We start from the raw sequence: 57,671 nt of genomic DNA, 5'->3' as shown, positions 1-57,671 counted from the left end.
TCGCCAGGATGTTTCAGGTCTATCCGGCGCCAGGTGCTGCACCGGAACCTAGTTTTGCGTGCGGCACTTCGATATGCAAGCGCCCTTCGTCGCGCAGGGACCTTCGGGTCTACGGGGGCCTGACAGGTGCGCCGCGTCACTTGGGTGTCCCCAGAGCTATCGGCGCACAGCAACCTGCGACAGTTCGCGGCAGCTTTGGGGAACCAGCCACGGACCATCCGCCGGGCCTGTGTTCAGAACGGTCCGACAGCCATAGGCCGCTTCCAGCAGGTCAGGCTGCATCACTTCGGAGGGGGTGCCGATGGAGGCCAGCCTGCCATCAATCAGGAATGCCATCCGGTCGGCAAACATCGCCGAAAGGTTCAGATCATGCATGATCGCGACCACTCCGCCCCCGGCATCGGCATAGCTGCGGGCCAGCCGCATCGCCTGCAGCTGGTGGCCAAGGTCAAGGCTGGCGACCGGTTCGTCCAGCATCAGCCAGCGCGGGCCGTTGGGTCCGACCGGTTCCCAGACCTGGGCAAGCGCGCGCGCCAGGTGGCCGCGCTGGCGTTCTCCGCCTGACAGGGTGCGAAAGTCGTCCGCCTCGCGCCCCCTCAGGCCCACGGCCGCCAAGGCCAAAGCCTCGACATCCGGGCGGGTCAGGACGTCACCGGCTTCGCGGCCCATCCGGACGATCTCGCCCAGGCTGAAGCCGAACGCGACCTCGGTGTCCTGAGGCAGGACGGCGCGGATGGCGGAGAGGGCGTCGGGCTTGGTGCGGGCGACGTCAAACCCGTTGAGGCGGACTCTGCCGGTCGCCGGAAGTTCTCCCAGGATGGCCTTCAGAAGCGTGCTTTTCCCGGCCCCGTTCGCGCCGCAGATCGCCAGAAGCTGGCCCGCGCGGACCGAAAGGGTGATGTCCTGCAGCAGCTCCCGGCGCCCAAGGTGGACGGCGACATTGATCAGTTCAAGCATTCCCGCGTCCCCGAAGCCCGCTGGAGTGCAGCAGCATCCACAGGAACACCGGCGCGCCGATCAGGGCGGTCAGGATGCCGATGGGCAGTTCCGCCGGTGCGACGATACTGCGCGAGATCACGTCGGCCAGCGCCAGCAGGGCCGCGCCAAGAAGGGCCGCGTTCGGGATCAGGCGGCGATGGTCCGGCCCCTGTGCCTGACGCAGAAGGTGGGGCACGACGATGCCGATGAAGCCGATCCCGCCCGATACCGCCACCGCCGCTCCGGTGGCGGCTGCCGCGGAAAGGATCGCCAGGCGTTTCAAAAGCTGGACATCGGTGCCCATATGGGCCGCCTGCGCTTCGCCCAGGGCCAGAGTGTTCAGCCCGCGTGCCAGGGTCGGCGCGATGATCAGGCCCAGTGCCATCAAGGGCACCGCCGCCGCCAGCTTTGCCCAGGTCGCACCAGCCAGCGAGCCCATGCCCCAGAAGGTCAGGTCGCGCAGTTGCTGGTCGTCGGCAAGATAGGTCAGGACCCCCGTCGCGGCCCCGGCCAGGGCAGACAGCGCGATACCGGCCAGCAGCATCAAGGCCACGTCGGTCCGCCGCCCGTGGGAGGCAACACGATACAAAAGCAGGGTCGTCAGCCAGCCGCCCAGCCCGGCAGCAAGGGGCACCAGCGCCGAACCGACCAGCGCGGTCAGTGCGGCGGGCAGAAACCCGCCCAGCACGATGGCCAGGACCGCGCCCAGCCCCGCCCCCGCGCTGACCCCGACAATGCCGGGGTCGGCCAGCGGGTTGCGAAAGAGGCCTTGCAGCAGGACACCCGACACCGCCAGCGAAGCACCCACCGCCAGGCCAAGGGCAAGTCGCGGCAGGCGGATGTCGAACAGGACGACCTGATCGCGCGGGGTCAGGCCCTCTCCCATCGCGGCGGCAAGAAGGTCGCCCGCCCCCAGTCCCGCAGCGCCACTGGTCAGCGACAGGACCGATGCGGCCAGGACCAGTCCGGCCAGCGCCAGGGTCAGGGTGAAGCCTGGCAGTCCGCGCCTGGCAAGCGGGGGCGAAAGCGCGACCATCGGCCTAGCTGCCGCTGCCATAAAGTGCGTCGTGCAGCGCCAGGGCCGCCTCGGGCGTGCGGGGGCCGAAGCCCAGCATCAGCATCCCGTCCATGCGCAGGATCGCGCCTGCCTTGGCGGCCGGGGTCTGCGACAGGGCCGGGTGGGCCAGCACGTCGGTATCGGCGACGGTCAGGTCGCCCTCGCGGTCCATCATCAGGATCGCATCCGGTGCGGCGGCCAGAACCGCCTCGTCGGTCATCGGCTTGTAGCCTTGAAAGCCGCTTGCGGCGTTGACCGCCCCTGCAAGGCGGATGATGCCTTCTGCCCCGGTCTCGGCACCGCCCGCCATCACCCGGCCCCCTTGCAGCGACAGGATGAAGAGGACGCGTTTCGGCGTGGTGACCGTGGCGGCTTTCTGTGCGGCCCGTTCAAGCCCGGCCTTGACCGAGGCTTCAAGCGCCGCGCCCTCTTCGGCAAGCTCCAGCGCCTGTGCGACGGCGGCGATCTTGGCTAGGACCCCGGCGGGATCGGTCGCCTTGGGGACCAGGACAAAGGGGATGCCTGCCGCCGTCAGCACCTCCACCGCTTCGGGCGGACCGGCGTCCCCCTCGGCCAGGATCAGGCCGGGGTCAAGCGCAAGGATGTTCTCGGGCGAAAGCGCGCGGATATAGCCGACATCCGGCAGCACCATGACGCTTTCGGGGAAGGTCGAGGTGGTGTCGCGGGCGACCAGCCGATCCTCGGCCCCCAAAGCCACGGCGATCTCGGTGATCGAGCCGCCAAGGGTGATGACGCGCGTCGCGTCGGCATGGGTCGGGGTAGCAAAGGCCAGCGACAGACAAAGGGCGCGGATCATGCCGGAACCTCGACCAGACGTGGCAGGCCCGCGACCAGCGCGTTCCAGAGTTCGGCCGGAGTGTTCTTGCGGTAGCCGAAGATCTGCAGGATCAACTCGCCATCGGCCGCGAAGCCCTCGACGCTGTAGACATCGCCGGTGCGGGTGGGCTTCCAGACGCGGTAGACCTCGGCCAGCCGGTCGGCGCGCAGGTGCAGGTTGAAGCGGTCGTCCATGACGTTGATCCACGGGCCCATCGGCACGACCTTCTCGATCAGGCCGCCGTGGATCTGGATGCAGCCCGCATTGCCGACGAAGATCATCACCGGAACACGCCCTTCGGACGCCTGGCGCAGGGTCAGGGTCACGGCCTCGGGTGCCAGCCGTTCGGCGTAGGGTCGGTCCGCCACCCGGTACGAGCCGAGCCGGTTCATGTCGTGGTCCTTCACCAGCCCCAGGAACTGGTGCGTGTCCGTCATCCCGTCCCAGGCCGCGCGCAGGGCCGCAGCGCCGGAGGTGTCCCCCTTGGCGGGCTGGACCGCGCTGCGCGGGACCAGGTCAAGTGGCCGGGCGGGAAGCCGCATGTTGCCCAGAAGGTCAGCCCAGAGGTCATGGCGCGAGACCGGTTTCAGGTGGACTTTGTGGACGGCATCGCCCGCCGCGTCGAAGACCTGGAAGCTGCGTTTCGGGCCGTCTTCGCCCGGCTCTTCGACCGCGAAGGCATGGACCCAGTGCTTGGGAAAGATGCGCAGGTCGATCTCGGGGTCCAGCACCATCGCGGCGAAGGTTCCGGTGCGGTAGTCGGAATAGGTGCCGCGCCGTTCGTGGACGCAATGCTCGTTCCGGGTCAGGGCCATCACGTCGCCAAGACGACCGATCCAGGGGATCAGCCGGTCGGGGTCGGCCACGATGGGCGTGGTCCCGAGGCCGAAATGGGCCGCGACCAGTTCGGCCTCGGTGATCTGGTGGAGCGTGGCGAAGTCGCGGGCCCGCGCCTTCGGGTTCTGGGCGCGCAGGGCGCGAATCTGATCGGGGCCAAGCCGGGTCATGGGCATCCTTCCATCGGGTCTGGGGGACGCGCGTCACTGGCGGAAAGCTGGGGCGCGGGGGGCATCCGCCGCGTTGCGACGAATACTTGACAGTTACAGTCAGGCTTTCTAGAAGCCATTTTCTGACAGATCAAGTCAGAATCTTCTGCCGCCAGCCGCGCCCTGTCGCATGGCCAGCCCTTCCGCAGACCGACCCGAAGGGATGACCATGACCACGCCGCCCCGGCCCGCCAGACGCGGGCTTGTCCTGACCACCGCGCTTGCCCTTGCCCTTGCCGCCCCCGCCGGGGCGCAACAGGTGGAGGAGGGCTTCTTCCAGATGCTTGGCCGCATCATCCTGGGCACCGGGACCGGCCGTGTCGCCATCGACACCCCGCAGGCCGTGACGGCGCTGGACGAACAGGACCTGGCCATCCGCCAGCCAAAAACCCTGTCCGATGTCTTCAAGGCTGTCCCGGGCGTGCAGACCGCCGGGGCCTCGGCCCGGATGCTGGGCCAGGCCTTCAACATCCGCGGCATCGGCAATGCCGAACAGGTCGCCTCGGAGGAACGGATCAAGGTCACCGTCGACGGCGCACCCAAGTTCTTCGAGGCCTACCGGGTGGGGTCCTTCTTCAGCGACCTTGACCTGTACAAGCGGGTCGAGGTGCTGCGGGGGCCGGCGTCCTCGACCCTTTATGGCTCGGGCGTGATTGGCGGGGTGATCGCGTTTACCACCCGCGATGCCTCGGACTATCTGGAGGAGGGCGAGACCACGGCTTTGCGCTTCCGCCTTGGGGGGGCCAGCAATGGCGAGACGGCCACGGGCGGGGTAACCTTTGCGCACCGTGTCGGCAATGCCGAGTTCCTGGCCGCGCTGAACCGCACGCGAGGCGGCACGATGCAGGACGGATCGGGCAACGATATTCCGGGGACGAAACACAATGCGACCTCGGCGCTGGTGAAGGGAGGGCTGACCTTCGGCAATGACGGCGACCAGGACCTGACGCTGGCCTATTCCCGCACCGTGACCGACCTGAAGGATTCCCCGGTCACGCCCACGGGTGGCGCGACGTTCATCCCGACCTTCGGCATCGCCGACGTCGCCTCACGCGATGAGACTCTGACGCTGACCTGGCGCAACGGGTTTGCCGCCAGCGACCTCTTGGACCTGACGGTGCAACTGTCCTGGACCGACACCTGGCTGGAAAAGACCAACATTCGCCCCGGTCCCGGCCTGAGCTGCCTTCCGGGCACGTTCCAGGTCGTCTGTCCCAGCGAATACGACTACACGGCGCTTGCGCTGAAGGTCGAGAACAAATCCGACCTGTCCGTTGGCAGCTGGCAGAACACCCTGACACTGGGTCTGCAACTGTCCGAGCAGGACCGGAGGTCTGCCTCCTCGATCGGCGAGATCGGCTTTCATCCGCAGGGGACTGACCGCAAGCTTGGGGTCTATGCCTTGGGCGAGTTCGTGCAGAACGACCGCCTGACCATCATCCCGGGCCTTCGCGTCGATTTCGGTGACCGCGAGGGGCGCAACCTGCCTGCCTCGGCGCGGGGTGCCGATACCTCGGACACCGCCGTCTCGGCCTCGCTTGCCGCGATGTATGACCTGTCGGACAGCCTTGCCATCTTCGGCTCCTTGGCCAGCACGCAGCGGATGCCGACGCTGGACGAGCTTTACTCCTCTGGCCCTCAGGTCGCGAGCCTGAACCTGAGGAAAGAGACCGCGCGCACGGTCGAGCTGGGCCTGACCTGGCAGCGCGACGGGATCTTCGCGGATGACGACAGCCTGCAGATGAAGCTGACCGGCTTTCACAACGACATCGACGACATGATCGCCCGCAATTCCACCGGCGCGGCGGGGGTTGCGCCGTATTTCGTCAACCTCCGTTCGGCCGAGATCTGGGGGGCCGAACTGGAAGCCGCCTATGACGCCGAACGCTGGTTCGCTGGTCTGGCCTGGAGCAAGGTGAAGTCCAGGGACGGGACGACGGGGCTGCAACTGTCCGACACCCCGGCCGAGAACGTGGCGCTGACGCTGGGGGCCAAGCTGCCTGACCGTGGTCTCGTCATCGGGTGGCGGGCGCAGTATTTCGATGCGATCACCAACTACAGTCCTGGCGCGACGGTGGTGAACACCAGCGCCTCGGGGTCGGCCTACGACACGCATGACCTCTTTGTGACCTGGTCGCCGCAAGACGGGGCTCTGGCGGGGCTGGAGGTCAACCTGACGGTCGAGAACGTCTTCGACGCCACCTACCGCAACAACCTGGCGCTGGACCCTGCATCGGGCGTGAATGCGAAGCTGTCGGTTGGGAAAACCCTGACATGGTAAAGGCTTGCGTCGTATGCGTCGTGATGCTTCTGGCTGCGGCGTCGCTGGCACAGGATGGTCCGCCGCCGCCCAAGGTGTCCGAGGATGCGCCTGTCCTTGGCAGCGAACCGGCGGACACCGACGCGGCTTTGGTCGTGCCGGATGCCTGGGACCTGTCCAGGACCGGGGTCGCGCCGGCCGAACCTCTGCCGACCGCTACCGACCTTGCCAGCCTGGTCCTGAAGGCGCATTGGGTCGTGCAGGCGGTGATGGCGGCGCTGGTGCTGGCCGTGGCCGCGGTCCTGACGGTCTTCCTGTTCAAGGTGGTCGAGTTCGCCCTGGCCTTCGCGCGACTGCGCCGGGCGGGGGCGCAGATTGCGGTCCAGCCGGGGTTGGCGGCGGTGCCGGGTGACTGTCCCCTTGCCCTGACCAGCCAGGCACTGCGGCACGAGGCCGATCTGATCCCCGCCATCCTGACCGCCGACCTGCGCGCTGCGGCCCGGGAACGGGTCGAGCTGCGGCTGGAACGGATCGAGGCAGGTGCGGTCCGCCGGTTGCGGTCGGGCGGCGGGCTTCTGGCCTCGATCGGGGCGGTGGGGCCGTTCGTGGGCCTGTTCGGCACGGTCTTCGGGATCATGAACAGCTTTGTCGCCATCGCGGCCACCAAGACCACCAGCCTGTCGGTGGTCGCCCCGGGCATCGCCGAGGCCTTGCTGGCCACCGGCATCGGCCTGGTCGCGGCCATTCCGGCGGTCCTGCTTTTCAACGCGATGCTCCGTCAGGTGGCGGCTTTCCGACATGCCCTGGCCGATGCACGCGCCGAGCTTCTTCTGCGCTTCAGCCGCGAGCTGGATGCACGCATGACGGAGGGGACCTGACCGATGGCACTGCGGCTGGACGAGGGCGAGGCGGAACTGAGCGAGATCAACGTCACGCCCTTCATCGACGTGATCCTGGTCCTCCTGATCGTCTTCATGGTGGCGGCCCCTCTGTCGACGGTGGATGTGCCGGTGAACCTGCCCGGCTCCTCTGCCCCGTCAGGCGACAGGCCCGAGGACCCGCTGTGGCTGACCGTGACGGTGGATCGCAGCCTGCTGATCGATGACAGTCCTGTCCCCGACAAAGAGCTTGCAGCGATGCTGGACAGCCGGACCGGCGGCAAGCGCGAGACGCCGGTCTTTCTGCGGGCGGACCGGTCGGTGGACTACGGCGCGCTGATGCAGGTGCTGGACCGGCTGCGCGCGGCGGGCTACCTGAAGGTGGCGCTCGTCGGGCTTGAGGCTGCGCCATGACCCGCGCGCGCCCTGTGCGGCGGGTGGCAGGCTGGCTGCTGGCGGGTGCCGTGGCCATCGGCCTGATCGGCGGGGCGGCAGCCTTTGCGCTGGCTGCCGAACGGCGGGCGCCGATTCTGGTCCTGGATCTTGCCGCGATGCCCCCCGCTGCCCCGGCCGTCGCCGCGGTGGCAGAATCGGCGCCGGACCTCGCCGCCGCCCCCCCGCCCGTCCCGGACTTCACTGAAACCGACGCGGCCGCCCCGGTCATGCCGGAAACCACCCCGACCCCGACCCTGGCCGCCGCCGCACCTCTGACCTTGCCGCAAGCCGAGGACCCGGTGGCAGCCGACCTCTCGCTTCCGGCCCTTCAGCCAGAGGCCAGGCCCGAACCTACAGTCAGGCCCGAACCGACAGTCAGGCCCAAGCCAAGACCGAAAGCCAAACCCCAGCCGAAACCGGACGTGCCGCGCGACACGGCTGCGGCTGAAAAGGCCGCCCCTCGTGATCAGGCCGCCCCTGCGGTGTTGGCCAGCGCGCCCGGCGCGGCGGCCAAGCCCAAGGGCGGCGGTCTTTCTCCGCACGCCTACGCCAAGGCGGTCTTGAAGAAAGTGCGGTCAACCAAAAGGCAATCCGGCGCGGGGCGGGGTGTGGCGGTCGTGGGCTTCGTCATCGCTGCCGATGGAGGATTGCGCCAGGTGCAGGTCCTTCAAAGCTCGGGCAATGCGACCCTGGACGCGGTCGCCCTTGACCACATCCGCCGCTCGGCGCCATTTCCAGCCCCACCGCCGGAAGCCCTCGAGCGCGGCTATTCGTTCGAGTTTGTTTCAAAGTAGGGTGGCCAAAAATCCGGCCCGGGATCAGCGGTTCCTGCGCGTCAAGGCTTGAAAGGGGGGAAAGGTGAAAGGCTGGACTTCTCAAGTCGCGAATATAATCGGTACCGAGCAGGCATCTAAAAGACTTCCACCGTGCTGATTGCAGCATCCGATGATGCGTCAGGTGCAGCGGCAGCGATCTTGCCGAGCCAACGCGAGCCAAGAACGACCATGATCTCAATCCTCGGATAGCTCATGTCGGCTCCACCTGGGTCTCCCAGATGGTAGGAACCGGCGCGCCCGCCTGCGCCTCATCCCGTGTCAAGAAGCTGACGCGGCGCACAGACGCGATCGGGCGTGATCCTCGGGTCGCAGATAGGGATATCGCAGGTCCAGGCCGCATCGACCGATCCTTCCAGCAAGGCGCCCTTGATGTCCTGATCGGTGCGGCGCTGGACCAGTTCGATCTCGCGCTCCATCGCCTCGCCAAGCGCAGAAATCACCACGGCGCAACTGTCCGGAAACACCGGATTCAACGCAAAGCGGAACGGTGCCGTGCCCTGTGACCGGGCCACCGGTGCAGCACAACAGGCCGCGCCCGACAGTATTCCGCCTCACCGGGCATGGGGCCGCCATGCCGAAAGCAAAATCCCTTACGGCGCTGGCAAGTCTTTGTATCATGCAGCCAGGCCAGGCCGTCATTCTGCCAACTGCAAAGGACCCGACATGAGCCTCTTTGAGCGCTGGCTGACCCTCTGGGTCGCCCTTTGCATCCTTGCCGGCCTTATCCTGGGCAACTTGCTGCCGGACGTTTTCGCTGGGCTGGCCAGCCTGGAATACGCCTCGGTCAACCTTGTGGTGGCCGCGCTGATCTGGGCGATGGTCTATCCGATGATGATCGCCATCGACTTCGGGTCACTGAAGACGGTCGGCCAGCGCCCGAAGGGCTTGGTGATCACGCTGGTGATCAACTGGCTGATCAAGCCCTTCACCATGGCAGCACTTGGCGTGCTGTTCTTCAACCACCTGTTTGCCGGACTGATCGACCCGGCAAAGGCACCCGAATATATCGCGGGCCTGATCCTTCTGGGTGCTGCACCCTGCACGGCGATGGTCTTCGTGTGGTCCCAGCTGACCAAGGGCGACCCGAATTACACGCTTGTCCAGGTGTCGGTGAACGACCTGATCATGGTCGTGGCCTTCGCGCCGATCGCCGCCTTCCTTCTGGGCGTGACCGACATCGAGGTGCCGTGGGAGACGCTTATCCTGTCGGTCGTCCTTTATATCGTCATCCCGCTGATTGCCGGCGCGCTGACGCGGCGCGCTTTGTTGGCAAGCGGGGGCGAGGCAGCCGTGACCGCCTTCACCGCCCGGATCAAGCCCGCCTCTGTCCTGGGACTTCTGCTGACGGTGGTGCTGCTGTTCGGCTTTCAGGGGCCGGTGATCATCGCCCAGCCGCTGCTGATCGGTCTGATCGCGGTGCCGATCATCATCCAGTCCTATGGCATCTTCGCGCTTGGCTACGCCTGGGCGTTCGCGTGGAAACTTCCCCACAAGGTGGCCGCGCCCTGTGCACTGATCGGGACATCGAACTTCTTCGAACTGGCGGTGGCCGTCGCCATTGGCCTCTTCGGCCTGAACTCGGGCGCGGCGCTGGCCACCGTGGTCGGCGTGCTGGTCGAAGTGCCTGTGATGCTGACGCTTGTGGCCTTTGCCAACCGCACCCGCGACAGGTTCCCGGACTGACAGTCACCCTGGCGCCGAAGCGTTCTGCCGACCATGCAGCGCTTTCGACCCCGCACGTTCAGATCAGCTTGCCGATTTCCTCTGCGGTCAGCACCTTGCCGGTCGAGACGACCTTTTCGTCCACGACAAGACCCGGCGTCGACATCACGCCATAGGCGGCAATCTCGGCGAAATCGGTGACCTTGACGATCTGGGCTTCCCTGCCCGCCGCCGCGGCCGCCGCCCTGGCATTTTCGCCCAAGGCCACGCATTTCCTGCAGCCCGAGCCGAGGATCTTGATGATCATGCCTTGTTCCTTTCGTCAGATGAACCAATTGGCAATGGCATTGAAGATCAGTCCGATCGACAGGATGCCGACCGTGACGACGCTGGTGAAGGTGACCAGCAGCGGCATCTTGACCACGCGCTTGAGCATGATGAGCGAGGGCAGCGACAGCGCGGTTACCGCCATCATGAAAGCCAGCACCGTGCCCAGCCCCACGCCCTTGCCGACCAGAGCCTCGGCAATCGGCAGGGTGCCGAAGATGTCGGCATACATCGGGATTCCCACCAGCACCGCGATCGGAACAGACCACCACTTGTCCTGCCCAAGCACGGCGGAGGTCACGTCGGCGGGCACCCAGTTGTGGATCGCCGCGCCGATGCCAACCCCGATCAGCACATAGGGCCAGACGCGGTGGACGATCTCGACGACCTGATCTTTCGCATAGGTCAGCCGCTCGGTCCGCGTCATCGTTGCCGCTTCCCCGGTCACGGGCACCGTGCGAACGAAGGCCGCCACCTGATCCTCCATGCCGAGCCGTCCGATCACTGTGCCGCCGACGATGGCAACGACCAGCCCGACCGCAACGTAGGTCAGGGCGATGGGCCAGCTGAAGATCGACGCCAGCAGGATCACCGATGCGAGGTCAACCAGCGGCGAGGAGATCAGGAACGAAAAGGTCACCGCCAACGGCAACCCGGCGGCCGTGAAGCCGATGAAGAGCGGGATCGACGAGCAGGAACAGAAGGGCGTCAGCGTGCCCAGAAGCGCTGCCAGCGTGTTGGCACCGATCCCGGAGCGACCGCCCAGCAAGGCCCGTGTCCGTTCCGGCGGGAAATGGCTTTGGACGTAGGAGATGGCAAAGATCAGCACCGAAAGCAGGATGAAGATCTTGATCACGTCATAGACGAAGAACTGCACCGACCCGCCCAGCCTTGAGGCAGGGTCAAGCCCCACGGCCGTCACAGCCTGGCCGACCAGGTCATCAAGCCAGATCATCCGCAGCAGCTGGTCGTTCATCCATCCGAACACGTTCATGATGGAGCCTTTGTGACGACCAGACCACGGTCCAGCGCAGGCTCGACCAGACGCGGCATGGGCGATTGGGCCGGGTTCATCCGGTCTCGCGACAACCGCGCGTCCTGGCGATCCGCCACGCGCCCGAGGTGCTTCAGCACTTGCTTGAGCTTTGTCAACTTACCGAAACGATACTCCGACCCGCCTGGCGGAATGCGCATCGTTTCATGGCGAGTCGGTTCGGCCAAGGCGGGCAGGACAACAACATCCATCGAGGGGCCTCCAGTTCATGCACATCTTCGCGCAAGCGGAAGATCCTCGCCGTGATCTGAGTCAAGCTAGCTGACTGGCACCCACGGCACGGTCGACGCACGCAGGACGTCTGCGTCTGGCGAACCTTCTCTCGAATTCTGCGGGTTCGTTCCGGGCGCGCGCCGCCTTCGACACAGGCGATGCCGGACATCAGTCGGCGAACCCTTCAAAGCAAGCCTTGCATCAGCCCGGTATCGCGCCCATGCAGATCATCGTGAGTCACGAATCAGATCAGGAACCTTTGCCGTTGGCTGAACTCGGGTGGTCGGTGTTTTTCGACGATCAACTCGATCAAGTGGAAGCACGCCTTGCGCGCATGCGTGTCGCGACCGTTCATCGCGCCAGAGTGACGGCGGAATCCCAGACCGGTCCGGTCAGGCTGAATCTTCCCAGCCAGGCCAATACGGCGGATTACGCCGTGGGGGACTGGCTCCTTGTAGAGCCTGACACCCGGATGCCTTTGAGACGACTGGAGCGCAGGACCACGCTGCAGCGGCGGACCGAGGGTGGGCAGGCTCCGCAACTTATCGCGGCGAACGTCGACACTCTCTTCATCGTCACGTCCTGCAATGATGACCTGAACGTTGCAAGGCTTGAGCGTTATCTGGCTCTTGCCCACGAGTCCGGCACAACGCCGGTGATCATCCTGACCAAGGCGGACCAGGTGGCAGACACCGGGCCCTGGCGGGATCAGGTATCAGGACTGCAGCGCGGCCTGGAGGTCGTCATCCTGGATGCAACGGCGCCTGAAGCGGCCGCGGCGCTGGCCCCTTGGTGCGCTGTCGGACAAACGGTCGCCCTTGTGGGCTCGTCAGGCGTGGGGAAGTCATCATTGCTGAATACGCTGTGTGGGAAAGCTCCCGACGAGGCGCAGCTGACTGGCAGCATCCGTGAAGCAGACGGAAAGGGCCGCCACACCACCACATCCCGCTCGCTGCATCGCATTGTCGGAGGCGGCTGGGCGATCGACACGCCCGGCATCCGGACGCTGCATGCCAGTGACCTTTCAATCGGACTGGATCTGGTGTTCGCAGAAATCGCCGAGCTTGCACCTGAATGCCATTTCAGGGACTGCACGCATGACCATGAGCCGGGATGCGCGGTCCAGGCGGCAGTTGCGGCCGGGCGGCTTGATCCGGCGCGTCTTGAGCGCTGGCGCAAACTTGTGGACGAGAACCGGTCCAACACCCCTGTCCAGTCCGGGCCTCGCGGGAACAAGCAGACGAAAACCAGCAGCAAACGAAGCTGAACACCGAAGGTCCAAAGCGGTCGTTCGGATCATGGTAGATCAACGGCCTGTTGCACGACCGATCCGCGCCCGGTTACTGCCGCTCCAGTGCACAACCAGATCATGGGCGGCCAGAAAGGCAGAGCGGTCAAGCCGCGATGTGATCGGCATCTGCTTGTGCCAACGACGACGTCCACGTCGATGCGGCTGACCCATGCGACTTCATGGTCCACGAAAACTGGACAAGCTGCACCGCACTTGACGCGTATCTTGCCATCTTGCCTTCCCGTCCGCTGACCATTTGGTCCGAGAGGCGGGACTGACGATGGTGCATCCCCTGCCTCACCGCAGCCCGATCGCCCGGCGACCCAGCGCACTGATTGACACTGCCACCAGGATGATCGCACCCACCAGGACCTGCCGCACATAGCTGTCGACCTGCAGCTGGGTCAGCCCGTTGTCCATCACCCCCAGCGTGACGACACCGGCGACCGTGGCCAGCACATTGGGCTGCCCGTCGCGCGTTGCCGTCATGCCAAGGAACACCGCCGCAATCGCAGTCAGCATCAACCCGTCACCTTGCACCGGATTGGCCGAGGCGACGCGTGAGGCATACATGATCCCCGCCAGTGCGGCGCCCACTCCGGTAAAGGCGAAGGCGGAAAGCCGCAGCTGCGCGACCTTGACCCCGGCCAGCCGCGCGGCGTCGGCGTTGCCGCCAATGGCATAAAGCCTGCGGCCATAGGTTGTGTGCTCCAGCACGACCCAGACCGTGAATGTCACCACCGCCGCAAGCAGCGTCAGCGCGGGCAGCACCACAAGATTGCCGCCCCAGGTCCCAAGGGGCAGGCCGGACTTGGCGAAATCGGCGAAGCCTTGCGGAATATCGCGCCCGAAGATGGTCTTGCCGCCGGACACAAGGAAGGCCGCGCCCGAGAATATGGTCATGGTCGCCAGCGTTGCGACGAAAGGCAAGATGCCAACCAGACTGACCAGAACCCCATTGGCAAGCCCGCCCAGAAGCCCGACGGCCAGCGCCGCCGCAAGGGCGACGGGGACCGGCAGGCCTTGCGTGAACAGCACCGCCGCGACCACCCCGGACAGGGACGCCATCGCCCCCACCGACAGATCGAAGTCGCCCATCACCATGACCACCGTCATCGTCACCGCGACCACGATCAGCATCGAAAGCTGCTGGCTGATGTTCAGCCAGTTGCGCAGGGTCATGAAGGTGTCGGGCAGCGCAATCCAGAAGAAGACCACGATGGCCGCCATGCCGATCAACGACCCGTAATGCCGCAGGAATGATGCCATCGGTTCAGCTTTCCTTCTGATAGCAGGCCGTCAGCAGGGCGGCCTCGGTCAACCCGGCGGCGGGCAGGATCTGCGAAAGCCGCCCCGCGTTCAGAACGGCGATCCGGTCCGACAACCCGATCAGCTCGGGCAGGTCAGAGGACACGACGATAACCGCAGCCCCTTTCGCGGCAAGATCGCGGACCAGCGTGTAGATGTCGAACTTGGCTCCGACATCGACACCCCGCGTCGGCTCATCCAGCAAAAGGACCGCAGGCTCACCGGCCAGAGCGCGGGCAAAAAGGACCTTTTGCTGGTTGCCGCCCGACAACTCGGCGATCGGTTGGTCTGGCCCGGATGCCTTCAACCGCACATCCTGCGCAAGGCGGCGCACCAGCCCGGCGGTCTTGCGGCGCTGGACGAACCCCAGGCGCGACAGGCGGGAAAGATGCGGCAGGGCAACCGTCTCGGCCAGCGCGCGGCGTGGCATCACGCCTTCGGTCCGCCGCTCAGGCGGGACATAGGCCAGCCCTTGTGCCCAGGCCCCTGCCGGGTTTGCCGCCAGCGGAACCCCGCGCAAGGACAGATCGCCCGTCCGCGGCACCGCCCCGATCAGCGCGCGCAACAGGACCTCCCGGCCCGAGCCGGACAGCCCCGCCACGCCCAGAATCTCGCCTTCCGCCACTTCTAAGGACAAGGGGCCGAGGCCCGTTGCCCGCAAGTCGCGCACGGAAAGTGCCCGGGGCCCCGACGCCGCTGCTCGGCTGGGGAACAGGTCCGCCATGTCGCGCCCGGTCATGTCGCGGATGATCTCGTCCCGACTGGTCGCCGCGCGGTCACGGGTGGCCACATGCGCCCCGTCGCGCAGGGTGGTGATGCGGTCGGCAAGCATCATCACCTCGTCCATGCGGTGCGAGACGTAAAGAACCGCCGCCCCCGCCGCCTTGAGCGCGGCGATGGCCTGGAAGAGGCGTTCCGCCTCGGCCCCGGTCAGGGCGGCGGTGGGCTCGTCCATCACATAGGCCCAGGGTGCATCGCCGTCGTCCAGCAAGGTGGCCGCGATCCGCACCAGCATCTGGTCGCCCGCCCCCAGCGCCCCCATCACCGCCCGCGCGTCGATATGGGATGCCCCCAACCGCCCAAGTGCATCCGCCGCCGCCTGGCGCAGCGCCGACCAGTGGACCAGACCAAAGCGCTGCGGATAGGGCCGCGACTGGTGCATGTTCTCAGCCACGCTTAACGCCGGGACCACATGGTTTTCCTGATGCAGAAAACGGAACCCTGCCGCTTTGGCCAGCGCTGGCGACCCAAGCCGCAACGGCGTTCCGTCCAGCGTCACATCGCCGGAATCGACGCTCTCCAACCCTGCAAGGATACGGATCAGCGTGCTTTTGCCGGCCCCGTTCTCGCCCATCAGCGCATGCACTTCTCCACCGCGCAGCCACAGCGCGGCCCCGTCCAGCGCCCGCGCGGGACCGAAAGTCTTTACGATGCCCGACAGGCGCAACTCTGGCATAGGGAAGGGCAGCGGGGCGGTATGAGCCGCCCCGTCGGCCTTAGTCCTTGGCGTTGGAACTGGTGATCAGCTTGGTCGGGACATAGATCACGTTGGACTTGAGCGTCTCACCGCCCAGCACCCGCGCCACGGTGTCCGCCGTCGTGGCACCGATGCCCTGGAAATCCTGCGCAACCGAGGCTTCGAAGTTCCCCCCCGCCGCGATGGCGTCCCGCGCCTGCGGGTTGGCGTCGATGCCGGTGATGACGATCCCTTCGCCCTGCCGTCCTGCCGCCTCGATCGCCTGCAGCGCGCCAAGGGCGGGCTGGTCCCAGGCCGCCCAGACCGCCTTGATGCTGCCGGGTTCCGGGTTTGCGGCCAGGATCGCTTCCATCTTGGCGCGGCTGTCGGCAATGCCACCGTCCGAGACATCGGGGGTCACGCGGTCCAGCACGGTGATGTCGGGATGGTTCTTGAAGACCGCATCCGCCACCGCGCCGCGCACCTGCACCGGCGGGAAGGCGTCAAAGACGAACATCACGACTTTGCCCGCACCGCCAATGCGATTGGCCACATAGACCGAGGTTTCCGCCGCCATCGCATAGCCGTTCGAGGTGATGTTGGCCTTGATCCGCGGATCGGCCCCGGCGTCCATGCCGAAGACCGGGATGTTCGCCGCCACTGCCGCGTCAAGCCCCGCACCCACCTGCGCCGGATCGACGTTCAGGACGATGGCATTGACGCCCTGGGCCGACACATCCTCCATCCGGCTGATGACCGCCGCGACGTCGCCCGCCGTGTCGATGACGTTCACTTCCCAGCCCAGCTCCTTGGCGCGGGCCTGGAAGGCTTCGACGTAGAACTGCGTTCCGGGCTGCGACAGATAGGGCGTGATCACTGCGATCTTCTCGCCCTCGGCGAAGGCGGCGCTTCCGGCTGTTACCAGCGCGGTCGCCAGCGTCAGCCCCGCGATGCGCCCGAAAGCGCGCCGTGTGATTCCGGTCATTTCCTGTCCCTCCCTCTGCATTTCTCATGCTTGCGGACGAATGATTGTCAGGCCAGTCTTGCCGCGTCCAGAGGTATTCCAAGCCTCCGCCGGACCTGCACTCTGGGGGAAACGTGTCCACCTCGCATCTGATCGGCATCGACATCGGCACCACCTCGGTCAAGGCGGTGATGATCGACCTGTCAGGTCGTCGCTTGGCCCAGTTTTCGGCCCGCTACCCCACGCAAAGGCCCGCCGCCGGCCATGTTGAACAGGACCCCGAAGACTGGCTTCGGCTTGTCAGGGCTGCGCTGGAGCATTTTGCCCAGCATGGCTCTGCCGCCGCCCTGTGTCTGACCTCACAGGTGAATACGCACGTCTTTACGGATGCTGCGCTGAACGTCCTTCATCCCGCCATTGTCTGGCAAGATGGCCGGGCAGCCCAGGCCGGAGCGGCCCTGGATCGCGCCGTGTCCCCCCAGGACAAGATCGCCTGGCTTGGCGCGCCGATTCCGATCGATGCCAGCCACGCTCTTGCCCGAATGGCCTGGATGCAGGCAGCGCGCCCCGAGTTATGGGACCGGACCGCTCATGTCCTCTTGCCGCGCGACTGGGTTCTGGCGCGGCTGACGGGGGTCGTGGTGACGGACCCGATCTCGGCCGTGGGCCTGGTCACGCCCGCTTTCACCTATGCCGATGACTTGATCGCGGGTCTCGACGGCGCGGCGCGGCGGCTTGCACCGCTGGCCGACCCGTTTGCCATTGTGGGCCAGGTCAGCGCCCATTGGCCCTTTGCAGGAACGCCCGTCGTGCTTGGCGTGATGGACGCCTGGGCCAGTCTTTTCGGCCTTGGCGTGGCGCAGGAGGGCGAGGCGTTCTATCTTTCAGGCACCTCGGATGTGCTGGGCATCATGTCGGGCGACCTTTTCCCCCAGCCGGGCATCATCACCTTTCCAGACTGGCACGGCCTGCGCCTGCACGCAGCCCCCACGCAATCCGGGGGGGCCTCGCTTGACTGGGCGGCCCGGCTCCTGGGCCGCTCGGCCCAGGAGCTTGCCACACTGGCCATGTCCGTGACCGACGACGCCCCCATGTTCCTGCCACACCTTCAGGGCGAACGGGCGCCGCTCTGGGATGCGGCCTCGCGCGGCGGCTTTGCGGGACTGACCGCCAGTCACGGCCCGGCCGAAATGGCAGCCTCGGTTCTGGAAGGCGTCGCCTTCTCCGCCCGACTGGCATTCGAGGCGCTGGAGCTTTCGGCAGGCGCGAAGCCGGCGATCCTGCGGGCAGGCGGGGGTGGCTTTGCGTCGGACACCTGGGCGCAACTTCGCGCCGACGTGCTTGGCCGCCCCATCCAGCGGGTCGAAGGCAGCGATCCTGGTGCCATTGGCGCAGCCGTGATGGCGGGCGTCGGGGTGGGGGCCATGACTGATCTTGCCTTGGCGTCCAAAGCGCTTGTCAAAGGGGACCGGATGTTCACCCCGCGTCCAAAAGAAAGCGCCCGCGCGGACACCCGCTATGCCCTCTGGCGCGACCTTTATGGGGCGTTGCGTCCGATCAACCACGCGCTGAGTGCCTTGGGCTAGGTCCGCTTACCGCCAACGGTGCCATGTTGACTTGCGCAAAACCGATGAGGGCCCCTGCCTCGTCCCTCTGACAGCTTCCCAGCCCAAGCAGGCGCAGCCCGTTGGCGCAAACTGCGCGACCCCTGGTGCTGAAGCCGCTGACCTTCACGCGGTCAGCCCGCTCCGTATCGTCCAGCGAGACACGCATTCCTTGCTGCCCGAACACCGATCTGCAGCACGTTTTGTAGCATAACCCCTTGTCTGGAAGGGGTTTCTGAAAAATCAACGATGTGACGGGGGAAAGGTGAGAGGCTGGACAACTCACTGATTTATTATAAATCAGCCGCTTATGGGTCGCTCTGGCACGAGATTTCGCACAGATTCTGGCACGAGTATATTTCACTGCGTTAGAGGTTCACCTCGGTTCGTGATCTGCAAGGGTGCCCGAATTGTAGAGCGCTCCCCGATTCCGGGGAACGGCTAATGTTTCCTGAGTTCGTGTTTCACGTCGTATCCAAAAGAAGCCGCAGCCCGCTAACGCGCGCAGGTGTTACTCTCGTGTCAGAGCCGCAGGAGGTGACGCGGATAAACTCGATCTAAGTCCGCTCGTTCTTCGTCAGGTGGTCCCACGGTCCCGCTGGGGCCGTGGGCAGCATGAAGATCGGTGCGTCGTCGTCTGCACTCATTTACCGAAGATACCTCGAAGCGTTGCACGTGACCTGGCGGTGATACGTGGATCGCTGTTGTCCGACGCGTCACGCAGCTCTTGCAGCCAGCCACGCTCGTTCTCGGTGGCGGGCGTCCCAAAGATGTCGGTGATCGCCTTCGCCGCCGTCGCGGCCACCGCCTGGTCGAGTGCGAGCCGCATGAGATACGCCGGATCAACCTCCAACGCCTTCGCGAGCGAGGGCACTCTATCCAGAGGAGTCTTGTTCCGCCCGATCTTGAGAAAGCTCACCATATTTGCGTTCGGGAAGCCGGCTTCGCTGGCAATTTCGGTCTGGGTCTTCTTGAACGCAAGGTCGCGGATCCGGTCGGCGATAAGTCGTGCAGTCGCGGTATTCTGATATGGGTTAGTCATGTTGTCTCTCATGTGGTTGGTCACATCAGTTACTTAAATGCGTGCGTCGGTAAGGTCGGGGAGGGACAGCAAAGTGAGCTTTGGGACCTTCTTCAAGACCGAAGTCCTAGCGAAACGTGCTGACCCTGATGGGGGTGCTTCCAGCCCCAGCCGGTCGGGGATGCCCGAACTTTCCACTCCCGATGCCCCTGATGTCGAGGTCCTTCTCGAGCGGCCTGCCAAGCCATTCACAGCTCCTTCGCGCCAGCCAATCCTTGCATCATTCGCTGCATTGCGGGCCGATTGACAAAGTTCCCTGCGACATGTTCCATGCATCGAGCGCACCATCAGGCGTGATTTGAGCCGAGGAGTGACAATGTCCTTTCGACCGCCGGAGACCTATGAAGAACTGATCCGGCTCATCCATGATCGATATGACGACATGTCAAAGTCCTATCAGAAGATCGCACTTTACCTGACGCAGAACCCGAACGACGTGGCGGTGCTGTCGGTCAACGCCATTGGGGCGAAGTGCGGGATCCATGCGTCCAGCTTCGTGCGTTATGCCCAGTCCCTGGGCTACAAGGGCTTCAAGGATCTGCAGGTCATCTTCCAGCGCCGTCTGACCACTGCGGCTCCGGGGTTCGATGCCCGGGTGCGCGCGCTGGAGACCGAGCTTGGCGGGGCGCGCGAAGGCGAGATGGGGTTCCTGGCGGACCTTGTGGCGCGGGATGTGGCGTCGTTGCAGGAGCTTCTGGCGAACATTGATCCCGGCGCGCTTGCCAGTGCTGCGGACATGATCGAGGCGGCGGATACGATCTATCTGGTCGGCCAGCTGCGGTCCGCCCCCGTGGTCGAACTTCTGCGCTATGTGCTGACCATGTTGGGCAAGCGGACGGTGCTGCTGGATGCCAGCGGCGGGTTGGCGACGCATATGGCAAAGGTGGCGCGGACGACGGATGTCCTGGTCGTGGTGTCCTTTCGCTTCTACGCGACCGAGGTGGTCAACGTAGCCGAAGAGACGGCTGCGCGGGGGGTGCCGATCCTGGCGATCACGGACAGCACGCTGTCGCCTTTCGCCAAGCTGGCGAAGGTTCTGTTTGCAGTGCCAGAACACGAATACACCTTCTCGCGCAGTCTGGCCGCGCCGATGTGCCTGGCGCAGGCCATCTGTGTCGCCGTCGCGGCCCGGCTGCAGAAAGACAGCGCCGAGCCGCGGATTCCGGTGGTTACAGGGCCATAGGCCCGTTCGGCACAGGCATGCCTTCAGCAACGGCGCCCCAGACCGACTGGTCGAAGTTGACGATGGCCCCAGTCATCAGGCCTGCGTCGTCCGACACGAGGAAGTTCACCGCTCGCGCAGCTTCGTCCGGGTCGACGAGGCGACCGAATGGTAGGGCGGCCGCAGCTTTTGCCTCCCAGTCCGCCACTCCGCTTTTGGCTTGGATCTCGCGCTCGTGGTCGGAAGCCATCCAGCCGACATTCAGCTGGTTAACCCGGATGCGGTTGGCCAAGACCGAGAAGGCGGTGTTGGCGGTCAGTGTTGTCAGTGCCCCTTTCGATGCGCAGTAGGCGTTGATGAAGGGCTGACCAGCCAGAGCCGAGATGGAGCCGATGTTGCAGATGGCGCCCTCTACCCCTCTCTTGATCATCAGCTTGATCGCCTCCTGCATCAGGAAGTAGGGGCCGCGGACGTTAGTCGCAAAGAGCGCGTCGAACACTTCGGGCGACGTGTCCAGAATAGTGCCGCGTGCGGTCGATGCGCCGGCATTAACCAGAACGTCCACATGAGCAAACAGACGATCTGTCTCTGCGATCACCATCCGGCAGTCCTCGACCTCGGCAAAGTCGGCCCGAAGGAAATGCACGTCGATGCGGTGCTTTTTGGCGATTTCTTGTGCTACCTGCTCACCACGTTGCGCGTTTCGCCCCGTGATTACGAGGCCAGCTGCACCTGCCGCAGCAAGGCGGCGGGCGATGGCAGCCCCCAGGCCCTGGGTGGCCCCGGTGACGACGCAGACCTTGCCGTCCATCCGATTCATTGCACGACCTCGTAGCCGGCCGCGGCCATCACGCGAAGAAGCTCCTTGTGGCCCTTCTTCGCCATCTCCAGCGGCGGCGAGACCTTGGGGTCCTGTTCCGCCTCGACGACGAACCAGCCCTCGTAGCCCTTGCCAGCCAGCGCCTTGACGATGGCCTCGAAGTCCAGCGAGCCATCGCCGGGGACGGTGAAAGCGCCTTTCACGACGGCGTCGAGGAAGGATTCCTTCGTGCGATCTAGGGCGTTGATCACGTCCATCCGCACGTCCTTGGTGTGGACATGGGTGATGCGCTTCCAGTGGTTTTCGATGACACGCAGGTTGTCGCCACCCGCAAACGCCATGTGGCCCGCGTCGAACAGGAGGGGCACGGTGGAATGCTTCATGAAGAGGTCAAGCTCAGCCTCGGTCTCGACTGCGGCGGCCATGTGGTGATGGTAGGTGATCGGCATGCCGTTTGCCGCGCACCAGTCGGCGAAGTCGCTGATCTTGCGACCGTAGACTGCGATCTCGGCTTCGGTCAGCTTCGGCTTGGTCGCCAGCGGGGCGGACTTGATGCCCTGAACCGAACGCGCGGTCTCGCCATAGACGATGCAGGGGGCCTTGGCGGCTTTGAAGAAGGCGTGCTGCTGGGCGATGCGGTCCTTCTCCACCTCGATGTCGCCGTCGAGGAGGAGGCCAGAGAACCAGCCGCCGCAGACCGAGATGCCGAATTTCGAAAGGATCGGCCCCAGCTCGGCCATGTCCATCGGGAAGCGGCGGCCGGTTTCCATGCCGGTGAAGCCCGCGACGGACGCCTGGCGGAGGCATTCCTCAAGGCTTACGTCGTCGCTGAGTTCCGCCAGGTCGTCGTTCCACCAGGCGATGGGGGCAATTCCAAGTTTCGCTTTCATTCTTCAGACTCCAACGCGCTGCTTGGCGCGAATTTCTTCCTGGTGGGCGCGGGCCTTGTGGACGCTTTCGCGGTCCGAGACTTCTGGCACGCCCACATCCCAGTCGGCATCGCCCGGCACCCAGGCATAGGCGTCGGTCACGATGGTGATGACGGTCGTGCGGTCGTTGGACTTGGCCCACTCCAGCGCGGCCTCAAGGTCGGCCAGGCTTTCGCATTTGCGGGCGGCGGCGCCCATCGATTCCGCGTGCTTGGCGAAGTCGACATGCAGGGGGTTGGCCTTGTCGGTGATCCGGCAGTCCTTCAACAGGTTGTTGAACCCCGGCACGCCCTTGAACTGCTGCAAGCGGCTGATGACCGCATAGCCGCCGTTGTCGCAGACCACGACGATCATCTTGTGGCCGGACAGCACCGTGGAATAGATGTCCGAATTCATCATCATGTAGGTGCCGTCGCCCAGCATGACGATGGGTGTGCCGCCCAGGCCCCCCGGACCGGACTGCGCCATGGCACAACCCCAGCCGGCGGCGATCTCGTAGCCCATGCAGGAAAAGCCGAATTCCAGGTCGAAGGAGTTCGGCGCCTTGACGCGCCAGCCCTTCGCGACCTCGCCCGGGATGCCCCCGGCGGCGGCGATCAGGGTGTCCTTCTCGCCTGCCGCTGTGTTCACGACGTTGACCACCTGGGCATAAGTCGGGATCGGGGCGTTCGTCGGGGTCTGGTGGTCGTCAAGAAGTGCGTCCCACTCGGCGAAGAGGGCCTTGGCGTGGGGAAGATGCTCTGCGGGGGCTTTCCAGGCGCCAAGCGCCGAGTCCAGCTCGTCCACGCCCTCCAGCGCGTCGCCGACCACGGCCAGGGCGCGGTGTTTCAGGGCGTCGAAGCGGGCGGCGTTGATCGAGATGAAGCGTGCATCGCGGGAGAATGCGGTCCAGGAGCCGGTTGTGAAGTCCTGCAGCCTTGTGCCGATGGCCAGGATCACGTCGGCCTCGGCGGCCAGAGCGTTGGCCGAGGTTGAGCCGATGATGCCGATCGGGCCCGCGTGGACCGGGTGATGATGAGTGAGACCGCCCTTGCCGGCGATGGTCTCGACCACCGGAATGCCCCGTTCGGCGGCGAAACGGGCGACTGCCCCTTCCGCGCCCGAGTAACGCACGCCGCCGCCCGCGATGATCAGGGGCTTCTTGGCGGTCTTCAGCAGGGCCGCCGCATCTGCCACGGCTTTACGGTCGGGGCGCGGGCGCGGGATGGCCCAGGTGCGTTCCGCGAAGAACTCCACCGGGTAGTCGAAGGCCAGCTCTTGAGTGTCCTGCGGCAGGGCAATGAAGGCCGGGCCGCAATCGGCTGGGTCAAGCATCGCGCCAACTGCCTGGGGCAGCGACTGGATGATCTGTGCGGGATGGACAATGCGGTCCCAGTAGCGGGTCACGGCCTTGAAAGCGTCGTTCACCGTCAAGGTCGGGTCATTGTAGTGCTCGACCTGCTGGAGCACGGGGTCGGGCAGCCGGGTGGTGAAGGTATCGCCGGCGATCAGAAGGACGGGCAGCCGGTTGGCGTGGGCCGTGCCCGCAGCCGTGACCATGTTCAAGGCACCCGGCCCGATGGACGACGTGGCGATCATGATCTGCCGCCGCCGCTTGGCCTTGGCGAAGCCGATCGCCGCCAGCGCCATCGACTGTTCGTTCTGCCCGCGCCAGGTGGGAAGCTGGTCCTGCACCGCCTCCAGAGCCTCGGACAGGCAGGTGACGTTGCCATGGCCAAAGATGCCGAAGACCCCGGCGAAGAGGGGCACACGTTGCCCATCGATCTCGGTGAACTGCGCGGTCAGCCAGCGCACCAGCGCCTGCGCCATGGTCAGGCGAATCGTCGAGTGTTCCATAGGCCATCTCCTCCCTCGAATGCGGATACAGCATAACCGCACGCATTATGGGTTGACAATAGATGTTAATGGCAATGAGTATTGCATCATTGAATCGGGAGGAAGACGATGATCCGGATCGCTGTGCTCGGCTGCGGGCGCATTGGCGTGATGCACGCTGCCAATATCGCGGCGCACCCGCGGGCCACCCTTGCGGGTGTCTATGACATCCACGCGCCCGCTGCACAGGCTGTTGCGGCGAAAACCGGGGCCAAGGTCGTCGCGTCCGTAGAAGCGATCTTTGCTTCGGCGGATGTCGATGCGGTGCTGATCGCCACGGCCACGGATACCCACGCCGATCTTCTGGAACTGGCCGTCGCGGCGGGCAAGCCGACCTTGTGCGAAAAGCCCATCGACCTGAGCCTGGTCCGGGTGAACGCCTGTGCAACGAAGATTGCGGGCAGCAGCGTGCCGATCCAGCTGGGTTTTGTCCGCCGCTTCGATCCGGGTCACGCCGCCGTCCGTAAGGCCATCGAGGCGGGTGATATCGGCGAGCTGCATCAGGTCGTCATCACCTCGCGCGATCCGGGGCTGGCCCCGGAGGCCTATCTGCAGGTCTCGGGCGGCATCCTGCGCGACATGACGATCCACGATCTGGACATGGCGCGATTCATCCTGGGTGAGGAGGTGACCGAGGTCTTCGCCACCGGTTCGCGCCTTGTCGACCCGGCGCTGATGGAAAAGCTGGGCGACCATGACACGGTGACCGTGGTCCTGAAGACCGCAAGCGGCAAGCAGGCGATCATCACCAACTCGCGCCGCGCGACCTATGGCTACGACCAGCGGGTCGAGGCTCTGGGCACCAATGGCATGGCGATCTCGGAAAACCGCCGCCCGCACGAGATGACGCTGCACACCGCCGATTTCACCGACCGGGCCGAGCCGCTGTTGAACTTCTTCATCGAGCGCTACCGCGAGGCGTTTGACGCCGAGATATCGGAATTCGTCGAGGCGATCGAGCAGAAGCGCGCCCCCTCGGTCGGGTTCGAGGATGGGCGCCTGGCGCTGGTGCTGGCGGAAGCTGCGCTGAAGTCGATCAACGAGGGCCGCGTCGTGGCCGTGAAGGAGCTGACCTGATGTATGCACGGTTCGGACTTTTCATTGGTGGTGAATGGCGCGCGGCGGCCGACGGTCGGACTTCGGCCGTCCATAGCCCCGTGACCGAGCAGTCGCTGGGCGATTGCCCGGTGGCATCTGTCGCGGATACCGAGGCGGCGCTGGCTGCCGCTGCAACGGGCTTTGCGGTCTGGTCGAAGACCCCGGCGTTTGAACGCGCCGACGCGCTGCACCGGATCGCGGATGAGATGCTGCGGCGGACCGATGAGGCTGCCCGCATGATCAGCCTGGAGACGGGCAAGCCTATCGCCCAGGCCGGGCGCGAGTGGGCCTTAAGCATCGACCAGTTCCGCTGGTATGCCGAGGAAGCCCGCCGCGTCTATGGCCGCATTATTGAATCACGGGTTCCAGGTGGCCGGTTCGAGGTTCACCATGAACCCGTCGGCATCGTGGCGGCGTTCACCGCCTGGAACTTTCCTGCAGCCCTGATCGCGCGAAAGGTGGCTCCCGCCCTAGCCGCAGGATGCTCCACCATTGTTCGCCCGTCGAAGCAGACGCCGGGTGTGGCGATGGTGATGGTTGATTGCGTCCGTGCGGGTCGTTTGCCCGCCGGCGCAGTCAACCTGGTTGTTGGCCCGACCGAGGCCACCTATGGCCCGCTGATGGCCTCGAAGGCGGTGCGGAAGGTCAGCCTGACGGGGTCAACCCGCGTGGGCCAGCAGATGATCCGCGACGCGGCGGCGACGCTGAAGAAGGTGTCGATGGAGCTGGGCGGCAACGCGCCGGTCATCGTCTATGACGACGCGGACCTGGAGTCCTGCCTGAACGTCGCCGTGCCGACCAAGTTCGCAAACGCAGGCCAAGTCTGCGTGACGGGGGACCGGTTCTATGTGCACGAACGCCTGCACGATGCCTTCGTCGAGGGCTTCGTGAAACGTGCGCAGGCGATCAAGCTGGGCGACGGGCTGGACCCTTCGGTCGGGATGGGGCCGCTGATCAGCGCGGACCGGTTGACTGAGATGGAGCGGATCGTGGCCGGAGCCGTCGCGGCAGGTGCTGCGGTGGCAACGGGGGGCAAGCGGGCTGGCGGCTTCAACGCCGGGCATTTCTTTGAGCCAACAGTCCTGACCGGCTGCACCGACGACATGAGCGTTATGGCTGAGGAGAACTTCGGTCCGATCGCCGCGATCACGCGGTTCTCCAGCGAAGACGAGGTGCTCACCCGCGCCAATTCCACCGACATGGGTCTGTCGGCCTATGCCTTCACCACCAATCCCGCTCGCGCCCGCCGCACGGTGACCGCGCTGAAGGCGGGTATGGTCGGGATCAACTCCTTCGCGATGGCGGCAAGCGAGGCGCCCTTTGGAGGGACCAACCATTCCGGGATGGGCCGCGAGGGCGGGGTTGAGGGCATCCGCGATTACCTTGACGTCAAATCCAGCCAGATGGTGTGGGCATGATCCCGAACAAGCTCAAAGCCCTGTGGGCCGAAGGCAAGCCGACGATCAACGGCTGGTGCAGCATCGGCAACCCGTTTACCGCCGAGATCATGGCGGCGCAGGGGTTCGACTCGGTGACCATCGACATGCAGCACGGCGCTTTGGATTACTCGAACATCCTGCCGATGTTCCAGGCGATGCGGGCCAGTGGAGCCACGCTGATGGCCCGGGTGCCGTGGCTGGAGCCTGGCACCATCATGAAGGCGCTGGATGCCGGGGCCTACGGGATCATCTGCCCGATGGTCAACTCGGCCGAGGACGCGGCGCGCTTCGTCAGCTACCTGCGCTATCCGCCCTTGGGTCAACGCAGCTTCGGCCCGACGCGGGTGTCCTTTGCGGCCGGGGCGAACTACGCGGGTGAGGCGAACGACAACATCCTGGCCTTTGCGATGATCGAGACGGCAGAGGGGATGGCGAACCTCGCCGCCATCGCCGCGACGCCTGGTCTGGACGGGATCTACGTCGGCCCCGCCGACCTGACCCTAAGCCTGACGCAGGGCCGCCTTGCCCCTGGCTTCGACCGGGAAGAGCCAGAGATGGTCGCCGCCCTGCACACCATTCTTGCCGCCTGCAAGACGAACGGCATCCGTGCCGCGCTGCATTGCGGGACGCCGGACTATGCCGCGAAGGCCATCGGCTGGGGCTTTGACATGACTACTGTCGGCGGTGACTCGCGGTTCCTGGCGGCGGCAGCGGGCGCTGCGGTCGCAGGCTTCCGCAAGCTGACCGACGGAACGGCGGGGAAGACCGAGAAGGGGGCCTACTGATGCCGCATCTCCTTGTCGCCGGCAAACTGCATCCCTCGGGTCTGGACCTCCTCCGCTCAGCCCCGGTGACCTTCGACTATGTCGAGGAGATCTCGGAACCCTCCTACCAGGCGCATCTGCCGAAGGCGGACGCGCTGGTAATCCGCACGCAGACGCTGTCGGCGGCCTCCATCGCAAAAGCGCCCGGCTTGAAGATCGTCTCGCGCCACGGCGTCGGCTATGATGCGGTCGACGTGCCTGCGCTAAACGCACGCGGCATTCCCCTCTGCATCGTTGGCGACGTGAACTCCTCGGGCGTGGCGGAGCACGCGATGATGCTGATCCTTGCCGCGACGCACCGCCTGATCGCTGCCGACCGTGCCACCCGCGATGGCAACTGGAGCTGGCGGAACGGACTGCAGACGCATGAGGTCGCGGGCAAACGTCTGCTGATCCTGGGCTTTGGCCGGATCGGGCAAAAGCTGGCCGCCCTTGCCCGCGCCTTCGGGATGGAGGTTCATGCCCATGACCCCTACATTCCCGCCGACCGTTGGCCGGACGCTGCTGAGCGCGCGACCGACCTCGCCCAGGCGCTGGCGCAGGCCGACGCGGTGTCCTTGCACCTGCCGCGTGCAGACCGGGCCTTGCTTGGGACAGCGGAACTGGCGCTGATGAAACCAACCGGAGTGGTGGTGAACACCGCGCGGGGCGGGTTGTTGGATGAGGTCGCTCTGGCGGATGCCCTGCGGGCGGGCCGGTTAGGCGGCGCGGGGATCGAAGTCTTTGACGCCGAGCCTCCGGGAAAGGACCATCCGCTCTTCGGTCTCGACCAGGCGGTCCTGACCCCGCACAACGCCGCGTTGACCGTGGAATGCGCCGAACGGATGGCCATCGCCTCGGTGCAGAACGTCCTGGATTTCTTCGCCGGTAAACTTGACCCGGCGCTTGTCGTGAACGCTGCCGCGATCGGCGGCCTGAAGGAACTTGCGAAATGACCAAACCCCGCCTCCGCATCGGCCTGATCGGCACCGGCTTCATGGGCAAGGCCCATGTCTTCGGCTTCACCTCGGCCCCCCGCGTGTTCGAACTGGCGTATGACCTCGACCTGCACACCGTCGCCGACATCACCCCTGAGGCCGCTGAACGCGCCCGCGTGACGCTGGGCTTCGTCAACGGCACTGCGCGCTGGCAGGACATCATCGAGAACCCCGAAATCGACCTGGTGTCGATCACCGCACCCAATGCGCTGCACAAGGAGATGTCGCTAGCGGCCATTGCGGCGGGCAAGCATGTGTATTGCGAGAAACCTCTGGCACCGCTCGCGAAGGACGCGCTTGAGATGACGCTGGCCGCAGAGGCCAAGGGCGTTAAGACGCAGGTGGGCTTCAACTACCTCTGCAACCCGATGCTGCAGACCGCGCGCGAGATGATCCGGGCCGGAGAGCTGGGCGAGATCCGCGGCTATCGCGGCATCCATTGCGAGGACTACATGGCCGACGCCAATGGGGCCTTCACCTTCCGGCATGACCCGGCAGGCGGAGGCGCGCTGGCCGACATCGGATCGCACGCGCTGGCCACGGCTGAGTTTCTGTGCGGGCCGGTCACGAAGGTCATGGGCGACTGCGTGACGATGATCGCGGAACGACCAGATGGGCGCGGGGGTCGCAAGGCGGTGGCGGTCGACGATGTGGGCCGCGCCTTCCTGCGCTTCGAGAACGGGGCCACCGGCAGCATCGAGGGCAACTGGATCGCCACCGGCCGCAAGATGCAGCACGACTTCGAGGTCTACGGCACCAAGGGCGCGCTCGCGTTCAGCCAGGAGCATTTCAACGTCCTGCACTACTTCGACACCGCCGACCGCAAAGGCCGCCAGGGGTTCCGGCGCATCGAAGCCTCGCCCGATCACGCGCCTTACGGGTTGTTCTGCGTCGCTGCAGGCCACCAGATCGGGTTCAACGACCTGAAGGCCATCGAGGTCGCGGGTTACATCGACGCCATCGCGGGCAAGTCGGCAGAGCCGTTCAACTTTCGCGCCGGGCTGCGTATCCAGACGCTGGTCGAGACGATCCAGACCTCGTCGCGTGAGCAGCGCTGGCTTGACGTGAAATGACCCTCTCGGTCGGCGTCATCGGCACGGGGGTGATGGGGGCAGAGCATGTCCGCATCCTGCGCGAAGAAACCGCAGGGGCGCGGGTCGTGGCCGTCTGCGATGCCGACGCCGGACGGGCCCGCGCAGTGGCTGGTGACGGTGAGGCCTTCACCGATCCGCTGGCGCTGATCCATGACCACAAGGTGCAGGCGGTGGTCATCGCCTCACCCGACGCGACCCATGCCGACTTGGCGCTTGCCTGTCTGGCGGCAGGCAAGCCCGTGCTGTGCGAAAAGCCCTTGGCGGCAACGGCGGATCAGGCGCTGCGTGTGGTTCAGGCCGAGGTCCAGCTTGGGAAGCGTCTGGTTCAGGTCGGCTACATGCGCCGCTTCGATCCGGCCTATGTCGAGATGCTCCACGTCCGGCAATCCGGTGCGATTGGCGAGGCGGTGCTTCTCCACAACACCCACCGCAATGCCGCCGCGCCGGACTGGTTCACCGGGGCGATGGCGGTCACCAACTCCTTCGTCCACGAGATCGACATCAGCCGCTGGCTGCTGGACGCCGAGCCGGTGCTGGCCCGGATCAGCGCTGCCCCGGGCGGTGATCCGCTGATGATCACGCTGGAGACTGATAGGGGTGCTGTCGTGTCCACCGAAGTCTACATGAACGCGCGCTACGGTTACCACGTCCACGCCCAGCTCGTCGGGCGCGACGGCACGGTGGAAATGGCGGCCCCCACTGTAACGCTGACCAACCATGCCAGTCAGCACGGCCACGCTTGGCCGGAAAACTGGGTCCCCCGCTTCCGCGACGCCTACCGCATCCAGATGAACGCCTGGGTAAGATCCATCGCCGAAGAGCGTCCCGTGGGTGCGTCGGCCTGGGACGGCTACGTTGCAACGGCCATCGCGGAACAGGTCGCAACAGCTTTGCAGACCGGCAACCCGGTGCGGCTGGACTTCGGCCAACGGCCTGACCTTTACCTCTGATCCGAACGGAATCCCGCCATGTCGATCCGCTTTGCCCTGAACCGAACCTGCGCTCCGCAACTGCCCCTGGACGCGTTCATCGCGCTTGCCACCTCGGTCGGCGTGCAGGCGGTTGAAATCCGCAATGACATCGAAGGGCGTGAGTTCGCCGATGGCACCCCGGCGCGCGATGTGCTGGCACGGTTGCAGGATGCGGGGCTGGAGGTCGCCTCGGTCAACGCGCTGCAACGGTTCAACGACTGGTCGCCGACCCGCGCCAAGGAGGCCGAAGCGATCATCGCCTATGCCGCAGCCCTTGGCGCACCGGGTGTGGTCATGTGCCCCGTCCACAACGAGGATCACGGCTGGACCAACGCCGAAGCCGAGAAGAACTTGCGCGACGGGTTGCGGCAGTTGCGGCCGATCCTGCAGGCACATGGCGTCACGGGCTATGTCGAGCCCTTGGGAATGAAGGGTTCAACCATGAAGCGGCAGGACATGGCGGTGGCGGCGGTGACAGACATCGACGGCTGGGACGCCTACCAGCTGTGCTATGATACGTTCCAGTATTTCCGCTGCGGCGATACGCAGCTTTACCCCGAACGCATCGGTCTGGCCCACATGTCCGGCATCGCACGCGCCGACCTTGCCCCCGGTGATCTGGTCGAACCGGACCGCGGCCTGATCTTCGTCGGCGATCGTGTCGGCAACATCGCTCAACTTCGCGCGTTGCAGGCGGCGGGCTATCAAGGCTTCGTTTCGATGGAGCCGTTCAGCCCTGAGGTGCAGAACGACCCCGACCTTGCCGCACACCTGCGCGCAAGCCTGGAATACGTCTCGACCTTGCTGAGAACGGCCTGAGCCAAGGACGATAAGCAGCAGAAACCATGCTGGAACTGGCCGGTCCGCTGGCCGCCTCCCAATCGGCAATGAAACTTGCTCTGCAAGAAACGTTGCCAAATAAAATAATTGACAACTCTGATGCATCTGCGTCAGATCACTGCAGGCGATAGTCGCCAGACCGGCAGCAAAAGCCGGTGATTCCCAGGGAGGAACTGGAATGAAGAAATCTCTTCTGCTCGCATCCGTCGCGATTGCGGGCCTGACCTCGGTGGCTGCGGCCCAGGACATGAAGGTCTGTGTTTCGTGGTCGAACTTCCGCGAAGAGCGCTGGAAGACCGACGAAGCTGCAATCAAGGGCGCTTTGGACGCCGCTGGGGCCGAATACATCTCGGCTGACGCGCAGACCTCGGCCTCCAAGCAGCTGGCAGACATCGAAGGCATGATCACGCAGGGCTGCTCGGCTCTGATCATCCTGGCGCAGGACTCGGCGTCGATCGGGCCGGCTCTGGATGCCGCTGCCGACGCCGGTATCCCGGTTGTGGGCTATGACCGCATGATCGACGACCCGCGCGCCTTCTACCTGACCTTCGACAACGTCGAGGTTGGCCGGATGCAGGCCCGTGCCGTTCTGGCCGCGATGCCGAAGGGCCGCTACGTCATGATCAAGGGCTCGCCCGTTGACCCGAACGCAGACTTCCTGCGCGGCGGCCAGCAGGAAGTCCTGCAGGCGGCGATCGATGCCGGTGACATCACCATCGTCGGCGAGGCCTATACGGACGACTGGCAGCCCGCCAACGCCCAGAAGAACATGGAGCAGATCCTGACCGAGACCGACAACGGCGTTGACGCTGTCGTCGCCTCGAACGACGGCACCGCCGGTGGCGTTGTCGCGGCGCTGACCGCTCAGGGCATGGCCGGTATCCCGGTTTCGGGTCAGGACGGCGACATGGCCGCACTGAACCGTGTGGCACTCGGCACCCAGACCGTTTCGGTCTGGAAAGACAGCCGTGCGCTTGGCAAGACCGCTGGTGAAATCGCCGTCGCTCTGGCTTCGGGCACCGCGATGGACGCGATCCCGGGTGCAGCCAAGTTCACCTCGCCCGGCGGCAAAGAGCTGAACGCGGTTCTGCTGGCTCCGCAGCCGATCACCAAGGACAACCTGAACCTGGTGCTGGAAGCGGGCTGGATCGCGAAAGACGTCCTCTGCGCTGGCGTGACCGGCGTGGCCGTCTGCGAGTAAGCTAGCCGCAAGGCCAAGAATTGGCGGCGTCCCGAAGCATCGGGGCGCCGCCGCACCAGGGGGAGAGGGAGGACCATCATGTCGCAGTCAGGGCTTGCGCCCCAGGAAGTTGCGTCCCGACGCAGTGTGATCGACACGCTGGAGCTGGATGTGCGGCTGCTGGGCATGTTGATGGCCTTCGCCGCCGTCGCACTTGTGTTCACGATCTGGACGGGCGGCACCTTCGTCGGACCACGCAACGTCTTCAACATCGCCGTCCAGACCGTTCCGGTGGCGATCATGGCCTGCGGCATGGTCTTCGTGATCGTTGCCCGCCATATCGACCTGTCCGTCGGCTCGATGCTGGCGATGTGCTCGGCGGTGATGGCAATGTGCCAGGCGACCTGGCTTCCAAACATCTTCGGGACCGATTTTGGCAATCCTGTCATCTTGGGCCTCGCGATCCTGATCGGCTTTGCGGCCGGCACGGGAATGGGCGCGATCACCGGCTGGCTGGTCGGCTATCAGCGCATCCCGTCGTTCATCGTCACGCTGGGCGGGCTGTTCGTCTGGCGCAACGTCAACTGGTTCACCACCAACGGGCAGTCAGTCAGCCTCACCGACCCCAACCTTCTGATGTTCGGCGGCACCGAGGGTGTCCTTGGCGCGACGGCAAGCTGGATTTTCGGCCTTGTCGCCTCGGGTTTTGCGGTCTGGGGCATCTTCGCCTCGCGTCGCAACAAGCAAAGCCACGGCTTCGTGGTCAAGCCCCTGTGGGCCGAGGGCGTGATGGCCGGGCTGATCGTCGGGGCGATCCTGTTCTTCGTCGGCTGGCTGTCGCGGTATCCGATCCCCGAGGCCAAGCTGAAGCGGCTGTTCGAGGCCAAGGGCGAGGTGATGCCGGAAGGCTATACCGCCATGCATGGCGTGCCGATCTCGGCCCTGATCCTGATTACGGTGGCCGTGGTGATGACCGTCGTCGCCCGCAAGACTACCTTCGGCCGCTACATCTTTGCAGCAGGCGGCAACCCCGACGCGGCCGAGCTCTCCGGCATCAACACCCGCGCGCTGACGGTGAAGATCTTCGCACTCATGGGCTTCCTGTGCGCCCTGGCGGCACTGATTGCGCAGGCCCGCCTGCAAAGCCACGGCAACGACATCGGCATGCTTGAGGAGCTTCGCGTCATCGCCGCAGCGGTGATCGGCGGCACAGCCCTGGCCGGCGGCGTCGGCACGATCTACGGCGCCGTCCTTGGCGCGCTGATCATGCAGTCGCTGCAGTCCGGCATGGCCATGGTAGGCGTCGACACGCCGTTCCAAAACATCATCGTCGGCCTCGTGCTGATCATCGCCGTCTGGGTCGACATCCTCTATCGCAAGCGTCTGGGGCTTTCAAAATGACCATCAACCGCTCTGGCACCGCACTGGTCGAACTGCGCGACATCTCGATCTCGTTCGGGGGAATCAAGGCCGTGGACCACGTCTCGGTTGACCTTTACCCAGGCGAAGTCGTCGGCCTTCTGGGCCACAACGGCGCAGGCAAGTCGACGCTGATCAAGTGCCTGTCGGGCGCCTACAAGGCTGACAGTGGACAGGTCACGATTAACGGGCAGGAGGTGGAGATCAACAACCCCCGCGACGCCCGCGACCTGAACATCGAGACGATCTACCAGACGCTTGCGCTGGCGGATAACCTCGATGCTGCGTCGAACCTGTTCCTGGGGCGCGAAATCAAGCGCCACGGCATCGTCGATGACGCGAAGATGGAGGCCGAAACGAGGAAGATCATGGGCCGACTGAACCCCAACTTCCGCAAGTTCAACGTCCCCGTCAGCGCCCTGTCCGGCGGTCAGCGCCAGTCGGTCGCCATCGCCCGCGCGGTCTACTTCAACGCCAAGATCCTGATCATGGACGAACCCACCGCCGCCTTGGGTCCGCATGAAACCCAGATGGTCGCTGAACTGATCCAGGAGCTGAAGGCGCAAGGCCTGGGCATCTTCCTGATCGAGCATGACATCCACAACGTCATGAAGCTGTGCGACCGTGCCTCGGTGATGAAGAACGGCCAGCTTGTCGGGACGGTGAACGTCGATGAAGTCACCGATGATGACATCCTGGGCATGATCATCCTCGGCAAGAAACCGGCCCATCTGGCGGCCTGATGGGTGCCACTTGGGTCTCCTCCGTCTTCTCAAGGTGAACCCATGATACGTTACGCCGTGGTCGGTGCGGGCTGGATCTCGCAGGAAGCCTTCATGCCCGCCGTTGCCGCGACCGGGAACTCCCGCATGCAGGCCATTGTGTCCGGCAGTCCGGACGTTGCACGCAGGCTGGCGGAGTTTCATTGCGTGCCCGAACTCGTGGCCTACTCTGGCTACGATGAGCTGATCGCCAGTGACCGCATTGACGCGGTCTACATCGCGCTGCCGAACTCCATGCATGCGGACTACACGATCCGCGCGCTGCGGGCGGGCAAGCATGTTATGGTAGAAAAGCCTCTCGCGACGTCCTTGGCCGAGGGCGAGGCTATGGTGGCAGCAGCAAAGGCTAGCAGCGCCTTCCTGATGACGGCCTACCGGCTGCACAACGAACCCGGCACGCACGGGATGATCGAAGCCGTCCGCTCCGGGCAGATCGGCGAGCCAGTCTTCTTCACATCCACCTTTGGGTTCCAGTCGCAGCTGGGTAACCATCGCCTTAATGCAAGCCACTGGGGCGGTGCGCTACCGGATGTCGGCGTCTACTGCCTGAACGCCGCGCGCCATGTCTTTGCAGCCGAACCCATCGCGGTGCAGGCTATGGCAAGCCGCCCGCCAGGCGATCCACGTTTCACCGAAATCGACGCGAGCCTGGCTGTCACGCTGAGATTTCCCGGCGACCGGCTGGCGCAATTTTTCTGTTCTTTCGGCTCGGGCACATCTGAATCGATCCGGATCGTCGGTTCGTCCGGCGAGCTGATCCTCGACCCCGCGTTCAAGTTCGACTCGGCGCTTCGGATGACGATCCGCGCCGACGGAAAGGAGACGGTCGTTCCGTTCCAGCAGGTGGACCACTTCTCGGGTCAGATCGCCTACTTTTCGGACTGCATCCTGACCCGCAACCCACCTGAAGCCGATTGCGAAGAGGGATTGGCTGACATGCGCGCGCTTCTTGCGATCGACGACGCGGCACGGAGTTGCAACACGGTCCGCCTGGATCGGCAACCGTTCAGAGCTGGCATCACCACTTCGATAGTGCGTTCTTTCCCTCCCACGAGTAAGCGACTGCTCATATGATCGGGACGGCACCTAGCTTGGACTATTTGGACCGAGAGTTTTGGTAAGACGTAGTGCCCTTCGCCCCGACTAGCTACCCGGAGTCGACTCCACGACATAGAGGTCAGCCGGTCGGCCATCAACGACCAGCGCGCTTGGACTTAGGCACGCCTGTTCAAACTAACTGGGTTGGACTGGGTAGGCGGTTATTCAGGGCAACGTAGGAACAAGTGTCGATACCCGTCCGCGGTTAGAGCAATTCGCCACTCACCCCCCCACGCTCTTCCCATGCAATCGAACGCTATTCTTGAGACATAGCACAGCAACGTGCTGGTTTCTCAAGGAGAAGACATGCCCACGACACCCTATGCGTCCACCCGCCTCGCACAGTTCATCGATCAGCGTATCGGCGAGCTTCGCCATAAGACCCAAGCCGACATCGCCATAGAAGCCGGGTTCAGGAACGCGAACTTCATCACGATGCTGAAAACGGGATCGTCGAAACTGGCGCTGGATCGGGTCCCGCTGCTCGCTAAGGCACTCGAGGTGGATCCGGCCTTCTTGATGCGCCTGGCGATCGAGCAGAGCTATGGCACCGAAATGCTGCAGATACTGGTTCTGTTGCTCAGCGCCCCCGTATCCGACGACGAGCTCAAGTGGCTTTCGACCTTCCGGGATGCATCGGGTGGAAGCGCTACAGAGCCAACTGCTCAGGCGGAGAAAGCCTTGGTGGAGGTGCTCAAGCATGGCGCGTAGGGAGGGCGCGAGCATAGAAGCCGACGTCGGGGGCGCTGCAGATTTCCCACTGACCGAGAACGAGTTTCGGTGGATCATGGTGCTGCGAATCATCTGCGACGGCCAGGTGCCGGCGCCGAACTTCCCGGCTGGAATGTCGATGAAAGACTTCTTCAGCAGCCGGGAGGGGGATGGACTCTGAGTTGTTCGCCGGGTGCCTTCGACCGGGTGCATTGCTATGCAACGGCATCATGGCCTCAGGCGCAGCCGGCGGTTTACAGCAGGTTGACGTCCGGTTGTCATCGGGGAGTGTTTCGGTTGACTAATGGCTCGAAACGGCGGCGAAATCGACGAAAAGTGGTTTACATTATCTCCTCGTGCAGAACGTGAAAGCCTTAGAAACATGGGCTTTTCGTCCATGAGATGGGAAAAACTCGACCGCCCTGGAAAAACGCGATAATGCAAACTTGGTGTCCGGCACTTCGAGCATGCCTCGCGACCGAGTGACGGAGCCCAAGGCCACAAGGCGGACCAAAGCAAGTGTGTCGTGTCGGCGCGCGGAAACCATCAGGCACAGCAATGTAGCTCGATCCTGAAGTAGCTATCTGCGTGTATCGATCTTCATGTGGATAGTGTGTGCGGCGCTGCCGATCTGAACTGCGTCCGCACCCTGGCACCGGACGACCTCCCGAATCCGACGACACCCATAGGAAACCGCACCTTCGCGGTGCACGGACTCCTAGGGGGGATCGGATAGGTCTCCTCACGCCTCTCCCCTCCCTCTCCCACGCATTATCCTTCAATATCCTTCTTCACATTCGACGGGACGGCTGGCAGGCATCTGCATGAAAGCAAGGAGTCTGTGATGGCGAAGAGATCGGCGGGCGGGCACGACGGTGCGAAAGTGATCGTGGGCTACGCGCGGGTATCTACTGAAGATCAGGGGAAGCACGGCGTAAGTCTGGACATCCAAGAGATCGCGATCAGGAATTTTGCAGAGGATCTTCAGCTTCCGGTGGCGTTTGTCTACCGCGAAGTCGCCACTGGGGCTGGCGCGAGCAGCGTCCATGATCGCGAAGTTCTGCAAATGGCGCTGCGGAAGTGCCGTGAGCAGGATGGCCTTCTTGTTGTCTGGAACTGGTCGCGGCTCTCCCGGAATGCAGACGCGGTTGACCTTATCCATGAGCTCTTGCCAGATCGCGATCGCATTTTCTCGATCGAGGAGAGCGAAGGCTTCGAACGAGCTGCAAAGCGTGCCCGGTTCGCAAAAGCTCAGCACGAACGGGATCTGATTTCGCAGAGAACCAAAGAGGGTATGGCCCAGAAGAAGCGCGACGGTGCCGTCTTTGGAAACGCAAAGATCAAACAAGTGCAGGCTTCCGGCGCGGAGGGCATGAGTCGAAAGGCTGAGGCTCTCGTGCTGGAGATCGCCAAGATCCTGCGCAGCACGCCGGGCCAGTCCGATCTCACCCAGCAGGAGGTTGCCGATCTTCTCAACACCCGCGGGCTAAGGACGGGCCACGGCGGGCTCTGGACCATGGGCCGCGTTCGGACACCCCTGAATAAGGCACGCGCGGTGCTACTGGCCGAAGAAGATGCTGACAACACGCAGATCGACGATGACCCGCTGTTTGGGCTCTTCTGAACCCTGCCGGATCGTTCCGCGAGTGCCTGAGCGTCCGCTGTCTCCCCGGGCCTGCAGTAGCACGCCACACATCATGGGGCGGTCGCTGGTGGGCCTCCAGCATCGCCGAGCTATGGGTGCAGCGGTGACTTCGATAGACGCACCAGGCAGCGGCTCTCGGTGATGGCACGGAAGTCATCCAGCAGCCAGCGGACATGGCCGACGCAGTTAGATAGGACCAGCTTCGACTGTGTAGCCGCTGTTCGTGCACATGACCGCATTGCTTGAGGCCAGGAATAGAACCATCCGGGTGGCCTCTGTCGGATCAGGTCGGAACCGAAGCACCGGCGCCGCGTCGTTACACACCTGCGCCGGAACGCGAAGGACCTTCCTCTGTCCGCGTGCACCTCTCGTGACGCTCGAATTTTTGGCTTTGATCGTCAAGGAACCATCAAGGTAAGATCAGCCGCTTATGAGCCCACCCTAGCGAAGGTGGAAGAAGCGCGCACCACAGCCTGATCACCGTGTCATGGCGGGTCTCTCCGCCCGGGAGCGAAAAGCACGATGCAAGTTTTTCTGGGCGTTTAATTCGACTTCGGGCTCCAGATCACGATCAAAACCAGGCGAAGCAGGCGATCCCGTGGACATGGCCCTGATGACTATTCATTACGTGCTTACTTACATCTTCGTCGTCACTCCTCGCATCACCCCATCACTCAATCCCCCTCCTGGAACGTCTCCCGTGCGAGGGCGAGCAGCCCTTCCCCGACTGGCGTGCCTTGGGGAGTGAGTTGCAGGCGGCCGCTCGCTTCAGGGCAACGCGGCATCCTCTCACGACCGCTTCTCCCCACCCTTGATCCGGCGCTCCAGGTCACGCAGGGCCGAGCGAACCATGTCGTTGAGTTCTGCATAAGCAACCGTCGTCCCCCGGAGACCGCGCCCGGCTCGTCGGTCCTTCAACGCGATCCCCTTGGCCCGAAGGTGGTTCCGCAGTTGCTGCAGGTGGCTAATCTTCATTCCGGTCATCCTTGTGGGCACCGTCTGCAGCCACTGCTTCTTCGCGCTCCGTAGCCTTTCAAGGCAGGCGACGCCTCCACCTCTGAACTGCTCCCGTTCACGACGGTTCAGCTCATCTTCGGCAGATTGAAGTTGCGGATGGAATGCACTCTCGGTGAACGTCGGCAGGGCGAAGTGGAAGAACTCGCCCTGAACCGTCGTGAAGCTGACTCTGTCAAGATCGCCGAGGGTCTTCAGCTTCAGAGCGGTTAGCCTGTCGCCCGCTAGCGTCACCTCTATCCGCGCGCGTTTTTCGTGCCGATTGAGCGTGCGTGCATCAGTATCCCGACGCTGGTCGGCGACTTTGTTCTGCACGCGTATCTCCCAGTCCGAGTTCTCCTCGCCGTAGTAGACCGTGGAGTCGAGGTAGGGTGAGTCCGGCAGGCTATGATGCAGAGTTCCACTTCGAGATCGTGGCAGGAGAAATCTCGTTTCGTTCTTCTGCTTGCCCCAGGTGAAGCGTGGGTGCATCCGCTTCTGTTCCCACATGCTCGTTGCCGGAAGCAGAGTGCGCTGCAAGATACCAAACATAGCGAGCCGTTCTTCATCACTGCCTGAACGGGAGTAGAAGTCGACGCTGATCTCGAGCTCGGAAATCTCAATCGAGCGAGCCAGACCTGCAGGACTGTCAGCGATACGTTTATCAAGACGCATCAAAAGCGATACCGTCGGATCATAGATGCTGACGCGGAACTGGCAGGCCGAATTCTTGCTGCCGTCGACTTGCTTGCACCAGATAGATGACTCTCCGATGCACTCAGCAACCCACCGCCGAACGGCATTGCGGTCGGTGTTCCTTTTCGTCGTGATCAGGACTTCAACGAAATCGATCACAGCGCGACAGCGGAATTTGGAGAGTTTCAGACGTGGAACTAGCGCGTAGCGATTTCTGTGCCGAGCCTGCGCGGATGGAAGATCTTCGCGCCGGAACTCAATATGCGCGGCCGGGGCAGACCCGCTTCGATAGAGCAGAGGGACAGACAACATGGTGATGGACCTACGTCCGCAGGGGCTGGGCGTTGCAAATATAGCGGCTTGCCCGATGCAATGCGCAAAAAGGCCCAACTAGCTCCTGGACAGCGCGGGCCGCTCCTCTAGCCTGGCCGCAGAGCTGGAGCGTAAGTTGGTCGCGGATTCGTCGGACTGTCCGATCTGCCAGGGTCACGCCCATGGGCTTTGCGCCCCTCGGCACGTTGGCTCCTGGGCAGATTTGACGGTCGCCGAGCAGTTCGAGCTTCTGGCGCACCTCGGTAAGGTGTTGAGCCATGGGGCGATGGGATTTCAGATCGTCACTGAGAACGGGCACCTGCGCCTCCGGCCGATCACCACCATGACACCCGCGGCGCAACTGACCACCGGGTCCGATGACCCGCTTCTGCCCTTGCTGACGGGAGCGATCGACCAAGCCGATCACGTCGACATCGCGGTGGCCTTCGCGATGGAGTCCGGGGTGCAGCTTATCACGCCGTGGTTCCGTGACCTGATTGATCGCGGTGGCCGCCTGCGGATGGTCGTCGGGGACTATATGGACGTCACCGAGCCGGCGGCCTTGGCGCGTCTCTTGGATCTGGAGGGTGCGCAAGTCAGGGTGTTTGAAAGTGGCGGCGGCAGCTTTCATCCCAAGGCGTGGCTCTTCCGGGCAGCGAGCGGCAGGGGATCTGCGATCGTTGGCAGCTCGAACCTGTCCCGGACGGCATTGACCTCCGGAGTCGAATGGAACCTGCACAGCGAGACCGCTGCTGACGCCGTCGCGTCGGCCTTCGATAGCCTCTGGTCGCACCCTCAGACACAGCCCCTAAGTGTCGAATGGATCAAGTCCTACGGTGCCAGACGTCAGTCGAGACCGCCAACCAGTCTCGCACGCAGCATTTTGGCGGCAGAGCCAGATGTGAAACCCCCGGAACCCCACAGCATCCAGCGGGCAGCCCTGGATGCTCTTGCAGAGACGCGGCGTTCAGGCCACTGGGCCGGGCTCGTGGTGCTGGCTACAGGGCTTGGCAAAACCTGGCTAGCGGCCTTCGACAGTCTCCCCTTCGCCCGCGTCCTGTTCGTCGCCCACCGGGACGAGATCCTGTCGCAGGCCATGAGCTCGTTTCGGCGGATCCGACCGGAGGCCCGCTTCGGGCGGTTCGACGGCACCGAGAAGGATGAAGCAGCCGATATCCTCTTTGCCTCAATCCAGACGATCGGCAGGGTTGGTCACTTGCGCCGCTTTGCGCCTGATGCGTTCGATTACATCGTGGTGGACGAGTTCCACCATGCCTCCGCTGCAAGCTACCGTGGGCTGCTGGACCACTTCACGCCCCGGTTCCTGCTGGGCCTGACAGCAACACCGGATCGATCCGATGGTGCCGACCTTCTGGCGCTCTGCGGGGATAACCTTGTCTATCACTGCGATCTTTTCGCTGGGATCGAAGCAGGTCTTCTAGCTCCGTTCCGCTACCTCGGTGTGCCAGACGAAGTTGACTATGCACAGATCCCGTGGCGCTCGACGCAGTTTGACCCAACGGCCTTGGAAGCTGCACTCGCAACCGAGTCGCGGGCTGCGAACGCCCTGGAGCAGTTCACACGGCATCGAGCTGGACCAGCCATCGGCTTCTGTTGTTCCGTCCGTCACGCCGAGTTCATGGCAGACCATTTTCGCAGGCACGGCTTCCGCGCCGTGGCTGTGCATTCCGGTTCCGGCTCCGCGCCGCGCACCACGTCGCTGGAGCAGCTGGGACGGGCTGAGATCGATATTCTCTTCGCCGTGGACATGTTCAACGAGGGGGTCGACGTGCCGAACATCGGCACGGTGTTGATGCTCCGGCCGACTGAGAGTGTCATCCTTTGGCTGCAGCAGCTCGGCCGGGGACTTCGTCGGGTCGAAGGCAAGGTGCTGCAGGTGATCGATTACATCGGCAACCACCGGATCTTTCTGACCAAGCTGCGGGCACTCCTGATCGCCGGCCCGGGTGATCGGTCCCTGGCGCAAAAGCTCGATCAGGTCATGAACGGCACCTTCGCTCTGCCCGCCGGATGCAGTGTGACCTACGACCTGAAGGTCGTAGACATCCTCCGCGATCTTCTGCGCCCTAAGTCCGGAGCAGAGGAGATGGAGGGTCAGTATCGCGACTTCCGACTGCGGAACGGCCAGCGACCCACTGCGGCCGAGATGGCAGCCATGGGGTTCGATCCGTCGAAAAGTGGTCATGGCGGCTGGTTCGACTTCGTGCGGGACATGGGGGACCAGGTCGATGCTGCAGCCCTCGCCACGATCGGCGATCTCCTGCGCCAGATCGAGCGCGACAGGGTGCTGAGCGCGGAGGCTGTCCAGGCGCTGCATAGCCTGATCTCAGGCCGGCCCGCGGCCCCGGAAGGACTTGCCTACTGGGCATTCAACCCACTGCTCAGGGCTCAGGAGGGGCGGCTTCAGCTTACGCGGGCAGACCCGACCGGTGCTGGCATCGCCATGATCCAGGAACTCGCCGACTGGCGCGCTTTCACCATGCCACGTTCAGAGGGTGATGATCCCCCTGCACCATTTGAACCGGGCGGACCGGCGCTGTGGCGTGAATACCTCCGGGAGGATATCGCGCCCTTGTTCGGAGCCCGATTCAGCCCCGGTAACTGGAACTCCGGAATCGTTCGTGTCGACAGCACCCTGATTCTGCTCACGACGCTCAAGAAGGGAAGTCTCACGACCGGGAACCATTACGAAGACCACTTTCTCGATCCGCTCCACATGCAGTGGCAGAGCCAGACCCAGACACGTCGCGACAGTCAGATCGGTCGGATGATCCAGGGAACCGAGCCAGGTGCGCGCGTCCACCTGTTCGTGCGCAACGGCAAGCTCCGCAATGGCAAAGCCGCGCCGTTCCTCTACTGTGGACGTCCTCGCTACGAAACATGGATCGGGGAGAACCCGATCACCGTGACCTGGGAACTGCAAGAGCTGGTGCCCGTCCATCTGCGTGCGGGCCTTGAGATCCGGTAGTCATGCCTTAGAAGCTCGGGACTTCCCTCTGCAAAGGGACCGAGCTTGCGCCGTTGAGTGCCACATGATCCCGCGCCGCGCTGGGGTTCGGACAGACGATCAGCATTCCGTTGGGCATCCGAGCCTTCCTGAAGTGATCGCCCACGCAAGGAATGGCTCGACATCCCCAGGGGCACTGGTCGCACGGGACAGTAGCGAAGTCCTAGAAGGATCCGGGCTGAGCGATGGGGTTGCGTTCTGCCCCAGCCGATCGGGGACGCGCGCAACCTCCCATATTTCCACGATCGTGCAATCTGGGGCAGGATCCGCTGGCTGTTTCGGTGAATTTACGCGAACGTTGACATTTCTTTCTAACTCCCGCACTGTCAGATGAATATCAACGATCGTAGCAATCATGTCCGGTTCGCGCCCTCTTGGAACTCCCGCCGATTTTGGTGCCGCCATCCGTGCCCGGCGGAAGGCGCTCGGCCTTCGGCAGTCCGACGTCGCGCTGCAAAGCGGGGTGACGCTTGCAACGGTCAGCGCGATCGAGAACGGCAAGGAGAATGCCCGCCTGGGACTGGTCCTGCAGATCTGCCGCGATCTCGGTCTGCAGCTCGAGGCCAAGGTCTGACCGTGGCGTCGCTGGACCTCGATGTCTTTCTCGAGGGAATGACCACCCCAGCCGGTCGCCTTGCCCGTGCCGAAGACGGTGCAATCTCCTTTCGATACTTGACCGACGGCTTGCCGCACCCGCTATCCTTGTCCTTGCCCGTGCGCGAAGAGCCTTACGGCGACAGTCTGTCACGTGGGTTCTTCTCAAACCTGCTCTTCGAGAACGCCCAACGCGAACAGGTGATGCAACGGCACGGGATCGACTTCTCGGACGTCGTGGGCCTCTTGGCCTATCTGGGCGCTGACTGCCCGGGATCGATCTCCTGCGTGCCGATCGGGCGCGGTCCTGCAAAGGTCCCGGGCAACCTCGAGGCCGACTATGAACCGCTCTCGGGCGACGATCTGCGCAGGATCATGCGCTCGCTGCGCGACTTCCGACGCGTTCCCGATGACACTGGTGATCCCTCACCGCTCGCCGGCGTGCAGGGCAAGATCGCCCTCGCGCAGCGCCCGGACGGAACCTTTGGCTTGCCGAAGGCGGGGCTCAATGTCCCCACCACACACATCCTGAAGGTTCCGCGCGCAGGCGAGATGACGACCGTCGAGCAGGAGCACCTCCTGATGGGGATCATGGCCAAGGTGCAGAAGCATCCCGTGGCAGCCACCGCGGTCATCGGTGAGGGTGACTTGCGTGGTCTCCTCGTTCAGCGGTTCGATCGCGTCGTGAACGGCGCGATCGTCAGCCGCCTGCACCAAGAGGATTTCGCCCAGGCGCTCGGTCTCGGGCCGCAGCTCAAATATGAGCGTAACGGGACAGGCAGCCGACGTTTCTGCGCCGAAACGATCCGGGCGGTTCTGGACCAGACTGCAGCACCTGGTCCGGCACGGCAGGCATTCGTAGAGATCACCCTGGCAAACCTGCTCCTGGGGAACACCGACAACCACGCCAAGAACCATGCGCTCCTTTATCGCGGAGCACGGCCAGACCTCGCGCCGGTCTACGACGTGGCTCCGGTCCTGATCGACGATCAGGTGCTTCACCATCTCTCGTTCAACATCGGCGCTGCAGCGATGACGGATGACATTACGGCTGACGACATGCGAACCTTCATCGTCGCTCTGGGCTTTCCCCGCGCCACGGGCACGTTGATGCAACGCCTCGGGAACATCAGTCAGGCGATGGTTGCCATGATCCCGGAAATGAACGGACCTACGCGGAAGCGGATCGGTGACGCCATCGCAGAACAGGCGCGATGGCTGGCCCCCACCGTGGGGGTCGATGTAAAGATTCCCGAGCGCGATCTGGTCGTCATCAACCGGCCGTGATGGTCACTACAAGCCCCTTTGAAGCGAAGGAACGCCGGTTGCAGTGACGGCCTATGGCGTGTTGACTACCGCTTCAACGCAGTTTCGACCCGCGCCAGTAACTCGCTCATGGGCAGCCCCAGACCAAGGCTCACCGCCCTGAGGATCGTAAGCGTCGGCTGTCGCTCCCCGGTTTCCAGGTAGCTGACGTACCGGGTGGAGATGTTCGCACGCTCGGCCAGCTTCTCCTGCGAGAGCTTTGCCTCGGCACGCGCGCGCACCAGCACTTGCGCGAAGGCTCCGACCAGCTCTGAATATACCCGCTCCATGCGGAAATTCGGTGCCGGAAGGATTGACAGACGGCCACGAACAGTTGTTCGTGACTCCTGTGGAAGTTCGCTTCCGACGCATCCTCAGGAAGGCTTACCGATTGAAAACGCTAAGTAAGTTACCGCTTACCTCTACCGACGCAAAGTCGGATCCCGCAATGCCCAAGGAGGGAGATGCCCTCGTCATCTGCCGGGCGGACGGCACGACCGATTTCCTCGTCTTGGGCACGGGACACATCGCGCTCAGTGCCAAACTCGCCAGCGGCGCGGACATGACCGACGCCGAGGTCGCCCAGCTTGATGCGGTCTTCAAGGCGATGGCCCTATTCATGGCTTCGAAGAACGAAGCCGTGATGGACGCCCTGACGGACATGGCGAACGCCCCCGGCGTGATCGACCCGGCCAACCTGCCGAAACTGAACTGAGTGGAGCCCTTCCTTGTCCTATGCCTCTTCGACAATCGGCACCATTATCGGCACCGTCAACCAGACCCATTTGCTACCGGCGATCCAGCGCCCCTTCGTCTGGGACGCGGGCCAGGTCATCGCGCTCTTCGACTCTCTGCTGAAAGGCTATCCGATCAGCAGCTTCATGTTCTGGGCCCTTGACGACGAGACCAAGGCAGAGGTGCGCTGCTACAAGTTCATCGAACACTACCGCCCGGACGTTCGTAACGAAGTGACCTCGGGCGAGGGGCGCAAAGTTGTCCTGGTGCTTGACGGCCAGCAGCGGCTCACTTCGCTCCTGATCGGGCTGCGCGGCACCTATACGGAAAAGGCCAAGGGTGCCCGCAAGGCCAATGCCTCGTCCTGGATCGCGAAGACGCTCTGGCTGGACCTCTTGAAGGATCCGACAGAAGTGGATGAGGAGGAGGAGAGCGACCTCGGGATCACCTATGGCCTGGCCTTCCACGAAAGAAAGCCCCCGAACACCGCCCGCCGCCACTGGTTCAAGCTTGGCGCGATGTTGGACCATGAAGGGCCGGAGCGTCTGGAGGCGCTGGTCGCAAAGGTGCTGGCGGAACTGTCCGAGAAGACCTCGACTCAAGAGCGCCAGTTGGCCGAGGCCAATCTACGGCGGCTGCACCGGGTGATCTGGCAGGACGAAGCGGTCAACTTCTACACGGAAACCGATCAGTCTCCCGACCGCGTCCTCGACATCTTCGTGCGCGCCAATGATGGCGGGACCAAGCTGTCCAAAGCGGACCTTCTGATGTCGATGATCACCTCCAAGTGGTCCTCGGGGACTGCCAGGGACGACATCTTCGGCTTCGTCGATCACATCAACAAGGGTATAGGCGCCGTCAACCGGATCACCAAGGACTTCGTCCTGAAGGCAAGCTTGGTGCTCTGTGATCTCGACGTGGCCTACAACGTCCGCAACTTCACGGCTGAAGCCATCGCAGACATCGAGGCAAATTGGCCGCGGATCAAACAGGCGATCGAGAACACCTTCCGACTGATCAACCGCCACGGTCTCGTTGCTGACAACCTCGGTTCGGTGAACGCGATCCTGCCGATCACCTACTACCTCTACAACACGCCCGACTTCGACTTCCGAGGGTCAAGCGAGTTCGAACGGATCAACGGCGCGTCGATGCATTTCTGGCTCCTGAACAGCCTTCTCGTCGGAGCTTTCTCGGGGACGTCGGACCAAACGATCTCAACTGCCCGGGCCGTCATCCGCGACCACGTTCGGCTGGCTCGCGAGCGCGACTTCCCGACCCAGAAGCTCTTCGATGCGATGGCGCGCAGCGGCCGAATCTCGCAGGTCGACGACCGGGTCATCGAGGAGATCCTAGACCTGCAATACGGCAAGCCCCGGACCTTCGTCGCCCTGTCGCTCCTCTATCACGACGTGGATTGGTCTGGTTCGACCTGGCACCTCGATCATATCGTCCCGCAGTCGGACGCCCAGAAAAGCGTCCTTCGTGGCCGGAACATCCCGGACTATCGGGTCGAGGAAATCACGGACGCAGTCAACCGGCTGGGGAACCTGCAGCTGCTTCGGTCCGACGAGAACATCGAGAAGAGCGACCTCCCCTTCCGTTCTTGGATCACCGGGCGCAGGCTGGATTTCCACGAGCAGCACATGATCCCGCAGCGCCTCGACCTTTGCGACGTCATGGCATTGCCGGAGTTCGTCAGGGAACGCGAGAAACTGATCCGCAAGCGGTTGGCGAAGGTGCTGGGTCGGGCGAAAAATGTCTGAGTCGACCTCGCCGCGTGCAACCCTCAAGCGCGCCTGCCTCGATCGACTGGAGGCCGTCGCGAGGGAACATCCAGCAGGCCACCAAGGCAAACTGGCCGCACGATACGTTCTGCAGACATCAAGCGGCGATCGCATCAGCATGATGTTCGAAAAGCATGACACCTCTGGAGCCTACCTCTGGGTAGAGCAACGCTTCACCTGTGCTGTTCTGGACGCCGGTATTGCTTGTAAGGCGTATCCGGCCATTGATCTTTACCAACCCGGCGGGGCTGGCACTAAGCCGATATATGGTCGACACGCGGCCTTGAAGGCGATGCGGGACCTTTCTAATGCGGATCTGGTGCGCTTCGAGATCGCAACTGTCGATGAGATGGAGCTGCTATTGCGCGGTCTGCTGCATGGCTGCTGATAAGGTCGCGCCGCGATGTCTGTGCGTCAGGTCCCATGGGGTCTTGGTGATTGCCCACCGCTGTGGCAGCACTTAAGGTCAGTTACGTATTCACGGTGGATTCATGACTTTATCGCTTGATGCCCTTCTCGAGACTTACCGGGTTTCTGCATCAACCGAGCGAGAAAAGGGCACCTACTACGAGCGGCTTTGCGCAGCGTTCTTGCAGCACGACCCTATTCAAGCGGAACAATAGGAGCAGGTCCGGACGTGGGCTGACTGGGCATCCGCTCACGGCTGGAACGGTAAGGACGTCGGGATTGACCTCGTTGCGAAGCTACGTGGCCACGACGGCTATGTCGCTATTCAGTGCAAATTCTACGCGGCCAAGCACAAGATCGCAAAGGCGGACATCGACTCCTTCTTGTCTGCGTCGTCCAAGGCACCTTTTTCGCGTCGGATCGTGATGGACTCGACGGAGACTGAGTGGTCGGAGAATGCTGAAGCCATGCTGATTGGTCAGACGATCCCGGAGCTGCGGATCGGTCTCGTCGACATGCGTGCCTCTCCGATCCAGTGGGCACACTTCGCCGCCAAGCAGGAAGTGGTCCTGGAGGCGAAGAAGGAGCTACGTCCGCACCAGGTCGATGCCTTGGATGCTGTCCGGTCTGGTCTGGCCCAACGTGATCGTGGCAAGATCATCATGGCCTGTGGCACGGGCAAGACCTTCACCGCCCTGAAGATCGCGGAAGACCTTTCGGGCGCGGACAGAACGGTCTTGTTCCTAGTCCCGTCGCTCGCCCTGATGGCGCAGACTGTGCGGGAGTGGACGAACGACACCAAGACGCCCCTGCGCTCCTTCGCGGTTTGCTCTGATACCCAAGTCGGCAAGCGTCGTGTCGCCAAAGATGACGTGGCCGAGATCAGCACGCTCGATCTGGCGTTCCCTGCTACGACGGACGCGGCCGCACTTGCGGCCGGCGTGGCCGACCCGGCACCAGGCAAGATGACGGTGATCTTCGCCACCTACCAGTCGATCCTGACCGTGTCTGACGCGCAGCTGAAGCACGGCATGGCACGCTTCGACCTAATCATCTGCGACGAAGCCCACCGCACCACCGGCGCCACCCTCGATGGGCAGGAAGAAAGCAATTTCGTCCGAGTGCACCGTGATGACGTGGTGAACGCCCGCAAGCGCCTCTACATGACCGCCACGCCGCGGATCTACGGCGACAGCGCCAAGTCGAAGGCCGGCGACCTGGGCGTCACCCTGGCGACGATGGATGACGAGACAATCTTCGGCCCCACGCTCTTCTACCGTGGCTTCGGCTGGGCCGTCCAAGAGGGCCTACTGACCGACTACAAGGTTATCGTGCTCACCATGGACGAAGGTCTCGTGGCGCGCTCCCTGCAGAGCCGCATGGCCGATCCGACGAGCGGGCTGGTTCTCGACGATGCCACACGCATCCTGGGCTGCTACAAGGCTCTCACGAAGATGGACATCCAGGCAGACCTGGGAGCCGACACGCAGCCCATGCGACGCGCGCTGGCTTTCTGTCGGGACATTGCGTCCTCCAAGCTGGTCCGCGACGAGTTCTCCGCAGTAGTCACCGAATACCTCGGCTCGACTGAGGTGCAGATGCGGGAAGGCGATCTCGCGCGCCACCAGCTGAACTGCGAGATCCACCACGTTGACGGCACCTTCAACGCCAAGACCCGTGGAGAGCTGCTGGACTGGCTCAAGGCCGAGACCGAGGATCAGACCTGCCGGATCCTTACCAACAGGTGCCTTTCCGAGGGCGTCGACGTGCCGGCCCTCGACGCGATCATGTTCCTGCACCCGAGGAAGTCCCAGATCGACGTCGTGCAGTCGGTCGGGCGGGTCATGCGCCGTGCGCCAGGCAAGCGCATGGGCTACGTCATCCTTCCCGTCGGGGTGCCTTCCGACAAGTCGCCAGAAGAGGCACTGAACGACAACGAGAAGTATCGCGTCGTCTGGCAACTCCTGAACGCCCTCCGCGCCCATGACGAGCGCTTCGACGCCACCATCAACCAGATGTCCCTGGGTCAGGACGTCTCGGACCGGATCGAGATCATTGGCCTCGACAGCAGAGAGCTGCAGTCGGTTACGGCCACAGTCGAGAATCTGCCCAGCAAGACCGCTGCCAAGCGGTCGGGCATCACCGGCTCCGGCCGTGACAACGCTGACGACGAAATCGTCTTGGAAGACACGCGCGAACCAGAACTGCCCAACATGGTCCTCGACGACTTCAGCCGTGCGATCATGGCGAAGATCGTCAAGAAGTGCGGGGACAGGGAATACTGGGACCGCTGGGCCTCCAGCCTCCGCGACATCGCGATGGCCCACATCACCCGGTTGGAGGCGATCCTTTCGGTCCCGGACAGCCCCGCACGGCAAGCCTTCGATGCCTTCCTGGCCGAGATCCGCGATGACCTGAACAGCGGCATCACCGAACAGGAAGCGGTGGAGATGCTGGCCCAGCACATCATCACCCGCCCCGTTTTCGACGCCCTCTTCGAAGGCCATACCTTCACGCAAGAGAACCCGGTCTCCCGCGCCATCCAGGGCGTGCTGGACGCGCTCGAAGGCGAGCACCTGGAGAAGGAGAGCCGCGACCTCGACGATTTCTATGCCAGCGTCCGCAACAAGGCGCGGGGCATCACCGACCCCGCCGCGAAGCAGGAGCTGATCCGCCAGCTCTACGACAACTTCTTCGGCGTCGCCTTCAAGGGCACCCGTGACAAGCTGGGCATCGTCTACACGCCGATCGAGATCGTCGACTTTATCATCCGCTCGGTCAACGACGTGCTCCAGGATGAGTTCGGCCAGACCCTCGGGTCAAAGGGCGTCCACATCATCGACCCATTTACCGGCACGGGCACCTTCATCACCCGGCTGCTCCAGTCCGGCCTGATCGCGCCCGAGGAGCTGGAGCACAAGTTCCGCCACGAGCTTCACGCGAACGAGATCGTGCTTCTGGCCTACTACATCGCCGCGATCAACATCGAGAGCGTCTACGAGGGCCTCTCGGGAGCCTACGCCCCCTTCAACGGCATCCTGCTGACCGATACCTTCGCGATGAGCGAGGGGCAGGACGAACTCGCCCTGGTCATGCCCGACAACTCTGAGCGCCGCCGACGCCAGCAGGAGCTCGACATTCGCGTCATCATGGGAAACCCGCCCTACGCCGTGTCGCAGCACATCGACTATCCGCATCTCGATGGCCGCATCGGCGAGACCTATGCCGCCCGGTCCACTGCGACCAACAAGAACGCTCTTTACGACAGCTACATCCGGGCCATCCGCTGGGGTTCAGATCGGCTGGGGGAGAGTGGGGTTCTGGCTTACGTCACCAACGGCGGCTGGGTCGATGCCAACACCGCCGACGGGATGCGCAAATCGCTCGTCGATGAGTTCGCTTCGATCCATGTATTTCACTTGCGCGGCAACGCGCGAACCTCCGGTGAGCAGCGCCGAAAGGAAAGTGGCAACATCTTCGGAGAGGGAAGTCGAGCACCTGTCGCCATCACCCTCTTCGTGAAGAACCCAAGTGCAGAAAAGCAGGGACAGGTCTTCTACCACGACATCGGCGACTATCTGGCCCGCGAAGACAAGCTGAAGATCGTCGCCGCTTTTCGCAGCATCAACGGCATCGGCGCGAAGCAAGGCTGGCAACAGGTCCTGCCCGACGATCACGGCGACTGGTTGAAACAGCGGGATGACAGCGTCACTGGTTTCATCAGCATTGGGGACAAGAAGGATAAGGCCACGCCAGTGCTCTTCGAGAACTACTCGGCTGGTCTAAAGACCCAGCGTGATGTGTGGTGCTTCAACTCGTCGAGAGAGCGCCTGGAGCAGTCGATCCGATACACGGTCGATTACTACAACGAGCAACTTGAAGCCTTCCGGATCGCACGCGCGGCTGATCCAACCAGGCCCGCAGACGAGTTCCTTAAGGAGAATCCCGGCGCAATCTCATGGTCGAGTGCACTCCAGAACGATCTCATTCGCCATAAGCCGCTAGCATATTCTGACGGGGAAATTGTGCCTGCGACTTACAGGCCGTTCTTTCGGCAGTGGCTATACTTCAGTCGTCGCCTGAACGAACGGGTCTATCAGATTCCAGCTATCTTCCCGGTCGCAACAGTTGCTAACCGAGCGATCTCTATGACTGCGGCGAGAGGCGTGGCAAACTTCACGGTGTGCATGGTTGATCGGTTGCCCGAGCATTGTGTCGCGTCAGTCGCTGCCGGCTCCCAATGCTTCCCTCTGACACTCTACGACCGCGCCGACACCGACGCCGAGGACGATCTGTTCTCGGTGGTCGAAGACGCCAAGCCCACCTTCCGCACCCGCCACGGTATCACCGACGCGGGCCTCGCTCACTTCCAGACGGCCTACCCGGGCGAGACGATCACCAAGGATGACATCTTCTACTACACCTACGGCCTCCTGCACTCCGAGGACTACCGCCGCCGCTTCGCCGACAACCTGACCAAGGAACTGCCCCGCATCCCCTGCGTGAAGCAGACAGCCGACTTCTGGGCCTTCGTCCAGGCCGGCCGCGCCCTGGGGGATCTCCACGTCGGCTACGAGACCGTGGAGCCCTACCCGGTGACCCTGAAACAGGGCGACCTGTCCCTCGCCTCCATCGACGATCCGGTGCGCTTCTTCAGGGTCGAGAAGATGGCCTTCGGCAAGGGCAAGGACCGCTCGGTCATCCACTACAACCCGAACATCACCCTGATCGACGTGCCGCTGGAAGCTTACGATTACGTCGTGAACGGCAAGCCCGCCATCAGCTGGGTGATGGAGCGCCAGGCCGTCAAGCAGGACACGGACAGCGGCATCATCAACGACGCGAACGACTACGCGAACGAAACCGTCGGCGACCCGCGCTACCCCTTCGACCTCCTCCGCCGCGTGATCACCGTCAGCCTGGAGACGATGAAGATCGTCAGGGCTCTACCTCCGTTGGAGATATGATATGACCATCGTTGACGAAGCTTTGATCAACTTGGCCAGGCAAAGGCTACTCGGCCGAGCAGAGGCACTCCGAGCAGTGACCCTCGGACCGACGGTAGAGAGGAACTTTCTGCTGCGCGAACTTCGGCAGGGAGAGGCAGACGCCGGCGTAACAACCTGGCTGTCGGGTGACATCTGGCCCTATCCGAAAGCACAACCGACGCTCTACGTGATCCGTCTGGCAGATGCCGCGATTGCAGGCCAACTGGTGAACGGTTTGCCGGCGCGAGCTGCACGGGACTTTGCTGCGCCCAAGGAAAACAAGGGCACCGAGGGTTCAGCAACGCTCTATGTGGGAAGCTCGGAGGATGTGAAGAAGCGACTGCGTGAGCACCTTTGGCAGGCCCACCCTCTGACCTACGCCTTGCATCTCGGTCGATGGTGCGTGGAAACCGAGGAAACCTTGTCAGTTAGCCTGCAACCGATCCTGAACGGCGGCGATCGCGAAGTCCGGCAGGAGCTTGAGGACACCGTCTGGCGCCAGTTGACGCCACGGCTTGGTAAACCTGGTGGACGCTGATGCGTTACTGCCGACGGATGATCTACTGCGCCATGGACGAAGCGATTTGGGGCTCAACGCAGTCTACCTCAAGTTGAAGCGCTCCTACACCATCCACTCGGTCAACGAGGACTATTTCTCCGAGGTCTGACCGGTGCGGTCCTTCTCAACTGCCGCACTACCCAGGTTGAAGGCTGGAAAGCGTGCGATGGCATCGCACCGTGCCTTGATCGTCACGTCGCCATAGTCATCAGCCGCCCGACGCCCCGCGTGGCCCTGAATAGCGTCGATTACTCGCTCAGAGATGCCAAGTTCGATCTCGACTGTCTTGAACCGATGCCGCCAGCCGTGACACGGCTGCAGGTCCTTCGGCACAAGTTTCTCTTCGTGGAGCCAGTCCCTCAGTCTGTTTGCCAGCTTCTGAGCGTGGATGCGGTTGCGCGACGGCTCGGGCGACATGTTGAAGATGGGCCCGTCGGCCAGCCCCTCGAAATAGTCCGAGAAACCGAGTTCGATGAGCTGGGGATGCAGTGGCACATCCCGATACTGCTTTGTCTTCACGGAGCCGGCGTCAGGAGTGATCCGTGCGATCCAGCTGCCCTGCTCGTGGCGCAGGTCTTCGCGGCGCAGCTGGGTTAGCTCGCCGATCCGAGCACCGGTAAATGCGCAGAGAAGAGGAACCCATCGCTTCGCTGCCGTGACCTTGATGTTCTCCAGAACTTTCCCCTGACTACTCAACTTAGGCTGATAAGTCAGTGCTGCCGTCAGCTGCATCAGAGCCTCCGGGTCGGTGTAACCCGCTTCCCTGGAGCGCACGGTCTTCGGGGCAACCTGACTCACGTCCTCGGCCGGGTTGATGTTCATTAGTTCACGCTTAACGGCCCAGCTGAACAGTGACCGGATCGTAGGCAAATAGACTTTCGCAATGGTCTTGACTGACAGCTTGGCCAGAAGGTGGTCATGCCAAGCATGAATGTCCTTCTTGGTCAGATCATTCGCGTTCGACGTCTTGGTGAAGTCGATCAGGCTCTTCACAGCAAGGACCTGCCTTCGGCCCCCATCCTGCATGGACCCTTCCTTCTGACGTTTTGCGACGTAAGCCTCCCAGAGTTCGAGCAAGTCTGCCGGCTCCACCTGCTCTTGGTCGTCCAGAGGCTGCAGCAAGGGATGTCTAGGTTTCCCTGCAAAGTCACCCTCGTCCCGTTCAACAACGCGCTCCAAGGCTTCGTATTCCGCGGCGCACAAGGCGACCGCGAGTCGACGCCAGTCCGTCGATCCGATTCTCACGTTGGTATCGCCCAGCACTCGAAAACCTGCGATGCGATGTCCGACCAGTTCATCGAGGTCGCTGTCGGTCAACTTGCCTGCGATTCCCTCCCGCAGACGAGCGGCATAGTCGGTATCGATCGTGGTGCTTGCCCAGGCAGTAGTCGTCTCTCTGAGAATTCTGTCCTGCTCCAGCCGGTCTGCGTAGGAACGAAGTGCGATCTGTTGAACGCTGAGGTTCTTATGCTTCGTCGCCTCCACTGCTGGTGCCGTCGACGCTCCAGGTGAGACGAGTGCGAGTTGACGCTGAAGAACCGCTACTGCCGCCGGCAACTGTTTCAAGGCAGCACGCCGTTCGCCACACAGCGGAGCGGTCAACTCCGAACGGCCGACAAACTGCCGAAGCGAAACGGGCATAGCGATGCGAGCATAGAAGCGACCATCCTTGACCTTAAGATGTCTAACTTGCCCCGCCATGTTCGACCTCATTCTGGCACGTGTTCTGGCACAGAAAACGGCACCAACCCCTTGAGTTCAAGGGGGTTCTTGCGCATCAAGACCTTAAGGGGTGGTTTGGTGAGAGGCTGGACAACGACCCAAGCGGGGCTCGTTACGGCTGCTTCCTTCCGGACCTGACCGGGTTGGCGAGGCGCCTGCCCGCGCCAACCTCTCACGCGTCATATAGGCGGGGCCTGCGGGATTCGCAAGGAAGGTCTCGGCCGACGTCCGGTTGCCGCGTCGGTCCCGTCGCATCCCCCGCGGGAACAGCGCCAGACCTGCACGGAATGCTCGACGAAGCGGGCCGGGGAATGCAATCCTGAGGTCCGTACCCGGGGGGAGACCAGGATGACACGATTGCAGCGCCTTGACTGGCCGGACCACGGGACGCCAGACCTGCCGCCCGCCTTTTCCCTGGCCGAGGCCGAGGAGCGGCTGACGTCGGTGCGGGCGGCGATGGCGGGGGCGGGCTATGCCGCGCTTGTCGTCTACGGCGACCGTGAGCATGCGGCGAACCTGCACTGGCTGACCGGGTTCGATCCGCGCTTCGAAGAAGCGGTGCTGGTCGTGACCGAGGGCGATGCCCTGCTGATCGCGGGGAACGAGTGCCTGGCCTACACAGTGGTTTCCCCGCTGGTCGCGGCGGGTCGGGTGCGGACCGGGCTGTGTGCCTCGCTGTCGTTGCCAAGCCAGCCAAGGGAGTCGCGGCGGTTGTGGCAGTGGCTGGAGGACGTGATTCCTGCGGACTCCAAGGTCGGTGCCGTGGGGTGGAAGTGGTATGGCTCGGACGAGCTGCCCCCGGGGCAGGACCCGGCTTTGGCGTTGGACATCCCGGCCTTTCTGGCCGACCCCCTGCGCCAGCGGGCCGGGCGGGTCGAGAATGCGACGGCCCTTTTCATGCACCCCGGCCACGGGCTTCGGGCGCGCGTGACGGTGGACGAGATCGCCCGGCTGGAGTTTTCGAACCACATGGCCGCCGCAGCCCTGAAGCGGATGGTCTTTGCCTTCCGCGAGGGGATGACGGATTTTGCCGCTGTCGAGGCCGCACGGATTGGAGGCCTGCCGCTTGGTTGCCACCTGACCTTCGCGATGGGAGAGACTCCGGGTCTGTCAGGTCCGGTGGGCGACCGCATCCGGCGTGGGGTACCTGCCAGCTTCAACATCGCGCATTGGGGGTCGAACATCTGCCGCGCAGGATGGATGGCGCAAGGGGCCGAGGACCTGCCCGCGACGGCGGCGAGCTATCTGGAGGAGTTCGTTTTCCCCTACACCCGCGCCATGTCCGACTGGTGCGGGATGATGCGACCGGGGGTGGCCGGGGGCGCGGTCTGGGCGATGATCCATGACCGCCTGCCCGCTGATTTTGGCATCACCCTGAACCCCGGCCATCTGATCGGGGTGGATGAATGGATGTCCTCGCCGATCATGCCAGAGTCGGGCATCCCCCTTGCCTCGGGCATGGCGATGCAGATGGACGTGATCCCGGCGCATCCCCGCTGGGGTTCGACCCGGATGGAGGACGGCTACGTGATCGCCGACGATGACCTGCGCGAGGATCTGGCGCGAAAGCATCCGAACCTGGCCCGGCGCTGCGCCTTGCGGGCCGAGTTCATGCAGCGGGTCATCGGGATGCAGGTGCCGGATACCCTGCTGCCGCTGGCCGATACCTGCGGGATCATCGCACCGTGGCTGCTGGACCCGGCGCAGGTCGTGGTGCTGTGACGCCGCGTTCCGGGTGACGTTCGGGTCCCGCTTCGCCATTCTGCCCCGCAAGGGAGACCACAATGACCGACTATCCGCATCTTCTGTCGCCGATCACTCTGGCCGGGGTGACGCTTAGGAACCGCAGCCTGATGGGCTCGATGCACACGGGGCTGGAGGAGACGGGCGACTGGGGCCGGGTCGCGGCCTTCTATGCAGCGCGGGCGCGGGGCGGGGCGGGGCTGATCGTGACCGGGGGCATGGCGCCGAACCGCGAGGGCGGGGTGTTTCCCGGAGCGGCTGGGCTGTACACCGATCAGGACATCACCAATCACCGCCGTGTGACCGACGCGGTCCATGCCGAGGGCGGCCATATCGCCATGCAGATCCTGCACGCGGGGCGCTATGCCTATGGCAAAGAATGTGTCGCTCCGTCCGCGATCAAGTCCCCGATCTCTCCGTTCCCCCCGCGTGAACTGGACGAAGAGGGGATCGAAAAGCAGATCGCCGACATCGCCACGGCAGCGGCGCGGGCCATCGAGGCAGGCTATGACGGTGTCGAGGTGATGGGGTCCGAGGGCTATTTCCTGAACCAGTTCCTTGTGACCCACACCAATCGGCGGTCGGATCGTTGGGGCGGGTCGTATGAGAACCGGATGCGCCTGCCGGTCGAGGTCGTGGCCAGGGTGCG

The 57,671-nt window shown here is 63.9% G+C and carries 48 protein-coding genes, 1 other RNA gene and 2 pseudogenes; 32 read left to right on the top strand and 19 right to left on the bottom strand.

What is annotated here, in order from left to right; all coding sequences use genetic code 11:
- Positions 1–156: 156 nt before the first annotated feature.
- The 4 genes from U1E69_RS14910 to U1E69_RS14895 are packed head-to-tail and all read right to left on the bottom strand — an operon-like array spanning position 157 to position 3,880.
- Positions 157–957, bottom strand: coding sequence for a heme ABC transporter ATP-binding protein (locus U1E69_RS14910; RefSeq protein WP_322245184.1), 801 nt, complete (start codon positions 955–957; stop codon positions 157–159).
- On the bottom strand, positions 950–2,014 hold the full coding sequence (locus U1E69_RS14905) for an iron ABC transporter permease (RefSeq protein WP_322245183.1): 1,065 nt from the start codon (positions 2,012–2,014) through the stop codon (positions 950–952). The genes U1E69_RS14910 and U1E69_RS14905 overlap by 8 nt, the downstream gene beginning before the upstream one ends.
- Before the next feature lie 4 nt (positions 2,015–2,018).
- A complete protein-coding gene (locus U1E69_RS14900) occupies positions 2,019–2,852 on the bottom strand; it encodes a heme/hemin ABC transporter substrate-binding protein (protein ID WP_322245181.1) in 834 nt (277 codons plus the stop codon).
- On the bottom strand, positions 2,849–3,880 hold the full coding sequence (locus U1E69_RS14895; protein ID WP_322245179.1) for a hemin-degrading factor: 1,032 nt from the start codon (positions 3,878–3,880) through the stop codon (positions 2,849–2,851). Before U1E69_RS14895 ends, U1E69_RS14900 begins: the two co-directional genes overlap by 4 nt.
- A gap of 208 nt (positions 3,881–4,088) precedes the next feature.
- Between U1E69_RS14895 and U1E69_RS14890 the strand changes: the two genes are divergently transcribed.
- The 4 genes from U1E69_RS14890 to U1E69_RS14875 are packed head-to-tail and all read left to right on the top strand — an operon-like array spanning position 4,089 to position 8,286.
- Positions 4,089–6,200, top strand: coding sequence for a TonB-dependent receptor domain-containing protein (locus U1E69_RS14890; protein ID WP_322245178.1), 2,112 nt, complete (start codon positions 4,089–4,091; stop codon positions 6,198–6,200).
- 23 nt (positions 6,201–6,223) lie between these two features.
- Positions 6,224–7,057: a MotA/TolQ/ExbB proton channel family protein gene (locus tag U1E69_RS14885; RefSeq protein WP_322245177.1), complete on the top strand. Its 834-nt coding sequence runs from the start codon at positions 6,224–6,226 to the stop codon at positions 7,055–7,057.
- A 3-nt stretch (positions 7,058–7,060) separates the two neighbouring features.
- A complete protein-coding gene (gene exbD / locus U1E69_RS14880) occupies positions 7,061–7,471 on the top strand; it encodes a TonB system transport protein ExbD (RefSeq protein ID WP_322245175.1) in 411 nt (136 codons plus the stop codon).
- On the top strand, positions 7,468–8,286 hold the full coding sequence (locus U1E69_RS14875; protein ID WP_322245173.1) for a TonB family protein: 819 nt from the start codon (positions 7,468–7,470) through the stop codon (positions 8,284–8,286). The genes exbD and U1E69_RS14875 overlap by 4 nt, the downstream gene beginning before the upstream one ends.
- Positions 8,287–8,576: 290 nt before the next feature.
- Here U1E69_RS14875 and U1E69_RS14870 read toward each other — a convergent pair whose 3' ends face one another.
- Complete coding sequence (locus U1E69_RS14870) at positions 8,577–8,771, bottom strand: hypothetical protein (protein WP_322245172.1); 195 nt, start codon at positions 8,769–8,771, stop codon at positions 8,577–8,579.
- A gap of 220 nt (positions 8,772–8,991) precedes the next feature.
- On the opposite strand from U1E69_RS14870, the gene arsB reads away from it, so the two are divergent.
- Positions 8,992–10,011 carry an ACR3 family arsenite efflux transporter gene (gene arsB / locus U1E69_RS14865; protein WP_322245170.1) on the top strand — a complete coding sequence of 340 codons (1,020 nt, stop codon included), beginning with the start codon at positions 8,992–8,994 and terminating at the stop codon, positions 10,009–10,011.
- Positions 10,012–10,069: 58 nt separating this feature from the next.
- Here arsB and U1E69_RS14860 read toward each other — a convergent pair whose 3' ends face one another.
- From U1E69_RS14860 to U1E69_RS14850, 3 genes are read right to left on the bottom strand one after another with little or no spacing between them, the layout of a single operon-like run.
- Positions 10,070–10,297, bottom strand: coding sequence for a thioredoxin family protein (locus tag U1E69_RS14860; RefSeq protein WP_322245169.1), 228 nt, complete (start codon positions 10,295–10,297; stop codon positions 10,070–10,072).
- 15 nt (positions 10,298–10,312) lie between these two features.
- Positions 10,313–11,311: a permease gene (locus U1E69_RS14855; RefSeq protein WP_322245168.1), complete on the bottom strand. Its 999-nt coding sequence runs from the start codon at positions 11,309–11,311 to the stop codon at positions 10,313–10,315.
- The gene (locus tag U1E69_RS14850) at positions 11,308–11,562 is read right to left on the bottom strand and encodes a hypothetical protein (RefSeq protein WP_322245166.1); all 255 of its coding nucleotides are present in this window, start codon (positions 11,560–11,562) and stop codon (positions 11,308–11,310) included. The genes U1E69_RS14855 and U1E69_RS14850 overlap by 4 nt, the downstream gene beginning before the upstream one ends.
- Positions 11,563–11,804: 242 nt before the next feature.
- On the opposite strand from U1E69_RS14850, the gene rsgA reads away from it, so the two are divergent.
- On the top strand, positions 11,805–12,851 hold the full coding sequence (rsgA, locus tag U1E69_RS14845; protein WP_322245164.1) for a ribosome small subunit-dependent GTPase A: 1,047 nt from the start codon (positions 11,805–11,807) through the stop codon (positions 12,849–12,851).
- A 321-nt stretch (positions 12,852–13,172) separates the two neighbouring features.
- Here the strand turns inward: rsgA and U1E69_RS14840 are convergent, their stop codons facing one another.
- Genes U1E69_RS14840 through U1E69_RS14830 form a run of 3 tightly spaced genes read right to left on the bottom strand, consistent with a single transcriptional unit; the run spans position 13,173 to position 16,624 of the window.
- On the bottom strand, positions 13,173–14,144 hold the full coding sequence (locus U1E69_RS14840) for an ABC transporter permease (RefSeq protein ID WP_322245162.1): 972 nt from the start codon (positions 14,142–14,144) through the stop codon (positions 13,173–13,175).
- Positions 14,145–14,148: 4 nt separating this feature from the next.
- On the bottom strand, positions 14,149–15,639 hold the full coding sequence (locus tag U1E69_RS14835; RefSeq protein WP_322245161.1) for a sugar ABC transporter ATP-binding protein: 1,491 nt from the start codon (positions 15,637–15,639) through the stop codon (positions 14,149–14,151).
- 40 nt (positions 15,640–15,679) lie between these two features.
- Positions 15,680–16,624, bottom strand: coding sequence for a substrate-binding domain-containing protein (locus U1E69_RS14830; protein WP_322245159.1), 945 nt, complete (start codon positions 16,622–16,624; stop codon positions 15,680–15,682).
- A 113-nt stretch (positions 16,625–16,737) separates the two neighbouring features.
- Between U1E69_RS14830 and U1E69_RS14825 the strand changes: the two genes are divergently transcribed.
- Positions 16,738–18,189, top strand: coding sequence for a xylulokinase (locus tag U1E69_RS14825; protein ID WP_322245157.1), 1,452 nt, complete (start codon positions 16,738–16,740; stop codon positions 18,187–18,189).
- Positions 18,190–18,850: 661 nt separating this feature from the next.
- Here U1E69_RS14825 and U1E69_RS14820 read toward each other — a convergent pair.
- A complete protein-coding gene (locus U1E69_RS14820; protein ID WP_322245156.1) occupies positions 18,851–19,261 on the bottom strand; it encodes an XRE family transcriptional regulator in 411 nt (136 codons plus the stop codon).
- Between the two features lie 343 nt (positions 19,262–19,604).
- On the opposite strand from U1E69_RS14820, the gene U1E69_RS14815 reads away from it, so the two are divergent.
- Positions 19,605–20,471 (top strand): MurR/RpiR family transcriptional regulator, encoded by an 867-nt coding sequence (locus tag U1E69_RS14815; RefSeq protein ID WP_322245155.1) that lies wholly within the window; start codon positions 19,605–19,607, stop codon positions 20,469–20,471.
- Here U1E69_RS14815 and U1E69_RS14810 read toward each other — a convergent pair.
- From U1E69_RS14810 to iolD, 3 genes are read right to left on the bottom strand one after another with little or no spacing between them, the layout of a single operon-like run.
- Positions 20,458–21,261, bottom strand: coding sequence for an SDR family oxidoreductase (locus tag U1E69_RS14810; protein WP_322245153.1), 804 nt, complete (start codon positions 21,259–21,261; stop codon positions 20,458–20,460). The genes U1E69_RS14815 and U1E69_RS14810 overlap by 14 nt on opposite strands.
- Before the next feature lie 5 nt (positions 21,262–21,266).
- The gene (iolE, locus tag U1E69_RS14805) at positions 21,267–22,160 is read right to left on the bottom strand and encodes a myo-inosose-2 dehydratase (protein ID WP_322245152.1); all 894 of its coding nucleotides are present in this window, start codon (positions 22,158–22,160) and stop codon (positions 21,267–21,269) included.
- A gap of 3 nt (positions 22,161–22,163) precedes the next feature.
- Entirely contained in the window at positions 22,164–24,035 is a 1,872-nt protein-coding gene (iolD, locus tag U1E69_RS14800) for a 3D-(3,5/4)-trihydroxycyclohexane-1,2-dione acylhydrolase (decyclizing) (protein WP_322245151.1), read from the bottom strand.
- A gap of 108 nt (positions 24,036–24,143) precedes the next feature.
- Between iolD and iolG the strand changes: the two genes are divergently transcribed.
- From iolG to U1E69_RS14735, 13 genes are all read left to right on the top strand, one after another.
- Positions 24,144–25,151 carry an inositol 2-dehydrogenase gene (gene iolG / locus U1E69_RS14795; RefSeq protein ID WP_322245149.1) on the top strand — a complete coding sequence of 336 codons (1,008 nt, stop codon included), beginning with the start codon at positions 24,144–24,146 and terminating at the stop codon, positions 25,149–25,151.
- Positions 25,151–26,590, top strand: a complete 1,440-nt coding sequence (locus U1E69_RS14790) for an NAD-dependent succinate-semialdehyde dehydrogenase (RefSeq protein WP_322245148.1) — start codon at positions 25,151–25,153, stop codon at positions 26,588–26,590. Before iolG ends, U1E69_RS14790 begins: the two co-directional genes overlap by 1 nt.
- Entirely contained in the window at positions 26,587–27,396 is an 810-nt protein-coding gene (locus tag U1E69_RS14785; RefSeq protein WP_322245147.1) for an HpcH/HpaI aldolase family protein, read from the top strand. The genes U1E69_RS14790 and U1E69_RS14785 overlap by 4 nt, the downstream gene beginning before the upstream one ends.
- Positions 27,396–28,370, top strand: a complete 975-nt coding sequence (locus U1E69_RS14780; protein WP_322245146.1) for a hydroxyacid dehydrogenase — start codon at positions 27,396–27,398, stop codon at positions 28,368–28,370. Before U1E69_RS14785 ends, U1E69_RS14780 begins: the two co-directional genes overlap by 1 nt.
- Entirely contained in the window at positions 28,367–29,485 is a 1,119-nt protein-coding gene (locus U1E69_RS14775) for a Gfo/Idh/MocA family oxidoreductase (RefSeq protein ID WP_322245144.1), read from the top strand. Before U1E69_RS14780 ends, U1E69_RS14775 begins: the two co-directional genes overlap by 4 nt.
- Positions 29,482–30,456: a Gfo/Idh/MocA family oxidoreductase gene (locus U1E69_RS14770; protein WP_322245143.1), complete on the top strand. Its 975-nt coding sequence runs from the start codon at positions 29,482–29,484 to the stop codon at positions 30,454–30,456. The genes U1E69_RS14775 and U1E69_RS14770 overlap by 4 nt, the downstream gene beginning before the upstream one ends.
- Before the next feature lie 18 nt (positions 30,457–30,474).
- Positions 30,475–31,296: a TIM barrel protein gene (locus U1E69_RS14765; RefSeq protein WP_322245141.1), complete on the top strand. Its 822-nt coding sequence runs from the start codon at positions 30,475–30,477 to the stop codon at positions 31,294–31,296.
- 199 nt (positions 31,297–31,495) lie between these two features.
- Complete coding sequence (gene xylF, locus U1E69_RS14760; protein WP_322245140.1) at positions 31,496–32,518, top strand: D-xylose ABC transporter substrate-binding protein; 1,023 nt, start codon at positions 31,496–31,498, stop codon at positions 32,516–32,518.
- 78 nt (positions 32,519–32,596) lie between these two features.
- A complete protein-coding gene (locus U1E69_RS14755) occupies positions 32,597–33,898 on the top strand; it encodes a sugar ABC transporter permease (protein ID WP_322245139.1) in 1,302 nt (433 codons plus the stop codon).
- Entirely contained in the window at positions 33,895–34,659 is a 765-nt protein-coding gene (locus U1E69_RS14750) for an ATP-binding cassette domain-containing protein (protein WP_322245138.1), read from the top strand. The genes U1E69_RS14755 and U1E69_RS14750 overlap by 4 nt, the downstream gene beginning before the upstream one ends.
- Positions 34,660–34,701: 42 nt before the next feature.
- Complete coding sequence (locus U1E69_RS14745; RefSeq protein WP_322245137.1) at positions 34,702–35,772, top strand: Gfo/Idh/MocA family oxidoreductase; 1,071 nt, start codon at positions 34,702–34,704, stop codon at positions 35,770–35,772.
- 330 nt (positions 35,773–36,102) lie between these two features.
- A complete protein-coding gene (locus tag U1E69_RS14740; protein ID WP_322245135.1) occupies positions 36,103–36,507 on the top strand; it encodes an XRE family transcriptional regulator in 405 nt (134 codons plus the stop codon).
- A gap of 844 nt (positions 36,508–37,351) precedes the next feature.
- A complete protein-coding gene (locus U1E69_RS14735; RefSeq protein WP_322245134.1) occupies positions 37,352–38,131 on the top strand; it encodes a recombinase family protein in 780 nt (259 codons plus the stop codon).
- A gap of 810 nt (positions 38,132–38,941) precedes the next feature.
- On the opposite strand, the gene U1E69_RS14730 is transcribed toward U1E69_RS14735, so the two are convergent.
- The gene (locus U1E69_RS14730; protein WP_322245132.1) at positions 38,942–40,000 is read right to left on the bottom strand and encodes a hypothetical protein; all 1,059 of its coding nucleotides are present in this window, start codon (positions 39,998–40,000) and stop codon (positions 38,942–38,944) included.
- Between the two features lie 376 nt (positions 40,001–40,376).
- Between U1E69_RS14730 and U1E69_RS14725 the strand changes: the two genes are divergently transcribed.
- The 3 genes from U1E69_RS14725 (at position 40,377) to U1E69_RS14715 (ending at position 45,062) form a co-directional block, all read left to right on the top strand.
- Positions 40,377–43,142, top strand: a complete 2,766-nt coding sequence (locus U1E69_RS14725) for a DUF3427 domain-containing protein (RefSeq protein WP_322245130.1) — start codon at positions 40,377–40,379, stop codon at positions 43,140–43,142.
- A gap of 394 nt (positions 43,143–43,536) precedes the next feature.
- A complete protein-coding gene (locus tag U1E69_RS14720; protein WP_322245129.1) occupies positions 43,537–43,755 on the top strand; it encodes a type II toxin-antitoxin system Y4mF family antitoxin in 219 nt (72 codons plus the stop codon).
- 2 nt (positions 43,756–43,757) lie between these two features.
- Complete coding sequence (locus tag U1E69_RS14715) at positions 43,758–45,062, top strand: HipA domain-containing protein (RefSeq protein ID WP_322245128.1); 1,305 nt, start codon at positions 43,758–43,760, stop codon at positions 45,060–45,062.
- A 65-nt stretch (positions 45,063–45,127) separates the two neighbouring features.
- Here U1E69_RS14715 and U1E69_RS14710 read toward each other — a convergent pair whose 3' ends face one another.
- Entirely contained in the window at positions 45,128–45,370 is a 243-nt protein-coding gene (locus U1E69_RS14710; protein WP_322245127.1) for a helix-turn-helix transcriptional regulator, read from the bottom strand.
- A gap of 158 nt (positions 45,371–45,528) precedes the next feature.
- Here U1E69_RS14710 and U1E69_RS14705 point away from each other — a divergent pair, with 158 nt between their 5' ends.
- The 6 genes and pseudogenes from U1E69_RS14705 (at position 45,529) to U1E69_RS14680 (ending at position 53,536) form a co-directional block, all read left to right on the top strand.
- Entirely contained in the window at positions 45,529–45,795 is a 267-nt protein-coding gene (locus tag U1E69_RS14705; protein ID WP_322245126.1) for a hypothetical protein, read from the top strand.
- A 13-nt stretch (positions 45,796–45,808) separates the two neighbouring features.
- Positions 45,809–47,581, top strand: coding sequence for a DUF262 domain-containing protein (locus tag U1E69_RS14700; protein ID WP_322245125.1), 1,773 nt, complete (start codon positions 45,809–45,811; stop codon positions 47,579–47,581).
- A complete protein-coding gene (locus U1E69_RS14695) occupies positions 47,574–47,990 on the top strand; it encodes a hypothetical protein (protein WP_322245124.1) in 417 nt (138 codons plus the stop codon). The genes U1E69_RS14700 and U1E69_RS14695 overlap by 8 nt, the downstream gene beginning before the upstream one ends.
- Positions 47,991–48,240: 250 nt before the next feature.
- Positions 48,241–49,179 (top strand): annotated as a pseudogene (locus U1E69_RS14690) (DEAD/DEAH box helicase family protein); the annotation flags it as partial.
- Complete coding sequence (locus tag U1E69_RS14685) at positions 49,174–52,977, top strand: type ISP restriction/modification enzyme (RefSeq protein WP_322245233.1); 3,804 nt, start codon at positions 49,174–49,176, stop codon at positions 52,975–52,977. The pseudogene U1E69_RS14690 and the gene U1E69_RS14685, both read left to right, overlap by 6 nt.
- 1 nt (position 52,978) lies before the next feature.
- Complete coding sequence (locus U1E69_RS14680) at positions 52,979–53,536, top strand: hypothetical protein (RefSeq protein WP_322245123.1); 558 nt, start codon at positions 52,979–52,981, stop codon at positions 53,534–53,536.
- A 111-nt stretch (positions 53,537–53,647) separates the two neighbouring features.
- Here the strand turns inward: U1E69_RS14680 and U1E69_RS14675 are convergent, their stop codons facing one another.
- Both U1E69_RS14675 and ffs read right to left on the bottom strand, forming a co-directional pair.
- Positions 53,648–55,198, bottom strand: a complete 1,551-nt coding sequence (locus U1E69_RS14675) for a tyrosine-type recombinase/integrase (RefSeq protein WP_322245122.1) — start codon at positions 55,196–55,198, stop codon at positions 53,648–53,650.
- Positions 55,199–55,355: 157 nt separating this feature from the next.
- Positions 55,356–55,454: signal recognition particle sRNA small type (gene ffs, locus U1E69_RS14670), an RNA gene on the bottom strand.
- Positions 55,455–55,627: 173 nt separating this feature from the next.
- On the opposite strand from ffs, the gene U1E69_RS14665 reads away from it, so the two are divergent.
- Positions 55,628–57,001 (top strand): hypothetical protein, encoded by a 1,374-nt coding sequence (locus U1E69_RS14665; protein WP_322245121.1) that lies wholly within the window; start codon positions 55,628–55,630, stop codon positions 56,999–57,001.
- A gap of 62 nt (positions 57,002–57,063) precedes the next feature.
- Positions 57,064–57,671 (top strand): annotated as a pseudogene (fadH, locus tag U1E69_RS14660) (NADPH-dependent 2,4-dienoyl-CoA reductase); the annotation flags it as partial.

It is taken from the genome of Tabrizicola sp., from assembly GCF_034366665.1.
Taxonomy (GTDB): Bacteria; Pseudomonadota; Alphaproteobacteria; order Rhodobacterales; family Rhodobacteraceae; genus Tabrizicola.
This window is presented reverse-complemented; position numbering and strand designations above follow the sequence as displayed.

Coding starts and splice junctions, on each gene's coding strand:
- U1E69_RS14820 (WP_322245156.1), bottom strand. CDS start 19,261: ATGAGAGACAACATGACTAACCCATATCAGAATACCGCGACTGCACGA.
- U1E69_RS14775 (WP_322245144.1), top strand. CDS start 28,367: ATGACCAAACCCCGCCTCCGCATCGGCCTGATCGGCACCGGCTTCATG.
- U1E69_RS14840 (WP_322245162.1), bottom strand. CDS start 14,144: ATGGCATCATTCCTGCGGCATTACGGGTCGTTGATCGGCATGGCGGCC.
- U1E69_RS14765 (WP_322245141.1), top strand. CDS start 30,475: ATGTCGATCCGCTTTGCCCTGAACCGAACCTGCGCTCCGCAACTGCCC.
- U1E69_RS14675 (WP_322245122.1), bottom strand. CDS start 55,198: ATGCCCGTTTCGCTTCGGCAGTTTGTCGGCCGTTCGGAGTTGACCGCT.
- U1E69_RS14780 (WP_322245146.1), top strand. CDS start 27,396: ATGCCGCATCTCCTTGTCGCCGGCAAACTGCATCCCTCGGGTCTGGAC.
- U1E69_RS14875 (WP_322245173.1), top strand. CDS start 7,468: ATGACCCGCGCGCGCCCTGTGCGGCGGGTGGCAGGCTGGCTGCTGGCG.
- rsgA (WP_322245164.1), top strand. CDS start 11,805: ATGCAGATCATCGTGAGTCACGAATCAGATCAGGAACCTTTGCCGTTG.
- U1E69_RS14850 (WP_322245166.1), bottom strand. CDS start 11,562: ATGGATGTTGTTGTCCTGCCCGCCTTGGCCGAACCGACTCGCCATGAA.
- U1E69_RS14695 (WP_322245124.1), top strand. CDS start 47,574: ATGTCTGAGTCGACCTCGCCGCGTGCAACCCTCAAGCGCGCCTGCCTC.
- iolG (WP_322245149.1), top strand. CDS start 24,144: ATGATCCGGATCGCTGTGCTCGGCTGCGGGCGCATTGGCGTGATGCAC.
- U1E69_RS14745 (WP_322245137.1), top strand. CDS start 34,702: ATGATACGTTACGCCGTGGTCGGTGCGGGCTGGATCTCGCAGGAAGCC.
- U1E69_RS14855 (WP_322245168.1), bottom strand. CDS start 11,311: ATGAACGTGTTCGGATGGATGAACGACCAGCTGCTGCGGATGATCTGG.
- U1E69_RS14835 (WP_322245161.1), bottom strand. CDS start 15,639: ATGCCAGAGTTGCGCCTGTCGGGCATCGTAAAGACTTTCGGTCCCGCG.
- U1E69_RS14910 (WP_322245184.1), bottom strand. CDS start 957: ATGCTTGAACTGATCAATGTCGCCGTCCACCTTGGGCGCCGGGAGCTG.
- U1E69_RS14785 (WP_322245147.1), top strand. CDS start 26,587: ATGATCCCGAACAAGCTCAAAGCCCTGTGGGCCGAAGGCAAGCCGACG.
- U1E69_RS14720 (WP_322245129.1), top strand. CDS start 43,537: ATGTCCGGTTCGCGCCCTCTTGGAACTCCCGCCGATTTTGGTGCCGCC.
- U1E69_RS14885 (WP_322245177.1), top strand. CDS start 6,224: ATGCTTCTGGCTGCGGCGTCGCTGGCACAGGATGGTCCGCCGCCGCCC.
- exbD (WP_322245175.1), top strand. CDS start 7,061: ATGGCACTGCGGCTGGACGAGGGCGAGGCGGAACTGAGCGAGATCAAC.
- U1E69_RS14750 (WP_322245138.1), top strand. CDS start 33,895: ATGACCATCAACCGCTCTGGCACCGCACTGGTCGAACTGCGCGACATC.
- arsB (WP_322245170.1), top strand. CDS start 8,992: ATGAGCCTCTTTGAGCGCTGGCTGACCCTCTGGGTCGCCCTTTGCATC.
- U1E69_RS14665 (WP_322245121.1), top strand. CDS start 55,628: ATGACACGATTGCAGCGCCTTGACTGGCCGGACCACGGGACGCCAGAC.
- U1E69_RS14755 (WP_322245139.1), top strand. CDS start 32,597: ATGTCGCAGTCAGGGCTTGCGCCCCAGGAAGTTGCGTCCCGACGCAGT.
- U1E69_RS14900 (WP_322245181.1), bottom strand. CDS start 2,852: ATGATCCGCGCCCTTTGTCTGTCGCTGGCCTTTGCTACCCCGACCCAT.
- U1E69_RS14705 (WP_322245126.1), top strand. CDS start 45,529: ATGCCCAAGGAGGGAGATGCCCTCGTCATCTGCCGGGCGGACGGCACG.
- U1E69_RS14830 (WP_322245159.1), bottom strand. CDS start 16,624: ATGACCGGAATCACACGGCGCGCTTTCGGGCGCATCGCGGGGCTGACG.
- iolE (WP_322245152.1), bottom strand. CDS start 22,160: ATGAAAGCGAAACTTGGAATTGCCCCCATCGCCTGGTGGAACGACGAC.
- U1E69_RS14770 (WP_322245143.1), top strand. CDS start 29,482: ATGACCCTCTCGGTCGGCGTCATCGGCACGGGGGTGATGGGGGCAGAG.
- U1E69_RS14890 (WP_322245178.1), top strand. CDS start 4,089: ATGACCACGCCGCCCCGGCCCGCCAGACGCGGGCTTGTCCTGACCACC.
- xylF (WP_322245140.1), top strand. CDS start 31,496: ATGAAGAAATCTCTTCTGCTCGCATCCGTCGCGATTGCGGGCCTGACC.
- U1E69_RS14740 (WP_322245135.1), top strand. CDS start 36,103: ATGCCCACGACACCCTATGCGTCCACCCGCCTCGCACAGTTCATCGAT.
- U1E69_RS14810 (WP_322245153.1), bottom strand. CDS start 21,261: ATGGACGGCAAGGTCTGCGTCGTCACCGGGGCCACCCAGGGCCTGGGG.
- U1E69_RS14790 (WP_322245148.1), top strand. CDS start 25,151: ATGTATGCACGGTTCGGACTTTTCATTGGTGGTGAATGGCGCGCGGCG.
- U1E69_RS14815 (WP_322245155.1), top strand. CDS start 19,605: ATGTCCTTTCGACCGCCGGAGACCTATGAAGAACTGATCCGGCTCATC.
- U1E69_RS14680 (WP_322245123.1), top strand. CDS start 52,979: ATGACCATCGTTGACGAAGCTTTGATCAACTTGGCCAGGCAAAGGCTA.
- U1E69_RS14905 (WP_322245183.1), bottom strand. CDS start 2,014: ATGGTCGCGCTTTCGCCCCCGCTTGCCAGGCGCGGACTGCCAGGCTTC.
- U1E69_RS14735 (WP_322245134.1), top strand. CDS start 37,352: ATGGCGAAGAGATCGGCGGGCGGGCACGACGGTGCGAAAGTGATCGTG.
- U1E69_RS14710 (WP_322245127.1), bottom strand. CDS start 45,370: ATGGAGCGGGTATATTCAGAGCTGGTCGGAGCCTTCGCGCAAGTGCTG.
- U1E69_RS14895 (WP_322245179.1), bottom strand. CDS start 3,880: ATGACCCGGCTTGGCCCCGATCAGATTCGCGCCCTGCGCGCCCAGAAC.
- U1E69_RS14860 (WP_322245169.1), bottom strand. CDS start 10,297: ATGATCATCAAGATCCTCGGCTCGGGCTGCAGGAAATGCGTGGCCTTG.
- iolD (WP_322245151.1), bottom strand. CDS start 24,035: ATGGAACACTCGACGATTCGCCTGACCATGGCGCAGGCGCTGGTGCGC.
- U1E69_RS14685 (WP_322245233.1), top strand. CDS start 49,174: ATGACCGCCACGCCGCGGATCTACGGCGACAGCGCCAAGTCGAAGGCC.